The sequence below is a fragment of the Streptomyces sp. 7R007 genome (genome assembly GCF_054850255.1).
On record NZ_JBTWMV010000026.1, the window covers coordinates 1 to 55,542 of the forward strand.

The window sequence follows — 55,542 nt, forward strand, 5'->3', positions numbered from 1 at the left end:
CCCCCCAGCGGAAGCCGAGCGAGCCGCCGGGGACCACCGGCGCTCCGGTGGCCCGGTCCAGCAGCACGGTCTTGAAGTCGGCGTTCTCCTCGTCGCGGCCGAGGTCGGCGGCCGTCAGGAACCCGTCGGGGACCAGGCCGCGCTCGTGCTCGCGCAGCGTCACCAGGAACGGGGCGTCGGTGAACGTCCTCAAGTAGTGCTGGAAATACGGCACTTCGCGGTCGACGAGGAACTCGCGCAGGATCACGTGGCCCATCGCCATGGCCAGCGCCCCGTCGGTGCCCGGGTGCGGGGCGAGCCACTCGTCGGCGAACTTCACGTTGTCGGCGTAGTCGGGGCTGACGGCGACGACCTTGGTGCCGTTGTAGCGGGTCTCGGTCAGGAAGTGGGCGTCCGGGGTGCGGGTGACGGGAATGTTGGAGCCCCACATCACCAGGTAGCCGGCGTTCCACCAGTCGGCCGCCTCCGGCACGTCGGTCTGGTCGCCGAAGACCTGCGGCGAGGCGATCGGCAGGTCGGCGTACCAGTCGTAGAAGGAGAGCAGGGTGCCGCCGATCAGCGACATGAAGCGGGCGCCGGCGGCGAAGGAGGCCATGGACATGGCCGGGATCGGGGAGAAGCCGGCGACGCGGTCCGGGCCGTAGGTCTTGATGGTGTGCACGTGGGCGGCGGCGATCAGCTCGCTCACCTCGGCCCAGTCGGCGCGCACCAGGCCGCCCTTGCCGCGGGCCTTCTTGTAGGCGCGGGCCTTCGCCGGGTCGGAGGTGATCTCGGCCCAGGCCGCCACCGGGTCGTCCAGGCGGCGCCGGGCCTCGCGCCACAGCTTGAGCAGGGCGCCGCGCACATACGGGTAGCGCACCCGGCTCGGCGAGTAGGTGTACCAGGAGAAGGAGGCACCGCGCGGGCAGCCGCGGGGCTCGTACTCGGGGCAGTCCGCGCCGATCGAGGGGTAGTCGGTGGCCTGGTGCTCCCAGGTGATGATGCCGTCCTTGACGTACACCATCCACGAGCAGGAACCGGTGCAGTTGACTCCGTGGGTGGAGCGCACCACCTTGTCGTGCGCCCAGCGGTCCCGGTAGAAGCCCTCCCACGCGGTATCGCCCTCGCCGAACACGGCCCGGCCGTCGGCCGACACCTCGCGGCGCGTCAGCAGCCGGCGGGCGGCCAGCGGCCAGCCCTCGGCGGGACGCGCGGTCTTGTCTTTCTCCATGGGCTCGAACGCTAGGTGCGCTCCCGGCCGCCCCGCCGTGGGCCGAACGGCCCTGGCCAGGTCCCGACCGGACGCACGGCGAGGTCCTTCGGCCCACACCGTCCGGCGGGGGTGATCCACAAGGGTGACCACGACAGGCACCACCCGCCGTCACCCACCCGCAGAAGGGACGCGTCCGATGCTCCAGCCATCGAGGAAACAGCCGTCGGGAGCCCCCGTCGCGGGGCGGGCCTGGCTGATGCTGGCCCTGGCCACCGTCGGATTCGCGGTCAACTTCTGGGCGTGGGCGCTGCTCAGCCCGCTCGGCCCGCGCTTCAAGGACGCCCTGGACCTGACCTCCTTCCAGCAGTCGCTGCTGGTGGCGGTGCCGGTCGTGGTCGGCTCGCTGGGCCGCATCCCGGTGGGCGCGCTGACCGACCGGTTCGGCGGGCGGGTGATGTTCCCGCTGGTGTCCGCCGCGACCGTGGTCCCCGTGCTGTATCTGGGGCTGGCCGGGCACTCCTCGCTGACGGCGCTGCTGGTGGGCGGCTTCTTCCTCGGTATCGGCGGCACCGCGTTCGCCGTCGGCGTGCCCTTCGTGGGCACCTGGTTCCCGCCGGAGCGCCGGGGCCTGGCGATCGGCCTGTTCGGCATGGGCATGGGCGGTACGGCGATCAGCGCGCTGAGCACGGTGAAGCTGGTGAAGGCGCACGGCACCGCGAGCCCGTTCCTGATCACCGCGGCGGTGCTGGCCGCCCACGCGGTGATGGCCGCCCTCGTCCTGCGGGACGCCCCGGACCGTACGCTGCCCGCGCAGCCGCTCGGACAGCGGCTGGCGGCCACCCTGCGGCTGGGCATCACCTGGCAGGCGTCCGCGCTGTACGCGGTGGCCTTCGGCGGGTACGTCGCCTTCTCCGTCTACCTGCCGACCTACCTCAAGAACGGCTACGGCCTCACCCAGGCCGACGCCGCGAACCGCATGGCCGGGTTCGTGCTGCTGGCGGTCGCGATGCGGCCGGTCGGCGGCTGGCTGTCGGACCGGATCGGCCCGCTGCGGGTGCTGGGCGGCTCGCTGGCGGTGGTCGTCGCGGGCGCGCTGATGCAGTCGGCGACCCCGGCGCTGGCCCCGCTGGGCACGGTCGCCTTCCTCGCCATGGCGGGCGCGCTGGGCGCCGGCAGCGGTGCGACGTTCGCCTTCGTGGCCCTGCTCGCGCCGCCCGAGCGCACCGGTTCGGTCACCGGCGTCGTCGGCGCCGCGGGCGGCCTGGGCGGGTTCGTGCCGCCGCTCGTGATGGGCTCGCTGTACGGCTCCTACGGCTCCTACGCGGTGGGCCTGTTGCTGCTGGCGGCGGTGGCGGCCGGGGCGCTGGTCTTCACCGGCACCGAGGTGCGGCGGGCGCTGGTGCGCCGGACGGCGGTCCCCGTGCCACGCTGACCAGCGGTGAAAGGGCCGTTCGGCCCGGCGCGGAGGCCACGCGGTCCCTGCCCGGGCCGTTCGCCGTGCGCGGATGCTGAAGTCGAGGACCCGTGCCGGAGCCGACCGGGCGGGCATCGATACGGGGAGGTGAGGGCAGTGCTTCGCCCCGTTGTCGTAGGTCTCGACGGTTCCCGTGAGAGCCTCGCCGCCGCCGACTGGGCGGCCCGGGAGGCGCTGCGCCGCGGTCTTCCGCTGCGGCTGGTGCACGCGTACGAGGGCCTGGCCCCCGACGCCTCCGACCTGCCGGAGCTGGAGGCGCCCCGCTACTGGGCGCGGCGGATCCTGCGCGGTGCGATGGACCGGCTCGGCGAGCAGTATCCGCAGGTCTTCATGAGCGCCACGCAGGTCCCGCGGCCCGCTGCCGAGGCCCTGGTCACCGCGGCCACGGAGGCCGAGCTGCTGGTGCTGGGCAGCCGTGCGTTCAGCGGGTTCGGCGGCTTCATGGCCGGGTCCGTGGCGCTGGCGACGGTCGCCCATGTGCGCCGGCCCGTCGTGCTGGTGCGGGCCCTGACGACGGCTGAGGACGAGTACGTCCCGGACGCCGCCGGACGGCCGTACCGCGAGGTCGTCGCCGGTGTGGACCTGGGGTGCCCGGGTGAGGAGGTGCTGAGGTTCGCCTGCGAGAGCGCGGCCCTGCGCGGCGCGCCGCTGCATGTGGTGCACGCCTGGCAGGGCACGGCACAGCCGGCCGCCGAGCGGGCGCTCGCCGCGCTGATGGCGCCCTGGCGGGAGAAGTTCCCGGCGCTGCGGGTGCGGGAGACGGTGGTGGACGGCCGTCCCGCGCAGGAACTGCTGCACGCGTCCACCGAGGCCGGACTCCTGGTCGTCGGCCGCCGGACCCGCCCGGCCCGGCTCGGCACGCACACCGGTCCGGTCGCGCACGCGGTGATGCACCACGTGCGCTGCCCGGTGGCGATCGTGCCGCACGACTGACCCGGTCGGACCCCGGCGGGGACCTTCGGCCCCTGCGGGCGGCCACCCTCCCGGGGTTACCACGAAGAGAACCGGGCTCCGGGAGGAGGAAGCCGTGTTCCAGGTCCGCATCCACGGCCGTGGCGGTCAGGGCGCCGTCACGGCCGCGGAGTTGCTGTCGGTGGCGGCGTTCTACGAGGGCCGGCACGCGCAGGCGTTCCCGAGCTTCGGCTCGGAGCGCACGGGCGCGCCGGTGACGGCGTTCTGCCGTATCGACGACCGGCCCATCCGGGTGCGTGAACCCGTGATGCGGCCGGACGCCCTGGTGATCCAGGACGCCACCCTGCTGCACCAGGTGAACGTGTTCGAGGGGCTCGACCCCGAGGGTGCGGTGCTCATCAACTCGCCCCGTCCGATCGCGGAGCTGGGGCTCGCCGACCTCGCCGCGACGGTGCCGCACGCGGTCGCCCTCACGGTCCCCGCCACCGTCCTCGCCGTACGGCACTTCGGCCGGCCGGTCCCGAACGCGGTCCTGCTGGGCGGGCTCGCCGCCCTCACCGGCTGCGTGCTGATCGGCTCGCTCACGGCGGCGATCGAGGAACGCTTCCCCGGAGAGCTGGGCGCGGCCAACGCCGCGGCGGCCCGGGAGGCGTACGCCCATGTCAGCGCCGAGCGTGAGGAGTTCGTCCGTGCTCAAGCAGACTGAGGGGTCGCGGGCGGTCGCGGAGACGGTGGCGTACTGCCGTCCCGAGGTGATCGCCGCCTACCCCATCTCACCGCAGACGCACATCGTGGAGGAGCTCAGCCGCCTGGTGAAGTCGGGCGCGCTCAAGCCGTGCGAGTACGTCAACGTCGAGTCGGAGTTCGCCGCGATGTCCATGTGCATCGGCGCCTCGGCGGCCGGCGCCCGCACCTACACGGCGACCGCCAGCCAGGGCCTGCTGTACATGGTGGAGGCCCTCTACAACGCCTCCGGGCTCGGCCTGCCCGTCGTGATGACGGTGGCGAACCGGGCGATCGGCGCCCCCATCAACATCTGGAACGACCACAGCGACACCATGTCGCAGCGCGACTCGGGCTGGATCCAGCTGTACGCGCGCGACAACCAGGAGGCCGCCGACCTGCACCCCCAGGCGTTCCGGCTGGCGGAGGAGCTGTCGCTGCCGGTGATGGTGTGCATGGACGGCTTCGTCCTCACCCACGCCTGGGAGCGGATCGAGGTGCCGGAGCAGGCGCAGGTCGACGCGTTCCTGCCGGCGTACGAGCCGCGGCAGGTGCTGGATCCCGACGCGCCGGTGTCGATCGGCGCGATGGTCGGCCCGGACGCCTTCACCGAGGTGCGCTACCTGGCGCACGCCAAGCAGATGCAGGCGCTGGAGACGATCCCGCGCGTCGCCGAGGAGTTCCGGCAGGTCTTCGGCCGCACCTCCGGCGGGCTGGTGCATCCGTACGCCTGCGAGGACGCGGAGACGATCGTGGTGGCGCTGGGCTCGGTGTTCGGCACCGTGTGCGACGTCGTGGACGAGATGCGCGGGCGCGGGGTGCGGATCGGGGCGCTGGCGATCACCTCGTTCCGTCCCTTCCCGCTGGAGGCGGTCCGCACCGTGCTCGCCGGGGCCCGCCAAGTGGTCGTGCTGGAGCGGGCGTTGGCGGTCGGCATCGGAGGGATCGTGTCGGCGAACGTGCGCACCGCGCTGTCCGGGATCCAGCTCGCCGGGCACACGGTGGTCGCCGGTCTGGGCGGGCGCGCCATCACCAAGACGTCCCTGCACGGGGTGTTCGACGACGCGATCGCCGGGCGGCTGGGGCAGCTGACGTTCCTGGACCTCGACACCGAGCTGGTGGAGCGGGAGCTGGCGCGGATGGCGAGGACCAGGCGGTCGGGTCCGTCTGCGGAGAACATCCTGCGCGATGTGGGGAGCAACCGATGAGTGCCGCACGGGAAGTCAGGTTCTACCAGGTCGGCAGCTTCGCCGCGGGGAACCGGCTGCTGGGACCGGAGGCGCAGTCCGACCAGGCCGACGCGGGCCGCTCCAACGCGCTCACCTGCGGTCACCGCGCCTGCCAGGGGTGCGGCGAGGCGCTCGGCGCCCGCTATGTCCTGGACGCGGCCCAGCGGGCGGCCGGCGGCCGGGTCATCGCGGTGAACGCGACCGGCTGCCTGGAGGTCTTCTCCACGCCGTACCCGGAGACGTCGTGGCAACTGCCGTGGCTGCACTCGCTGTTCGGCAACGCCCCGGCCGTCGCCGCGGGCGTGGCCGCCGCGCTGCGCGCCAAGGGCCGCACCGACGTCCGGGTGGTCGGCCAGGGCGGTGACGGCGGCACCGTCGACATCGGCCTGGGCTGTCTGTCCGGCATGTTCGAGCGCAACGACGACGTGCTGTACGTCTGTTACGACAACGAGGCGTACATGAACACCGGCGTGCAGCGCTCCGGGGCCACTCCGCCGACGGCGCGCACGGCCACCACCCAGGCCGTCGGCGAGGAGCCCGGCGCGCCCTTCGGGCAGGGCAAGAGCCTGCCGCTGATCGCGATGGCGCACGAGATCCCGTACGTCGCCACGGCCACCGTCGCGGGCCTGCGCGACCTGGAGGCCAAGGTGCACCGGGCGATGGCGATGCGCGGCGCCCGCTATCTGCACGTGCTGGTGCCCTGCCCGCTGGGCTGGGGCACGCCCTCCCACGACACGGTGCGCATCGCGCGGCTGGCCGAACAGACCGGCCTGTTCCCGGTGTTCGAGGCCACGGGCGGGGTGGTCACCGACGTGACGCCGATCCGGCGCCGGGTGCCGGTGGAGGAGTACCTGCGCCCGCAGAAGCGGTACGCGCACCTCTTCGAGCCGGAGCCGCGCCCGGACGTCATCGCCCGGTTGCAGCGGGCCGCCGACCGCAACATCGCCCGGTTCGGGCTGCTGGCACACGAGGAGGTGCCGTCGTGAAGGAGAAGCCGTTCGCGATCACTCTGGACGTGGGTTCCAGCCTGGCCAACCGGACCGGCGCCTGGCGCACCGAACGCCCGCGCTACGTCGACCGGATGCCGCCGTGCAACCAGGCGTGCCCGGCCGGCGAGAACATCCAGCAGTGGCTCTTCCACGCGGAGGGCGGCGACTACGAGGCCGCCTGGCGGCAGTTGATGCGGGACAACCCGCTGCCCGCCGTGATGGGCCGGGTCTGCTACCACCCGTGCGAGACCGCCTGCAACCGCGTGCAGGTCGACAACGCCGTCGGCATCAACTCGGTGGAGCGGTTCCTGGGCGACGAGGCGATCCGGCGCGGCTGGGCCGTCGAGGCACCCTCGGTGACCAGCGGCAGGCGCGTCCTGGTCGTCGGCTCCGGGCCGGCCGGCCTGTCCGCCGCCTACCATCTGCGGCTGCTCGGCCATGAGGTGACGATCCGTGAGGCGCAGGAGCGGCCGGGCGGCATGATGCGCTACGGCATCCCGCGCTACCGGCTGCCCCGCGAGGTGCTGGACGCGGAGATCGGCCGGATCACGGCGCTCGGCGTCACGCTGGAGCCCGGCACCAAGGTGGAGGACGTCCTCGCCGCCCAGCGCGACGGCGGCTTCGACGCGGTCTTCCTCGCCGTGGGCGCCGGCATCGGCAAGCGTGCCTACATCCCCGCCGGGGACAGCGCCCGCATCCTCGACGCGGTGTCGCTGCTGGGCAGCATGGAGGGCGAGGGCCCGCCGCTGCTGGGCCGCCGGGTCGCCGTCTACGGCGGCGGCAACACGGCCATGGACGCGGCCCGCACCGCCCGGCGTCTGGGCGCGACGGACGCCGTCGTGGTCTACCGGCGCACCCGGGACCGTATGCCCGCGCACGACATCGAGGTCGAGGAGGCGCTGGAGGAGGGCGTGCGGATGAAGTGGCTGTCCACCATCAAGCACGCCGACGACGGGCGGCTGACCATCGAGCGGATGGAGCTCGACGACACCGGATTCCCGCAGCCGACCGGGGAGTTCGAGGAGCTGGCGGCGGACTCGGTGGTGCTGGCGCTGGGCCAGGACTCGGACCTGTCCCTGCTGCGGGACGTGCCGGACCTCGGCCTCGACCACGGCATGGTGCAGGTCGCCGACGGTCTGATGACGGGGCACCGGGGCATCTTCGCCGGCGGCGACATGGTGCCCGCCGATCGCACGGTCACCGTGGCCGTCGGCCACGGCAAGAAGGCGGCGCGCCACATCGACGCCTACCTGCGCGGCACGGCGTACGAGCCGGGCGCCAAGCACGCGCCGGCCGCCTTCGAGCGGCTCAACACCTGGTACTACTCCGACGCGCCCGCCTCCGTGCGGCCGCGGCTCGAACTGGCCCGCCGCGTCTCGACGTTCGACGAGGTGGTGCAGGGCCTCGACGAGTCCACCGCGCTCTTCGAGGCCCGGCGCTGCATGTCCTGCGGCAACTGCTTCGAGTGCGACAACTGCTACGGCGTCTGCCCCGACAACGCGATCACCAAGCTGGGGCCGGGCCAGGGCTTCGCCATCGACCTCGACTACTGCAAGGGGTGCGGACTGTGCGCGGCCGAGTGCCCGTGCGGGGCGATCGAGATGGTGCCGGAGGAGTGAGGGCTCACTTCTCGTCGAACACCAGGTCCTCGGGCGCGTGGGTGAGCCTGACGGTGTCGCCGGTGACGTCGACGACGGTGTCGAAGCTCGTCCACTGCCCGCCGGGCAGCACGAGCAGCCGGTCGTCGCGCTGGGCCAGGTAGGCGCGGAAGCCGGCCAGGTCCGCGTCCCCGTCGCCGAGGACCAGGTAGTCGGCCAGGCGGCGGAACAGCTTGGGCAGCAGCACCGCCGTGTCGGTCAGCGAGCCGAGTCCGGTGACCCTCGCACCGGTCTGGGTCACGTCGGCCGACCACAGTCCCATGTCCTTCTCCCGCGCCAGCCGGGCCGCGGCGCTCATCTCCTCCCGCAGGTCGACGTAGAGCTGACGGTAGAAGGTGGGGTAGGCCATGCCCTCGGCGAGCTGGTGGTGGTTGAGCGTCTCGCGCAGCAAAGAGACCTCCACCCTGACGAGGGTGCCGCTGGCGGCCGGTGCCTCGCCGACGCCCGCGAAGGCCACACACCGGCCGTGCACGTCGGCGCTGCGGGTGAGGATGTAGCCGGGCCGGGAGTCGGGGGTGGCGGCGGTGACGGTGCCGTGGTCGTCGCGCCGTACGTTCGCGAAGCCGAGCCGGTCGAGGAGTTCCTGGGCGGCCCGTCCGGCGTACGGCGCGGGCTGGTGCAGTTCCCGGCCGTGCGGCGGACGGTAGTGCGTCTCCAGGGTGTCGATGCCGTCCAGCCGCAGCTGGGCACCGCCCGCCCGGTTGCGCCGTACCCGCCGGCCGCGCAGCAGGTCCCATTCGTCGGGGTCGTCCGGGTGGAAGCGTATGGAGTCGCCGTCCGGGCTCGCCCCGACGATCCTGTAGGCGCCCTTGATCAGCAGCATCGGCATGATGTCCCCCTTTTCGGTCACGGTGGACCCACTGTGGCCGCCCGTCCGCCGGACGGCGCCGGTGCGTACCGTCAAGCGGGCCAAAGGTCGTGCATCCGGCGGATGGGGCATGCGGATGTGTCGTACGGCACTCGCTCCGCGGGCATCTGCGCAGGAGCGTCACACGGGCTGCACACAGCCTTTCGAAAGGGTCGCTAGCTTTTCTCCCGGCTCGATCCCACGTGCGAACGTCGACTAGAAAGACCGCGGATGGACTACTGCTCCTCGTGCCGTCGGCACCTCAACGGCGCCCTGGTGTGCCCCGGTTGCGGCGCCTACGCCCCGGACATCGCTCCGCGTCCCGCGGTTCCCCCGACGGCCGCGGCACCGAGCACGGCCGACATGGTCCACGAAAGGGCCGGCTGGGAGGACGTCTTCGACCAGCCCGAGCCCGCGGCGGATCAGGACGATCCCGCCAAGGACGTGGCACCCGCGCTGCCGGCGCCCATGGGCCGGGCGGCCAGGCGACGGCAGCGTGCCCGCTGGAAGAAGAACCAGCGCCGGGCCGTCGTCGCCACCGCCGTCGCCCTGGTCGGCGGCGGACTGACCCTCTCCGCGATGAACCAGCAGTCCGGCGGCCGCGCGCAGGCGGCCTCGGCACCGGACAACGTGCCCATGGGCGAGGCCGCGGTGCTGCCGACCTCGGACGACGTCGACCCGGCGGCCACCGCGCCCGAGACACACCGGTCCTCCGCCCACGCCTCGGCCACCCCCGCCCGGCACCGGCAGCCGGTCACCGCGGCGACCCCCACCGCGCCGTCGCACCTGCGCGCGGACTCCGCCGCCACCCCGGCTCCCACGGCCACGACCGCCCCGCTGTCCCAGGCCACCACGGCGGCCTCCGACGGCACCGGCACGACCACCACCACGACGACGGTCCAGCAGACGCCCGCCCCGACGGCCACGACCGGCACCCAGACGCCGTCGGCGAGCCCCTCGCCGACCGCGAGCACCCCCCAGGGGCTGTGCCTGCTCGGCCTGCTGTGCACCGACTGAGCCCACACACCACCGAGGAGGCCCGTCCCTGCGGGCCTCCTCGAAAGTGACCGGCGTCAGCCGACGAACTCGCCGACCGCCGCCTTCAGTTCACTCAGCCCCTTCTTCGCGTCGGTGAAGAACATGCCGGTCTTCGGGTCGGTGTAGAGCTCGTTGTCGATGCCGGCGTAACCGTGGCCCATCGAGCGCTTGATGACGACGACGCTCTTGGCCTTGTCGACGTCGAGGATCGGCATGCCCGAGATGGCGTTGCCGGGCTTGCGGGCGATGGGGTTGGTGACGTCGTTGGCGCCGATCACCAGGGCGACGTCGGCCTGCGGGAACTCGGGGTTGACGTCGTCCATCTCCTTCAGCTGGGTGTAGGGCACGTTCGCCTCGGCCAGCAGCACGTTCATGTGGCCCGGCATACGGCCCGCGACGGGGTGCACGGCGTAGCTGACGTCGACGCCGTGATCCGTCAGCAGCTTGGCCAGATCGCCCAGTTCGTGCTGGGCCTGGGCGGCGGCGAGGCCGTAGCCCGGGACGAAGATGACCTTGCTCGCGTACGCCAGCTGGATCGCCACGTCGTCCGCGGAGACCGGCCGCACCTGCGCGGGCGCCCCCGCTCCGGCGGCCGCCGGTGCGCTGTCGCCGGTGCCGAAGCCGCCGACCACGATGTTGGCGATCGACCGGTTCATGGCGTCGGCCATCAGCTTGGTGAGGATGCCACCCGAGGAACTGACCAGCATGCCCGCGATGATCAGCGCGGTCTCGTTCAGGACGAAGCCGGCCATCGCGACCGCGGACCCGGTGAAGGCGTTCAGCAGGGCGATGACGACCGGCATGTCCGCGCCGCCGATGGGCAGCACCATCGTCACGCCGAACAGCAGGGCGACGGCCACCAGCCCGTAGAGGGCGACGAGGGAGTCGGGCGCCAGGACCAGCCAGACGGTGCCGGCGACGAAGGAGACCGGCAGCAGCACGTTCAGCAGCCGCGCTCCCGGGAAGACGACCGGCGCGCCGGAGACGACACCCTGGAGCTTGCCGGCCGCGATCAGCGACCCGGAGAAGGTGACCGCGCCGATGACGATGTCCAGCGCGCCCGGCAGGGACACCCGCGCCCCGAGGGCGGCCGGATGGTCGGCCTGGAGCAGGTCGTTGACCGCGATCAGCGCGGCCGCCCCGCCGCCGACCGCGTTGAAGAGACTGACCAGTTGGGGCATCGCCGTCATCTTGACCTCGCGCGCGGCGTACAGGCCCAGCGCGGCGCCGACCAGGCCGCCGGAGGCGAGCACCAGCCAGCCGGTCGTGCTGATGGCGCCCTCGTGGGCGATCAGCCAGACGGTGGCGGCGATCGCGACGGCCATGGCGCCGGCGGAGAGCGTGTTGCCCCGGCGGGCGGTGCGCGGGTGGTTCATCAGGTGCAGGCCGAGCACGAAGCAGGCGGCCGTGGCGAGGAAGACGTAGTGGACGGCGTTGGAGACGGTGTCCATGGCGCTCACACCTGCTTCTTCTCACTGGGCCTGGCCTTGAACATCTCCAGCATCCGGTCGGTGACGACGTAGCCGCCCACGACGTTCATCGCGCCGAACACCATGGCCGCGAAGGCGAGGACGTAGCCGAGCCAGGTGTGCGACTCGGCCGCGATCAGCATGGCGCCGATGACGACGATGCCGTGCACGGAGTTCGAGCCGGACATCAGCGGGGTGTGCAGGGTCGCGGGCACCTTGCTGATGACCTCGACGCCCACCAGGACGCTCAGCACGAAGACGGTGATCGCGGTGAGGAGATCCAGGTCGTTCACGATCCGCCTCCCATCAGGGGACCCGTGATCTCGTCGGCCGGGTCGAGGACGAGTTCGCCGTCGCGCACGAGGTGGCGCAGGAGTGCGACGAGGTTGCGGGCGTAGGCCGTGGAGGCGGCCGTCGCCATCGCGGACGGCAGCCGGCCGGCGCCGATGACGGTGACCCCGTTGTCCAGGACGACCGTCTTGTCGGGCTCGGAGCCCTCGACGTTGCCGCCCAGGTCGCTCGCGGCGAGGTCGACGACCACCGAGCCGGGCTTCATGCTCTCCACCGCGGCGGCGCTCACCAGCAACGGGGGCCTGCGGCCCGGCACCTGGGCGGTGGTGATGACGATGTCGGTGCGGGCGAGGTGCGCCTCCAGCGCCGCCCGCTGGGCCTGCTGCTCCGCCGCGGTCAGCTCCCGTGCGTAGCCGCCCTGTCCGGCGCCCGGCTCCCCCGGTGCCTGGCTCTGGATGTCGAGGAACCGGGCGCCCAGTGACTCCACCTCCCCTCTGGATTCGGGACGCACGTCGTACGCCGTGACGACGGCGCCGAGGCGGCGGGCGGTGGCGATCGCCTGCAGCCCGGCCACTCCGGCGCCCAGGACGAGGACCTGCGCCGGGCGCATGGTGCCCGCCGCGGTGGTCAGCATCGGGAAGAACCGGTCGTAGGTGTCGGCCGCGAGGACGGCCGCCTTGTAGCCGGCGACGTTGGCCTGGGAGGTCAGCGCGTCCATGGACTGGGCGCGGCTGAGGGTGCGCGGCAGCAGATCGAGACTCACCGTGCGCACGCCGCGCCCGGCCAGCTCCTGGACCAGGCCGGGATGGCGCAGCGGTTCCAGCAGGCCGATCAGGACCTGTCCGGCGCGCAGCGCGCGGGCGCTCTCCTCGTCCGGCGGGCCGACGCACAGGACGGCGTCCGCGCGGGCGTACAGCTCGTCCGCGGCCACCACGCGCGCCCCGGCCGCGGTGTAGTCGGCGTCGGTGAACCAGGCGCCGGAGCCGGCGCCCGCCTCGACCAGGACGTCGACGCCGGCCCGGCCGAGCAGGGTGACGGCCTCGGGGACGAGGGCGACACGGCGTTCGCCGGGCGCCCGCTCCCGTACGGCACCTACGGTGACGTGTGGCATGGTCTGCTGCCTCTCCCTGAGGACCCGGGGGTCTCCCGTGCCTCAGAACTCGAAGACGAGCCGGGCTTCGGCCCGCCCGCCGAGGACCTCGTCGAAGGAGTCGTTGACCTGGTCCAGGCGCCGGGTCTCGGCGATGACCTGGGTGCGGCCGGCGGCGTGCAGGGCGAAGACCTCGGCGAGGTCCTGACGCGTACCCACTATCGAGCCTATGACGGAGATGCCGCCGAGGACGGTCTCGAAGATCGGCACGTCGATCGAGGCGTTGTCGGCGGGCAGGGCGACCATGACCAGGCGCCCGCCGCGGTTGAGCGACCGGTACGCCTGCTCGAACGCCTTGGGCGCCGCGGCGAGCACGACGGCCACGTCCGCGCCCCCGGCCTTCCTGATCTCCTCGACCGGGTCGTGGGTGCGCGCGTTGACGAGCTGGTCGGCGCCGAGCCGGTGGGCCAGGCCCAGCTTGTCGGGCTCCAGGTCGACGGCGGTGACCAGGCCGCCGACCAGGCGCGCGTACTGCAGCGCCAGGTGGCCCAGGCCGCCGATGCCGAAGACGGCGACGCGTTCGGCGGGGACCACGCGGGCGACCTTGATCGCCTTGTACGTGGTGACGCCCGCGCAGGTCAGCGGTGCCGCGTCGAAGGAGCTGACGGCCTCGGGCACGTGGACGACCGCGCCCGCGTCGGCGACGGCGTACTCGGCGTAGCAACCGTCCACCGAGTAGCCGGAGTTGACCTGCGACTCGCACAGGGTCTCCCAGCCGGAGACGCAGTAGCGGCAGGTGCCGCAGGACGAGCCGAGCCACGGGATGGCGACCCGGGTGCCGATCAGGTCGGCCGGTACGCCGGCGCCGGCGGCCGTCACGGGGCCGATGCCCTCGTGGCCGGGGACGAACGGCGGCCGCGGCTTGACGGGCCAGTCGCCGTGCGCGGCGTGGATGTCGGTGTGGCAGAGCCCGGAGGCCTCCATCTTCACGAGCACCTGGCCGGGTCCGGGCTCGGGGACCGGCAGGTCCTGGATCTCCAGGGGCTTGCCGAAGTCGGTGACGACTGCTGCCTTCATCGATGCGCTCCTCAACTGCTGTCATTCCGGGCCGTCTCGGCCCGGGTCACGAAGTGCAGCCCGTCCCCGGCTGCGAGGGAGAATCCGCGCGGATCGCCCGCCTCGACGTCGAGGACGTGGCGGGCGGCGGCGCACAGGGCCGTGATCGCCCTGCGCGCCGCGGACGTGGCGGTGACGCGCCCGACGGTCTCGTGCCGGACCTTCGCGGACATGTCGCCGCCCTCCTCCTAGAACAGCCCGAGGGCCTTGTCGCTGTAGCTGACCAGGAGGTTCTTGGTCTGGCTGTAGTGCTCCAGCATCATCTGGTGCGTCTCGCGGCCGATGCCGGAGACCTTGTAGCCGCCGAACGCCGCTCCCGCCGGGTACTGGTGGTAGCAGTTGGTCCAGACGCGGCCGGCCTTGATCGCGCGGCCCATGCGGTAGGCGAGGGCGCCGTCGCGGCTCCACACGCCGGCGCCGAGGCCGTACAGCGTGTCGTTGGCGAGGGCGAGGGCCTCGGCCTCGTCCTTGAAGGTGGTGACGGCGAGGACGGGACCGAAGATCTCCTCCTGGAAGACCCGCATCCTGTTGTGGCCCTTGAGGACGGTCGGCTCGAAGTAGAAGCCGTCCGCGAACTCCCCGTCGAGGGCGGGCCGGTGGCCGCCGACCAGGAGTTCGGCGCCCTCCTTCAGGCCGATCTCGACGTACGACGCGATCTTCTCGACCTGCTGCCGGGAGACCTGGGGGCCGATCATCGTCTCGGTGTCGAGCGGGTCGCCCTGCCGGATGGCGCGGATGCGCTCCAGGCAGCGCCCCATGAACTCCTCGTAGACGTCCTCCTGGACGAGCGCGCGGGAGGGGCAGGTGCACACCTCGCCCTTGTTGAAGGCGTACAGCACGAGTCCCTCGACGGCCTTGTTCAGGAAGTCGTCGTCCTTGGCGGCCACGTCGTTGAAGAAGATGTTCGGCGACTTGCCGCCCAGCTCCAGCGTGACCGGGATGATGTTCTGCGCCGCGTACTGCATGATCAGGCGGCCGGTGGTGGTCTCGCCGGTGAAGGCGACCTTGGCGATGCGCTTGTTGGCGGCCAGCGCCTTGCCGATCTCGGCGCCGGGGCCGTTGACGACGTTGAGGACGCCGGGCGGCAGGATGTCGCCGACGACCTCCATCAGCTTCAGGATCGACCACGGGGTGGGCGAGGCGGGCTTGATGACGGTCGCGTTGCCGGCGGCGAGCGCCGGGGCGAGCTTCCACGCGGCCATCAGCAGCGGGAAGTTGAACGGGATGATCTGGCCGACCACGCCGAGCGGCTCGTGGAAGTGGTAGGCGATGGTGTCCTTGTCGATCTCGGTGATCCGGCTCTCCTCGGCGCGGATCGCGGCGGCGAAGTACCGGAAGTGGTCGGCGGCCAGCGGGATGTCGGCGGCCAGCGTCTCGCGCACCGGCTTGCCGTTCTCCCAGCTCTCGGCGACCGCGAGCTCCTCGCGGTGGGCGTCGATGGCGTCGGCGACCTTGTTGAGCACCGCGGCCCGCTGGGCGGTGGAGGCCTCGCCCCACGCGCCCTGGGCGGCGTGGGCGGCGTCGAGGGCGAGTTCGATGTCCTCGGCGCCGGACCTCGGGACCTCGCAGATGGGCTTGGCGGTGGCGGGACACAGGTTGGCGGTGTACGCGCCCGTGATGGGCGCCTGCCACTTGCCACCGATGAAGTTCTCGTAGCGCGGGGCCACGTCGACCGGGCTGCCGGGCCTGCCCGGAGACTCGTACTTCATGACCGTCCCCTTTCGATGACGACGATCCTGGTGATGCTCGGCACGCTAGAAGCGGGACCGTTGCAATACCGCTGCATGCCGTCCGGCCTGCGGGAACACGGCGATGTCGAGGCCGAGTGCGCGGGCCCTGGCGGCCGCCGCGGCGCGCTGGGGCGAGCCGCCCGGCAGGGTGCGGGCCAGCGCCGACCACGCGGGGGCGTCGTCGCCGCCCCAGCCGGCGTCCACCCAGCGGCGCAGCAGGCCCGCGTCGCCGCTGCCGAGGACGGCGCCGCGCAGCTGCTGTTCCAGGCAGCGCCGGTGCTCGACGACGGCCGGGGCGTCGGACCGCGGCAGCAGGGGGCCCGGGTAGTGGGCGAGCGCCGAGGCCACGCGGCCCTCGGCGAGCAGGTCGGCCACGTCGCCGAAGTCGGTGCGCACCGGCCGCAGCAGGGCGTAGGGCCGCGAGCCGAGCAGCCCGGGGCCGAGCACGGCGCGCAGCCGGGTCAGTTCGGCGCGCAGCGTGGAGGCGCACACCTCCCGCTCCGACAGGTCCACCGCGAGCCGGTCTCCGGTCACCCCGCCGCCGGCCAGGACGAGCGCCAGCACGATCTCGCTGTGCCGGGGGCTGAGCCGGTGCGTGCGCCCGGCGTACTCCAGCAGGACGCTGTCACGGCCCAGCGCGCGCACGCGGACGACGCCCGAGGCGGACGGGGTGCGGACGCGGGCCAGCTCCGCCTCCGCGGCCAGGGCGGCGCCGCGCACGGCGGCGAGGGCGGGCGGGGTGGCGATGGTGGGGCCGCCGGTGAGATCGATGACGCCGAGCGCCCGGCCGGTGAGCGGGTCGCGCACCGGCGCGGCGGCGCAGGACCAGCCGTGCGCGGCGGCGCTGTAGTGCTCCCCGGTCACGATCTGCACGGCGCGCCCGAGCTCCAGGGCCGTGCCCGGGGCGTTGGTGCCCGCCTGCCGCTCGGACCACACGGCGCCCTCGGCGAAGTGCATGCGCTCGGCGCGCCCCCTGGTGGCGGTGTCCCCCTCGACCCACAGCAGCGTCCCGTCGGCGTCTCCCACCGCGAAGACGTGCGCGTCGTCGGCGGCGCCGGCGCCCAGCAGCTCGCGCAGCAGCGGCAGGGCGGCCGCCAGCGGGTGGTTGCGCCGGTAGGCGCACAGCTCCTGCGGGGTCGTCCGCAGCGGGGGCAGGAGGCTGCCGTCGGGCCGCACACCGCTCAGGGCGCTGCGCCGCCACGAGTCGGCCACCAGGTCCCGTAGGCCCGCCGACGGACCGGGAGAGGTCACGAACCGCTCGTGCGCGGTGCGCGGTGCGCCGAGCGAGGCGGCGGTGGAAGCGTCCATGGCACCTCCCGCGTGGCTTCCTCCCGGTTGGGTGCCTCAAGCCTCACGGGCGCGCGGTGCCGGCTGCAGAGGCCGAAGGGCCCCGGCGCAGGGCCGCTCGGACCCGGCCCGTCCCCGGCGCGGGCCGCCGCGTCGCCGCGTCCGCCGGCCGGGACGGCGGGGTCGCTACCGCTCCCCCAGCGGCACCCGCCACACCAGCGTCGTGCCCCCGCCCGGCGGGCAGTCGACCTGCAGGGAGCCGCCGAGCTGTTCGGCCCGCTCGGTCATGTTGCGCAGCCCGCTGCGGCGTCCGCCCGGCGTGATGCCCCGGCCGTTGTCGGCGACGGTCAGCCGCACCTCGCGGCCGTCGGTCTCCAGCGCCACGTCGGCGCGGTCGGCCCCGGCGTGCCGGGCGATGTTGGTCAGGCTCTCGGAGAGCACGGCGATGACGTGGTCGGCGATCTCGCGCGGTACGTCGGTGTCGACCAGGCCCTCCATGCGGACGCTGGGCGCGAAGCCCAGCACCGGCGAGGCCTCGCCGACCGCGCGCACCACCCGGGCGCGCAGCCCGGTCCCGGCGCCGCCGTCCCGGGCCCGCAGCCCGAAGATCGTCGACCTGATGATCTTGATGGTCTCGTCCAGGTCGTCCACCGCGCGCACGACGCGCTCCGCGGCCTCCTCGTGCTCGATGAAGCGGCCGGCGCTCTGCAGGGTCATCCCGGTCGCGAACAGCCGCTGGATGGCCAGGTCGTGCAGGTCCCGGGCGATCCGGTCGCGGTCCTTGAGCACCGCGATCTCCTCGGCGTCCCGGCGGCGTTCCGCCAGCTCCATGGCGATCGCGGCCTGTGCGGCGAAGGCCTGGAGGGACTCCGTCTCCTCCGCCGAGAACATCGCCTGCCCGGCCTTGCGGGCCAGCAGCAGCACGCCGCGCGCGCCCTCCTCGCCCGTGCCGATGGGCACGGCCACCGCGGGACCCAGGCCCTCGAAGCGCGGGGGCTCCGCCGAGATCCGCTCGTCGTGGCCGGCGTCCTCGCTGGTGACCGGCGCGACGGAGGAGAAGGCCAGCCCCATCAGGCTGCGGTCCAGCGGCAGGATCAGGCCCCGGTGGGCCTCGGCGTCCATGCCGACGGCGATCTCCACGGCGAGCGACCGGGTGTCCTCCATGGGCAGCGCCACGGCGGCCAGGGCCGATCCGGTGATCTCCCCGGCGCGTTCGGCGATCAGGCCGAGGACCTCGCCGCTGGAGCCGCCGGACAGCAGGCTGTGGGTGATCTCCGCGTTCGCCCGCAGCCAGCGCTCGCGCAGCCGGGACTCCTCGTACAGACGGGCGTTGTCGATCGCGACGCCGGCCGCCACGGCCAGGGTCGACAGGACCGACTCGTCCTCCTCGTCGAACTGGGCCCCGCCGCGCTTCTCGGTCAGGTACAGGTTGCCGAAGACCTGGTCGCGCACCCGGATGGGCACGCCGAGGAAGGAGTTCATCGGCGGGTGGTGGGCCGGGAAGCCGTACGAGGCGGGGTGCTGGGAGATCTTCGGCAGCCGCAGCGGCTCGGGGTGGCGGATGAGCTCGCCGAGGATGCCGTGCCCCTCGGGGAACGGGCCGATCGCGGCGATCTGCTCGTCGCTGACACCGACGGTGTGGAAGGCCGACAGCCGTTTGCCGTCCGGTCCGATCACGCCGAGGGCCGCGTACTCGGCGTCGACCAGGACGGCCGCGGCCTCGACGATGCTGTGCAGCGCCTGTTCCAGGTCCAGCTCACGGCCGACGGAGAGCACCGCCTCCAGCAGGCTGTGCACCCGGTCACGGGTCCCGCGCGCGGCGTCCAGCCGCGCCTGCAGCTCCTCCAGCAGCTCGTCCAGCCGCAGCTGCGGAAGCCGTACGCGGGCGTCCCCGGGCTCCTCGGAGCGTCCCACCCGTGTTCCTCCAGACCCCTGTGCCGTGCCGAGAACCGGCCGTTCCGTCTGGTGCCACGGTAACGGGTCCGTCCGAGAGGACGATACGGGATCTGACGTGGGGGGACGCTCCCGGGGCCGATCAGCTGTGCGGCAGCCGGGCGATCACGAGTTCGGTGAGGTCCAGCAGCCGGTTGGTGTATCCCCACTCGTTGTCGTACCAGCCGAAGACCTTGACGAGGTCGCCATGGGCCTGGGTCAGCGGGGCGTCCAGGACGCAGGAGGCGGGGTCGCCCACGATGTCGCGGGAGACGATCGGCGCGTCGGACACGCGCAGAACGCCCTTCAGCGGTCCCTCGGCGGCCTCCCGGTAGGCGGCGTTGACCTCCTCCGCGGTGACCGGCCGGTCCAGCACGACGCTCAGGTCGGTCAGCGAGCCGTCCTCGACGGGCACGCGCACCGCGATGCCGTCCAGGGTCCCGGACAGCTCCGGCAGCACCAGGCCGACGGCGCGGGCGGCGCCGGTGGAGGTGGGGATGATGTTGACGGCGGCGCTGCGGCCGCGGCGCAGGTCCTTGTGCGGCCCGTCGAGGACGACCTGGTCGTTGGTGTAGCCGTGGATGGTGGTCATCAGCCCCTTGACGATGCCGAAGTGGTCGTCGAGGACCTTGACCATGGGGGCCACGCAGTTGGTGGTGCAGGAGGCGTTGGAGACCACGTGGTGGCGGTCGGGGTCGTACGTCCCCTCGTTCACGCCCATCACCACGGTGGCGTCGACGTCCTTGCCCGGCACCGACAGCAGCACCTTGCGCGCGCCCGCCGTCAGGTGCGCCCCGGCCGTCTCCCGGGTGCGGAAGCGGCCGGTGGACTCGATGACGACGTCCACGCCGAGCTCGCCCCAGGACAGCTTCGCCGGGTCGCGCTCGGCGGTGACGGCGATGCGGTGCCCGTCGACGGTCAGCGACGTGTCGTCGTGCTCGACGGTGCGGCCGATGCGGCCGTACGTGGAGTCGAAGGCCAGCAGGTGGGCCAGTGTGGCCGGCGAGGTGACGTCGTTGACCGCGACGACCTCGATCCGCGTGCCGCCGTCGGTCCCGGCGCGCTCCAGCGCACAGCGCAGGTAGTTGCGGCCGATGCGGCCGAAGCCGTTGATGCCCACGCGCACGTTCATGTCCGTCCTCCCCTTCGGGGCCCGGGATGTCCGGGCCACACCTTCAGCCTCCGCGACCCGGGCGGGGCCCGGCATGGGCCGTGCGGGTGTGTTCCCGGGGACGTTCGGACCCCGGCGGGACTCAGTGGCCCTGCTGCCGCAGCCGGTCCTGGGCCTGGGTGGCGATGACCGCGGCCTGGATGCGCCGCTCGACGCCGAGCTTGGCCAGCAGGCGGGAGATGTGGTTCTTCACCGTCTTCTCGGCGAGGAAGAGCCGCTGGCCGATCTGCCGGTTGGTCAGCCCCTCGCCGATCAGGGCGAGGATCTCCCGCTCCCGGTCGGTCAGGCCGGGCAGCGCGTCCGGTTCCTCCTCGTGCTGCTGCTCGTGACGCAGGCGGGCCATCAGCCGGGTGGTGGCGCTCGGGTCGAGCAGGGACTGCCCGGAGGCCACGGTGCGCACGGCGGAGACCAGGTCCGAGCCCTGGATCTGCTTCAGGACGTATCCGGAGGCGCCCGCCATGATGGAGTCCAGCAGGGCCTCCTCGTCGTCGAACGAGGTCAGCATCAGGCAGGTCAGTTCGGGCATGCGCGAGCGCAGTTCACGGCAGACGGAGACGCCGTCGCCGTCCGGCAGGCGCACGTCCAGCACCGCCACGTCGGGGCGCAGGGCGGGCACGCGCACCAGCGCCTGCTCGGCGGTGGCGGCCTCGCCCACCACGGAGATGTCCGGCTCGTCGTCGAGCAGGTCGTGCACGCCGCGCCGTACCACCTCGTGGTCGTCCAGCAGGAAGACCCGGATCGGTTCGTCGGGGCCGTGCTGCCGGCTGTCCGCCATCGCATGCTCCTCGCAGATGTCGCGTGGTTCCGTGCCCGGTGCGACGGAATCCTCCACGGTGCGATCCTTCTCGGCCACCAGGTCGCGGGCCAGGGCCGGTCGGCCCTGATTCCTTCCCCTTCCGGTCACCGTGCGGGCGTACGGGACCCCCGGCCCGGTTCCGGGGCCGGGCGGCCCCTGGGGTGCGGCCGGACACCCGGGCCAGCCTGGAAGCGCCACGAACGATCAAAGGGGTGGAGCACATGACTCCCAGGGAGACCGGCACCGACGTCCACGCGACCGACGCCGTACGGGTACGCGCCGAGGGGAACGTGGACGAGGAGGCGCTCGGCTACGTCCGGGCCAAGGTGCACGCGGTTCTCGACCGGCCGGGACTGCCGGTCGTCGGCGGCGAGGTGCGGGTCGCGCGGGCGAGCGCGCACCACGTGGAGCAGCCCTGGTCGGCAGCGGCCGAGATCCGGGTGGGCGGCGAACTGCTCGTCGTGCACGCCGGGGAGGCCACCGCCCACGAGCTCGCCGACCGCCTCCAGGACCGCCTGCGGGCCCGCCTGGACCGGCTCGCGCACCGGGGGGACTGCGCCCGCAGGTCGGCCACGCCGCCGCCGTGGCGTGGCGGCCCGGCGAACGGGCAACCGCAGTAGGAGCCGGGGCCCGGCCTCGCGCATGCCAAGGAGGAAGGCGTCGTGAAACCCACCACCGTCGGCGAGGTGATGACCAGTGAGGTCGTCGTCGCCCACCGCAGTACGCCGGGACCCGAGCTGGTCCGGTTGCTCCGGCGGCACCGGATCAGCGGAATCCCGGTCGTCGATCACGACGACAAGGTCCTCGGGGTGGTCTCCGGGACCGACCTGGCACGCGCGGAGGCCGGCGGCGCCGGCGGCAGTGCGGGGGAGCTGATGTCGACCCCCGCGATCACCGTGCATCCGGAGCAGTCCGTCTCCGCCGCCGCGCGGGTGATGGAGCGGCACGACATCGAGCGGCTGCCCGTCGTCGACGAGGAGGACCGGCTGATCGGCATCGCCACCCGCCGCGATCTGCTGCGGGTCTTCGCCCGCACGGACGGGGCGATACGGCGTGAGGTGATCGACGACGTCCTGGTGGGGGCCCTGGGGCTGGCGCCGGACGCCGTCTCGGTCTCCGTGCGGGACGGCATGGTGACGATGGCGGGGCGGGTGGCGCGGCGCAGCGACATCTATCCGGCGGTGCGTTCGGCGTGGCAGGTCGAGGGGGTGGTGGGGGTGGTGAACGGCCTCACCTACGCCGTCGACGACGCGTCGGGGCCGTGACCGGTGCGGACTCCGGTGCGGGGTGAGGGGTCCACCGGGGCGCAGTCGGGCCCGAACGGCCCTAGCGTGGGGCGGCCCGCTTCCGTTCGAATGACCTGATCGAACAGAGCCGCACCTCCTTCGCCGGACCGACACCGAGAGAACGTACGGAAGCCGCCCATGGCCATCGACCACGCCCAGCCGGTTCCCGCAGGCCCCCGCCAGAGCGTCCCGCTCGACCGGGACGAGGCCCTCCGGCTGCTGGGCAGCGTCTCGTTCGGGCGGATCGTCTTCACGCAGCACGCGCTGCCGACGATCCGCCCGGTCAACCACGTCCTCGACGACGGGCACATCGTCATCCGCACGCACGAGGGCGCGGCCCTGACCTCCCGCACCCGGCACGCCGGCACACCGGGCGTGGTCGTCGCGTACGAGGCCGACGTCATCGACCCGGTGACCCACACCGGCTGGAGCGTGGTGGTCACCGGCTACGCCCACCTGGTCACCGATCCGGTCCAACTGGCCCGCTACCAGGAGCTGTTGCACCCCTGGGTGGGCCGCGCGATGGACTACGCCGTCCGCATCCAGCCGGACCTGATCACCGGCATCCGCCTGTCCCCGAGCGAAACCTGAGACGCCCCGCAAGGACCCCCACCCGACCCTGCCCCGCGACGGATCGGGCGGTCCGCGGAGGCATTCGGCCGCCATTGCCCCGGCGAATCGGACGCACCCAAGGGCGCCCGGCCCCCGTGGATCGGGCGGTCCGCGGGGGCCGGCTGACCCTGCCCGGGCGCATCGGGCGATCCCCCAAGAGCGCCCGCCCGGCTCAGCCCCGGCGGATCGGGCAATCCGCAAGAGCGCCTGACCACCCCCGCCCCAGCAGACCAGACGCTCCCCAAAGACACCCAGCCCCACCCCCAGCGGACGGGGCGACCCGCCGGCGTGTTCGGCTGACCCTTCCCCGGGCACATCGAGCGATCCCAAAAGCGTCCGCCCGGCCCCACCTTCCAATGGATCGGGCAATCCGCAAGACTGCCTGACCACCCCGCCCCAGCAGATCAGACGCTCCCCAAAGACACCCGGCCCCACCCCCAATGGACGGGGCGACCCGCCGGCATGTCCGACTGACCCTCCCCGGCCACATCGGGCAATCCCCAAGAACGTCCGCCCGGCCCCACCCCCAGTGGACGGGGCCGCCCGCCGGGTGTTCGGCAGGCCCTTCCCCGGGCACATCGAGCGATCCCCAAGCGTCCGCCCGGCTCAGCCCCGAATGGAGCGGGTGATCCGCAAGAGTGCCTGGCCGCCCCCGACCCAGCGGATCGGGCAGTGTCCCAGGGTGTCCGGCCACCCCCGCCCCGGCCGGATCGGGCAGTCCCCAAAGATGTCCCGTTATCCCCACCCCAGCGGATCGGGCGATCCGCGACAGGATTCGCCCGGCCACTGTCCCGCCCCTGGCGGATCGGCGTTCCCGCCAGGGGCGGGGCCGGTGGGGCGACGGCGCCGTTGGGCGCTCGTCTGCGGTACCGGCCGCGCCGGTGGTCAGTCGTGCGGTACGACCGCCACCGGCGCCGACGCGTGGCGCAGCACCTCGTGGGTGACCGGGCCTATCGGGGAGCCGACGGTCGACGTGGCGCGGCTCCTGCGGCCGACGACGATCAGTGCGGCGTGCCGGGACGCGTCCACGAGATGGGCGCCTGCCTGGCCGACGACGGCCTCCTCGGTCACCTCGACGCCGGGGAACTTCTCCCGCCACGGCACCAGCAGACCGTCCAGCAACTCCTGCGCCTGCGCGACCGGTTCGTCCGCCGCGTGCGGCTGCAGCCGCCAGCCGTGGACGATCCTCAGACCCGCCGCACGGCGCGCGGCGGCCTCGAAGGCGAACGCGAGCACCGCGTCGTCGGTGTGGTCGTGCAGCTCCAGGCCGAGCACGACCTCCCGCCGCCCCGCCTCGGCCGTACCGGCGTTGTCGGCGTCGGCGCGCACCAGTACCACCGGTCCCTCGACCCGCCCGACCACGGCCGACGCGACGGACCCGAGCAGATGGCCGGCGGCGCGGCCCAGTCCGCGGGATCCGAGCACCAGGAGGTCCGTCCGCCCCGCCGCCTCCAGCAAGGCCGCCGCGGGCCGTCCGGCGAGCCGCTCGGCCGTGACGTCGAGCCCGGGGTGCCGGTGCCGCAGCGACGCCCGCACCTCCCGCAGCATCCGCTCGGCCCGGTCCTCGCCGGAGGGCGCCAGGGCCTCCCCGCCGAACGGCACGTATGCGGACGGCTGTTGCTCCCCGGCGTACACGACGCGCAGCGCGCCCGCCCCCAACTGCGCTTCACTCGCGGCCCATTCCGCGGCGGCGAGACTTTCGGGTGAGCCGTCCAGGCCGACGGTGACGGTTCGGGACATGTGCTGGCCTCCTTCGGTGTCATGGGCAACTCTCCTGTTCCGCCGCCCTCGCGGGTAGGTCCACTGGTCCCTGTCCGGGGTCCCGGTCCTCCCCGCGCCCTCCTCCGTGTCCTGCCAACAAACAGGGGCGCCGCCGCTGCGGGAGTCGCTTCCCTCAGCGGCGGCGCCCCGGCAGGGCCCGCACGGAGCGGTCAGAGCAGCCAGCGGTTACGGCTGACGAAGGGCAGCCGTGCCCACACCTTGCCCAGCCCCCACGTGGCGCCGGCGCCCGCGGCCGCGAGGGCGATCAGGACGACGGCGTAGATGACGTGGTAGTCGGTGAACGGGTTGGTCGACATGCTCAGCGACCCGTCGGACAGGTGCTTGGCCGGCGGCCACTCGGCGATCCACATCAGCGCCATCATCGCCGTGCCCGCCACCGCGGCGAACCGCAGCGCGACCCCGGAGATCAGCGCGAGGCCGATGCCCAGCAGACCCAGCATGAACAGCCAGTCCGCCCAGCCGGCCCCGGCCCAGTCGTGGAACGTCGACTCCATCGGTCCGGCCGCCACCGAGCTCAGGAAGCCCTTGGTGGGCGAGCCGCCGTCGATCCAGCCCTTGCCGGACGGGGTGGCGTAGCCGAAGCCGAAGGTCTTGTCGAGGAACGCCCACAGGAAGACGAACCCCGTCAGCAGTCGCAGCCCGGCGAGGACGTGCGCGACGGTCGCCGTCGTCGCGGCGGTGTCCGTGGTCGCCGGGGCCGTTCCGGCCTTGCGCTGGAACGAGAAGTGGAACCCCAGATGACGTTGCGGTTGGTCGTGCACTGCCATGATCTTCATCCCCTCCGAGGAAGTGTCGCGCGGGGCTTTCGGAGCCCTCGTCGCGTTTTCAATGTCTCGCCTGTGCGACGGCCGTCGCAGGGGCTGCAGGGCCCGTCCGACGGTCCGAACGTCCCCCTCCGCGGGACCACTTGGATCCCGCGGCGCCCGTCATCGCGCCGCCCTGGGCACCAGCACCACGGGGCAGTGCGCACGGTGCAGCAGTGTGTGCGCGACCGGGCCGAGCCGCCCGCTGCGCCCGCCGGGCGAGCCGATCACGACGACGCATGCCTCGCGGGTGGCCTCCAGCAGGGCGTGGGCCGGCGCGCTGCGCACGGTGTGGGCGTCGACGCCCACCGTGGGGTGCCGTTCCTGCAGCCGGGCCAGGCTGAAGCGGGGCACGGAGTCCTCCGCCCGCTCGCGCACGGCCTGCCTGCGCTGGCCGGGGCTGGTCGCCGGTATCAGGGAGGGCAGTTCGGGGGTGACGTGCCGGTGGTCCCGGGAGTGCAGGACGCGCAGCCAGACGTTGCGCCGCTCCGCCTCCTCGAAGGCGTAGGCGGCCGCCTCGACCTCACCGTCGCCGTGCAGCCCGAGCAGCACGTCGCGTCCGGCGCCGCCGTCCTCGGGATGGTCGCCCCGGACGATCATCAGCGGACCGGGCACCCGCGCCGCCAGGCGCAGGCTCACCGATCCGAACAGCGTGCCGGCGACGCCTCCGAAGCCGCGCGTGCCGACGACGGTGAGGCAGGCGCCCTCGCTCTCGCGCACCAGGGCCGCGACGGGGCCGCCCTGGACGGCCCGGGTCACGACCCGCAGCCCGGGGTGGCGTCCGCGGACGCGGGAGACGGCCGACGCCAGGATCGGCGCGGCCTCGTCCGGGTCGTGCACCGCGTAGACGACGCGCAGTTCGCCCGCGCGTCGCGCGGCTTCGTCCGCGGCCCGGTCCAGTGCGCGTACGGCGACCAGTGAGCCGTCCGTGCCGACGACCACGTGATGGAGAGTCATGTCCCGTTTCCCTTCTTCGGCCGTGCTCTTCTCGTGCGGCGGGAAGGGGCCGCCGGGACCGCGCCTCGCGGGAACCCCGCTACGGCTCCGCATCCGATGCTGGTGCGGCGCGCGCGTCGCAGGCAGGGGCCGCGGGAACCCCGGGGCACGCCGTACGGCCCCTTGTGCGGGGGTCGTACGGCCCGGGGTCAGTGGGTGAGGTTCAGGTCGACGCCGTAGAGGGTGCGGCCGGCGACCAGTTCGCGTCCGGTCACCAGCTCCGGCTCGACGCGGACGAAGACCTCCCTCGGGGAGGCCACCCAGGAGCGCGGGCCGGTGCGGGCCAGGCGCTCGTGTTCGGCGGGGTCGGTGACGACCCGGGCGGCGCCGGTGACGACGACGCTCCAGCCGGCGTGCGCGTCCGCGTCGACCTCGTCGGCCTCGAAGGCGACCACCGCGCCGTCGATGGCGCGCACCAGCTCCGAGGCGGCCGAGGTGCGCAGCAGTACGGCGCCGTCCTGGTCCAGGCAGAAGTTGACCGGCAGCACCGCGGGCAGCGCGTGACGCGTGTGGACGATGCGGCCGACGGGCACCCTGGCCAGCAGACGCAGGCACTCCTGCCGGTCGAGTTCGCGGAATCCGTCGTTGGGGTACATGAGCCAGCCGTCTCTCATCCCGTCGGTGCCGCCCGGCAGGGCGGCCTGGGGTACAGGTCCATCTTTCGCCGCGCGGGGCCGCGGGCTAAGGGCCATCGGTCCCGGACGGGCCGGACAACAGCCCCCTCATGCGGTGATCCGGCGCCCGGTGAGGGCGAGCGGTTCGATCCGCACCCACACCTCGCGGCGACCGCCGGCCCAGGGCTCGCTGCGCACCCGCTCGGCCAGCCGGGCGACGGCGTCGGGGTCCTCCACGGTGCGGGCGAGGCCCCGTACGAGCACGCTCCAGCCCTGGCTGAACACGTCGTCGATCCGGTCGACCTCGAAGGCCACCCGGCAGCCGGCGGCCTGCGCCGGGAGGGTGCCGGGTGAGGTGCTGAAGACGATCGCGCCGTCGATCACGCTGTAGTTGACGGGCACGACCAGGGGGCCCTCGGCGGTGGGTACGGCGACGCGCCCGACGCCGTGCGTGGACAGCAGGACACGGCACTCGTGCGGGGTGAGCTCGGTGAACTGCGGGTGGCGGGAGGCCCGTTGACCACCCGGCGGGAGCTCGGTGTCGCCTCCGGTGAGGACCGAGACGGTGGTGTGCAGGACCTCGGCGAGCCGCAGCAGGGTGCTGATGCCGGGCGTGGCGGCCGGCTGCTCCTCCAGATAGCGGAGGTAGCCGGGGGCCATGCCGGCCCGGGCGGCCGTCTCCCGCCGGGACAGCCCCAGTTGGGCGCGCCGCCCGGCGATCCGGCGCCCGAGGTCGCCGGCCGCCGGGGCGTCGCGGATGTGGGGCGGGGTCGGTGCGGTCATGACCCGTCACTCCCTCTCGTCAGGCCGCGCGGACGGCGACGGTGTCGTGCTGTTCCCCGCCGAGCACGACCTTCAGCGCGCCGGTGTCGGCGGCGCCGGCGAAGACGTCGTACGCCTCCTGCATCTCGTGCAGCGGGAAGGTGTGGGTGATCAGCGCCGCGACCGGTAGCCGGCCGGCGGCGGCCATGCGCAGCAGGGTGGGCGTGGTGCGGGTGTCGACCAGGCCGGTGGTGATGGTCACGTTCTTGATCCACAGGTCTTCGAGGTGCAGGGTGGCGGGCCTGCCGTGGACGCCGACGTTGGCGAGGTGTCCGCCGGGGCGCACCATGCGCGTGCACAGCTCGAAGGTCTCGGGCGTGCCGACGGCCTCGATGACGACGTCGGCGCCCAGTCCGTCGGTGAGGTCGGCGATCAGTTGTTCGGGGGCCTCGCGGGCGTCGGCCACGGCGTCGGCGCCGAGCCGCTTGGCGGCGTCCAGCCGGGCGGCAGCCAGGTCGACGGCGACGACGCGTTCGGGGCTGAAGAGGCGGGCGGTGGCGACCGCGGCCAGTCCGACGGGCCCGGCCCCGACGACGGCGACGGTGTCCCCGGGACCGACGTGCCCGCTCAGGACGCCGACCTCGTAGGCGGTCGGGAAGATGTCGGCCAGGAGCGCGGCCTCGCGGGCGTCCAGGGCGCTGGGCAGCGCGTGCACGGAGAGGTCGGCGTGCGGCACGCGGACGTACTCGGCCTGGGTGCCGTCGATCAGGTGGCCGAGGATCCAGCCCCCGCCGCCGCGGCACTGGCCGTACATGCCGGTGCGGCAGTAGGCGCAGCGCCCGCAGGCGGTGATGCAGGAGACCAGCACCCGGTCCCCCGGGCGTACGGTGCGCACGTCGCGGCCGGTCTCGACGATCTCGCCGACGGCCTCGTGGCCGAGCACCGTGCCGGGCCGCACCTCGGGCACGTCGCCCTTGAGGATGTGCAGGTCGGTCCCGCAGATGGTGACGGCGTCGACGCGGACGATCGCGTCGGTGGCCTCCTGGACACCGGGGTCCGGGACGTCCTCCCAGGAGGACTGGCCGGGCCCGTGGAAGACGTAGCCCTTCATGGCGATCCTTCCCTCCTCGGTGGTTCGGCTGCGTGAGCCGGACACCGGGCGCTGCCGGAAATCACCCCGCAGCTCCAGCCTGTCCGGCCACTCCCGCGATCGCTTGGGCCGGTCGGCCCCCAGCGCATCGCCGGTCGGGTCCTTCGCCCCGGCTCGACCCGTCCGGCCCAGGCCGGGCGGGGTCCTGTGGGCCGGTCGGCCCTTCCGCCCGCCCCGGCCCGTCCGATTGCCTGTGACCATGGCCGAAACCCACTCCAGGCGCGTGCCGCCGCCCACCGTACGGGTCGTCGCGGGGACGACCGTCGTGGCCCTGCACGGCGAGATCGACCTGCTCGCGGCCCCGTCGCTGGCGGCCCGGCTCGACGAGCTGACCGCCGCCGCGGCCTGTGACGTGGTGCTCGACCTGCGTGCCGTCTCCTTCATCGACTGCTCCGGGCTCGGCGTGCTGTGCCGGGCCCGCAACCGCGTCCTGGCGCGGCGCGGCCGGTTGCGGCTGGTGACGGCCGACCCCCGCTTCCTGCGGCTGTTGCGCCCGGTGGGGCTGGCGGGCGTCTTCGAGGTGCGCGCCCGGCTCGCCGACGCGCTGACCCCCGCGGCCGGCCTCCCGGCGGCCACGGGCTGAACGGCCCATGCGCGGGCGGGGAATGACCCCGGTCGGACCCCCGTTCCCGCCTGACCGGCCCATCCCGGCCCACCGCGCCGGCTGTCACCGTCTTGGACAGACGACCACGAGAAGGAGGTGCGGACCGATGGGCGGCAGGACTGTCAGGAAGCTGCTGTGGCGGTGGCGGAGCAACCCGCTGCGACGGCACGACGACATCGTCGAGTCATGGATCGTGCTGGTGGTGCTGCTGGTCATCACGCTCGGCGGCGCGGCGGCCGGCTTCGTCACGGCCCACGCGGCCGACGGCGAGCTCGCCCGGCAGCGTGCCGAACGCCACTCCGCCCACGCCGTCCTCGTCGCCGGTGTCCCGAGCACGGCGTCGGCCGGCGGGAGCAGCGAGCGCGTCTCGGCCGAGGTCCGCTGGACCGCGCCCGACGGCACCACCCGCAGCGGCCGGACCCTGGTGAACGCCGGGCAGAAGGCGGGCGCCCGGGTCGTGGTCTGGCTGGACGCCAAGGGTGCGCTGGCCACCGAACCGCCGGGTCCCACGGAGGCGGCCGCGGAGGCGGCCCTGCTGGGGCTGGCCGCCGCGCTGGCCACCACCGGACTGGCGGTCGGCGCCGGAGCCCTGGCCCGGTGGCGGCTCGACCGGCGGCGCCTCGACCAGTGGGGCAGGGAGTGGGACCTCGTCGGACCGCAGTGGGGCCACAAGACCGGTTGAGCCGCGCGGCCGGCCGTGGCCGCGCAGTGAACCAGGAGGGAACTCTTGGTCATGGGTTCCCCTGGACGCCGGTCCGGCCCGATCATGCCGCCTAGCATGTGAGCGATCGCGCACGTCACCACTCCGGGAGGCCCGGATGCCGTTGTCCCGTCCCAGGACAACGCCACTGCGCCTGTACGGCGCCCTCGGCCTGGTCCTCGTCCTCGCCCTGGCCGGGGTGCTCCTCGCCCGGCACGGTGCGGGCCGGGCCCGCGGCGCGGCGGGCGGGCTGCCGCACACCGCGGTCGAGGTGTCGGCGAGCCACTGCGGGCGCGGCTGGACGCGGCCCGTCTCCGGAGTCCAGGTCTTCGACCTGCGCAACACCTCCGACGGCGCCGCCGAGGTCTACCTGGAGGACCCGCGCAGCCAGGCCGTCTACGGCGAGGTGGAGGACGTCGGTCCCGGCACGACGCGGCAGCTGACCGTGCGGCTGGGCAAGGGCGCGTACGCCTTCAAGTGCGTGCCCGACGACGCCGACGCGGTCACCGGGCCCACCGTCCGCGTCGCGGCCGGCCGTGCAGGGCCGGCCGCCGCCCCGGTCACCGAGCACGACCTGATCCCGCCGTCGCTCGCCTACCAGAAGTGGGTCGGCGGCGGACTCGCCGAGGTCGTGCGGCTGACGGCGCGGCTGCGGGACGCGATCGACCGCGGCGACCTCGCGGCGGCCCGGTCGGCGTGGCTGCCGGCGCATCTGGAGTACGAGCGGCTCGGGGCGGCGTACGACGCCTTCGGGGACGCGGACGGGCAGATCAACGCCACCGACGCCGGGCTGCCCGACGGCGTGCGCGACAAGGGCTTCACCGGCTTCCACCGCGTGGAGTACGGGCTGTGGCACGGCGAGTCGGCCACCTCGCTGAAGGCCCCGGCCGCGGCGCTGGTGAAGGCGGTGACCGGACTGCGCGACAGCTGGGCGCAGACCCGCATGGATCCCGCCCAGTTGGGGCTGCGGGCGCACGAGATCCTGGAGAACACCGTGCAGTTCGAGCTGACCGGCCGGACCGACTACGGCAGCGGCAGCAATCTGGCCACCGCGCGCGCCAACCTGGACGGCACCCGCCAGGTCCTCTCCCGGCTGCGGCCGCTGCTCACCGGCCGGTACGCCGGTCTGCCCGGCCTGAACCGGGAGGTGGACCGGGCCGCACACACCCTCGACGGCCTCCGGCACGACGGTGCGTGGCCGCCGCTGGACCGGTTGAGCCGCACGCGACGCGAGGACGTGAACGCGGTGCTGGGCGACCTGGTGGAACGCCTGGCGTCGGTGGCGACCCTGTGCGACCCACGGAGGACGGTGTGAGCGCGAAGCGGTCCGCCCAGGACGACATGCAGAGCGAAACGCGAACCGCACGCGACGGCGTGAGCGGGGCGCGAGCCGTCCAGGACGGCCCGCACGACGAGACGAACGCGAGTCGATCCGCACGCGACGTCATCAGCGCGGCGCGAACCGCCCAGGACGGTGCGCACGACGAAATGAGCACAAAGCGACCCGCACGCGACGGCGTGAGCGCGGCACGAACCACGCAGGACGGTGCGCACGACGAAATGAGCGCGAAGCGACCCGCGCGAGCCGTGCACGACGGCAGCCCGCACGACGAGACGAACGCGAAGCGACCCGCACGCGACGGCGTGAGCGCGGCACGAACCGCCCAGGACGGTGCGCACGACGAAATGAGCGCGAAGCGACCCGCGCGAGCCGTGCACGACGGCGGCCCGCACGACGAGACGGACGCGAAGCGGGCCGTGCGAACCGTGCCGGACGGCCTGCACGACGAGACGGGCGCGAAGCGGGCCGTGGGAGCCGTGGCGGGCGGGGTGCGGGTGGGTGGGAAGTCGGTCGGTGTCGGGCGGCGGGGGTTTCTGCGGGGTGCGGTGCTCGCTGGTGCCGGGCTGGCGGCGAGCGGCGCGTCGGCCCCGGCCGGCGGCACGACCGTCGCCGCGGCCGTCGCCCCCTTCCACGGCCCGCGTCAGCTGTCCGCGATCGCCGCCCCGCGCCGCGTCAGCGCGTTCACGTCCTTCGACGTCACCGCCGAGAGCCGGTCCGAGCTGGTCGACCTGCTGCGCACCCTGACCGACCGCGCCCGCTTCCTCACCTCGGGCGGCACCCCGGACCCGGCCGGGATCACGGCCCCGCCCGCCGACTCGGGCCTCCTCGGCGACCGGCTGCCCGGGCACGCGCTGGCCGTGACCGTCGGCGTGGGCGCCACCCTCTTCGACGACCGGTTCGGCCTGGCCAAGGCCCGGCCCCGCCGCCTGACGACCATGCCCGCCTTCCCCGACGACGACCTGCGCCCGCAGTGGTGCCACGGCGACCTCAGCCTGCACCTGCACGCCGACGACACCGACACCGTCCTGCACGCCCTGCGCGACATCGCCCGGCACACCCGCGGCGGCATGCAGGTGCGCTGGCGCCTGGACGGCTTCACCAGCCCGCCCCGCCCCTCCGGCACCCCGCGCAACCTCATGGGCTTCAAGGACGGCACCGCCAACCCCGACATCACCGACGCCCGCGCCATGAACCGCCTGGTGTGGGTGGGCGAGGGCCAGGGCGAGCCGGACTGGGCGGTCGGCGGCAGCTACCAGGTCGTCCGGCTGATCCGCATGCTGGTGGAGTTCTGGGACCGCGTCTCGCTCGGCGAGCAGGAGCGGATGTTCGGCCGCGACCGCGCCACCGGCGCCCCGCTGGACGGCGACACGGAACACGACACGCCGAACTACGCCGACGACCCCAAGGGCGACGTCATTCCGCTGGACGCCCACATCCGGCGCGCCAACCCGCGCACGGCCGCCACCGAGGACCAGCGCATCCTGCGCCGCGCCTACAACTACGACCGGGGCACGGACACCAACGGCAACCTCGACATGGGCCTGCTGTTCTGCTGCTACCAGCAGGACCTCGCCCGGCAGTTCGAGACCGTGCAGAAGCGGCTGGCCGGGGAGCCGCTCGTCGACTACATCTCCCCGTTCGGCGGCGGCTACTTCTTCGTCCTGCCCGGCGTACGGGACGCGCAGGACTGGTACGGACGTGCCCTGCTGGCCTGAGCTTGTCCGGACAACTCGTTGGTCCATTTGGTCAATACACGGTCAAAGTTTGGCCCGGCATCCCTGACCGGGTGTTCATTCCCGCGCCATTCTTCTTCTGCCGACGGGCCGTCTGACGGGCGAACCATCCCTGCCCGTACGACGCAGTGACGAACCGGCCGGAGGGTGAACCAACATGGCCAGCAGGGGTAGAAGAGCCACGATCCGCAGTCTGGGGGCGCTCGCCGGCGCCGCCGCGCTCACCGTTCTGGGCACCGCGCCGGCCTGGGCCGCGGCGCCCGCCGGCGGCGGTCACGGCGGCTCCTCGACCGCGACGCCGATCAAGCACCTGGTCGTGCTCTTCGACGAGAACATCTCCTTCGACCACTACTTCGCGACCTACCCCAAGGCCGCCAACACCGACGGCACGAAGTTCACGGCGTCGAAGAACACCCCCAAGAACATCGACACCCTGGCCCACGCCGGGCTGCTGACGAAGAACCCGAACCAGTACCTGCCCAAGCGGCTCACCCCGGCGCAGGCCATGACCTGCGACCAGAACCACTCCTACGGCCCCGAGCAGTACGCGGCGAACGGCGGCAAGGCCGACCAGTACGTGCAGAACACCGAGGTCGACAAGTGCAGCGGCGGCCTGTTCGGCGAGCCCGGCCTGGTGATGGACTACTACGACGGCAACACCGTCACCGGCCTGTGGAACTACGCCCAGCACTACGCCCTCAACGACCGCTCCTACAGCTCGGTCTACGGCCCCTCCACGCCCGGCGCGCTCAACCTGGTCTCCGGCCAGACACACGGCGTGATCTCGGTCGACCCGGCCACCGGCACCGAGAACCCCAAGCAGACCTCGACCCCGGACTCGTACGCCGTCAAGTCCCCGGACGCCAAGGGTGTCGGCACGGTCGTCAACGACCCGGACCCGGCCTACGACGACTGCTCCGACAAGGACCACACCAGCACCAGCGCGCTCGCGGCGATGCAGGGCAGGAACATCGGTGACCTGCTCAACGCCAGGAAGGTGACGTGGGGCTGGTTCCAGGGCGGCTTCCGGCCGTCCACCGCCTGGGACGGCAAGAGCGGCCACTACGCCAAGTGCGACACCACGCACACCAACGTCGGCGGCGCCTCGGTCGTCGACTACAGCCCGCACCACTCGCCGTTCGAGTACTACAAGTCGACGTCCAACCCGCACCACCTGCCGCCGAAGAGCGTCGCCGAGATCGGCCACGACGGGCAGGCCAACCACAACTACGACCTGACCGACTTCGACGCCGCCGTCAAGGCCGGCAAGCTGCCCGCGGTCAGCTTCCTCAAGGCCGCCGAGTACCAGGACGGCCACGCGGGCTACTCCGACCCGATCGACGAGCAGCACTTCCTGATCGGCAAGATCAACGAGATCCAGAGCTCGCCGCAGTGGAAGTCCACGGCGATCGTCATCGCCTACGACGACTCCGACGGCTGGTACGACCACGCCTACGTCGCCCCGCGCAACGGCTCCACCGACACCTCGCTCGGCTCCAACGGCAAGGCCACCGACAGCCCCGCCTGCCAGGCCGCTCCGAAGGCGTCGGGCGGTTACGCCGACCGCTGCGGCCCCGGCACCCGTCAGCCGCTGCTGGTGGTCTCGCCGTACAGCAAGGTCAACAAGGTCGACCACACGCTGACCGACCAGTCCTCGATCATCCGCTTCGTCGAGGACAACTGGCGCACCGGCCGCGTCGGCGACCACTCCTTCGACGCCACCGCCGGTTCGCTGACGGGCCTGTTCGACTTCCGGCACCCCAACAACAAGCAGGTGCTGCTGAACGCGGACGGCTCCGTGAAGTCCGTCGGCCCGATCCGCCACGTCGCGGCCGTCAGCACGCACATCACGCCGGGCCCGGCGATGGAGAACACGGCCGCCACCACCGACGCCTCGTCCTTCCCGGCCCTGCCGGTCGGCCTGGGCGCGGGCGCCCTGCTGGCCGCCGGCGCCACCGGCACGTATCTGACCCTGCGCCGCAGGCAGCGCACGGCCGCCTGACCGGCCCGAGGTGAGCGGGGCGGCACGGTCCACCGGACCGTGCCGCCCTCGCGCGTGCGCGGTACACGCCTGGGCGTCCCGTACACGTGACCTTCGCCGTGTGAACGCCGATACTTCCGAGAGTGAGCTGCCGGGACTGCGGCTCAGCGGACACGTTTCCCGGAGGTAGCAATGAAGATGCTCATCAACGTCGCCGAGACCGTGGTCGCCGACGCGCTGCGGGGCATGGCGGCCGCCCACCCCGAGCTGACCGTGGACGTCGACAACCGGGTGATCGTACGGCGGGACGCGCCCGTGGCCGGGAAGGTGGGGCTGGTCTCCGGCGGTGGTTCGGGGCACGAGCCGCTGCACGGCGGATTCGTGGGCCCCGGCATGCTCTCGGCCGCGTGTCCGGGCGAGGTGTTCACCTCGCCGGTGCCCGACCAGATGCTGCGGGCGGCGGCGGCCGTGGACAGCGGGGCGGGTGTGCTGTTCATCGTGAAGAACTACACCGGTGACGTGCTCAACTTCGACATGGCGGCCGAGCTCGCCGAGGACGAGGGCATCCAGATCGCCAAGGTGCTGGTCAACGACGACGTGGCGGTGACCGACAGCCTCTACACGGCCGGGCGGCGCGGCACCGGCGCGACGCTGTTCGTGGAGAAGATCGCGGGCGCGGCTGCGGACGAGGGGCAGCCGCTGGAGCGGGTGGAGGCGGTCGCCCGCCAGGTCAACGACAACTCCCGCAGCTTCGGTGTCGCGCTGAGCGCGTGCACCACCCCGGCCAAGGGCAGTCCCACCTTCGACCTGCCCGCCGGGGAGCTGGAGCTGGGCATCGGCATCCACGGCGAGCCGGGCCGGGAGCGGCGGGCGATGATGACCTCGGGGGAGATCGCCGACTTCGCGGTGGGCGCCATCCTCGACGACATGACCCCGCGCAACCCGGTGCTCGTCCTGGTCAACGGCATGGGCGCGACGCCGCTGCTGGAGCTGTACGGCTTCAACGCCGAGGTGCAGCGGGTGCTCGCCGAGCGCGGGGTCGCCGTCGCCCGCACACTGGTCGGCAACTACGTCACCTCGCTCGACATGGCCGGCGCCTCGGTCACCCTGTGCCAGATCGACGAGGAGCTGCTGCGGCTGTACGACGCGCCGGTGAGCACGCCGGGGCTGCGCTGGGGCATGTGACCGGTCCGCGCCACGGTGTCAACGTACCTACCACGCAAGGAGATCCCGTGCTCGACGCCGACTTCTTCCGCCGTTGGATGACGGCCACCGCCGCGTCCGTCGACCGAGAGGCGGAACGGCTCACCGCCCTCGACTCCCCCATCGGCGACGCCGACCACGGCAGCAATCTGCAGCGCGGGTTCCGGGCCGTGGCCGCGGCGCTGGAGAAGGAGGCGCCGGGCACCCCGGGGGCCGTCCTCACGCTCGCCGGACGCCAGCTGATCTCGACGGTCGGCGGTGCCTCGGGACCGCTGTACGGCACGCTGCTGCGCCGTACCGGCAAGGCGCTCGGGGACGCGGAGGAGGTGAGCGAGGCGCAGCTGGCACAGGCGCTGCGGGCCGGGGTGGACGCGGTGATGACGCTGGGCGGTGCCGCGCCGGGCGACAAGACCATGGTGGACGCGCTGGTGCCGGCCGTGGACGCGCTCGGCGACGGTTTCGGCGCGGCGCGCGCCGCCGCCGAGGAGGGGGCGCTGGCGACGACCCCGCTGCAGGCCCGCAAGGGCCGGGCGAGCTATCTCGGCGAGCGCAGCATCGGGCACCAGGATCCCGGCGCCACCTCGTCGGCGCTGCTGGTCGCGGCCCTCGCGGAGGCGAGCGGTGAGTGACGGGAAGGTCGTCGGGATCGTGCTGGTCTCGCACAGCGCCGAAGTCGCCCGTTCGGTCGCCGAGTTGGCGAAGGCGCTGGCGGGCGGGGCGGCGGTGCCCGTGGCGCCGGCGGGCGGCACCGAGGGCGGCGGGATCGGCACCAGCGCCGAACTGATCGCCGCCGCGGCCGCCTCCGTGGACCGGGGGGCCGGGGTCGCCGTCCTCACCGACCTCGGCAGCGCCGTGCTGACCGTGAAGGCGCTGCTGGCGGAGGGCGACGAACTGCCGGAGGACACCCGTCTGGTGGACGCGCCGTTCGTGGAGGGCGCGGTGGCCGCGGTCGTCACGGCGGCGGCCGGCGCCGACCTCGCGGCCGTGGAGGCGGCGGCAGCGGAGGCGTACACCTACCGGAAGGTCTGAGCTGCTTCAGGAGAGACCCGCCGCTACGGTGGCCAGGGCCGAGCGCATGGTGTCCGTGAGCTCGGCCCGCGCCGTGTCGGGGTCCGGCCCGGCCCCGGCGTGGCGCCACGCGTACTGCTCGACGGCCGCGCGCAGGGCCGCGTTGAACATCGCCGCCCAGATCGCCGGGCGCAGGTCGTCGGCGGGCAGCCCGGCCCGTTCGGCGAGGGCGCGGGCGAACGCGGGCTCGGCCTCGTCGTAGGTCTGGAGCCAGACGGCGCGCAGGCCGGGTTCGGTGCGGGTGAGCCGGACCAGGGCCCCGACGGTGGCGTGGTCGGGGCCGCCCGCCGGCCCCAGGTCCCCGGTCAGCTCGTCCGTGAACAGCTCGTCCAGGGGCTGTCCGGGGCGCCATGCGCGCAGCCGGGCGGCGAGCATCTCGATCCCGGCGGTGAACAGGGGCCGGACGCAGGCCTCCTTGCCGGGGAAGTAGCGCCACACCGTGCGCGCGGAGACGCCGACGGCCTGCGCGATCTGCTCGCCGGTGGTCGCCGCGACGCCCTGGGTGACGAACAGCCGCACCGCGGCCCGGGCGATCTCCAGCCGGATCCCGGCCTTCTGCTCCTCGGTCAGCGGCGGCCGTCCCGTGCGCCCCCGGGCTGCGGTCATCTCGTCCTCCGGCGGTGGTGATCACTCCCGGGGAATTCTCCCCCACGACTTTATGTCACACACAGACATTAAGTCGTATGCTGAGCCCCCCTTACGGACCACACGCACAGGAGCGGCAGATGGCCGGCGGATTCGACGGACGCAGCGTGATCGTCACCGGAGCGGGCTCGGGGATCGGCCGCGCCGCCGCCCTGGCCTTCGCCGCCCAGGGCGCCCGGGTCGTGGTCGCGGACCTCGACGCGGCGGGCGCGGGGACCACGGTGGACGACATCGCGCAGGCGGGCGGCACCGCGGTCGCCGTCGTCGGCGACCTCGGCGAGCAGGCGGTCGTCGACGAGGTGACGCACACGGCCGTGGAGCGGTTCGGCGGCGTGGACGTGCTCGTGAACAACGCCGGCATCATGGACCGCATGTCGGCGCTCGCGGACGTCGGCGACGCGGAGTGGGAGCGGGTCATACGGGTCAACCTCACCGCGCCCTTCCTGCTGACCCGGGCGGTGCTGCCGCACATGCTCCGGGCGGGCCGGGGCGCGATCGTGAACACCGCCTCCGAGGCCGGCCTGCGCGGCAGCGCGGCGGGCGCCGCCTACACCGCCTCCAAGCACGGGCTGGTGGGCCTGACGAAGTCCCTCGCCGTGATGTACCGCGGCCAGGGCATCCGCGCCAACGCCATCGCGCCGGGCGGCACCGCGACCGGCATCACCGTGGACGCCGAGCAGGGGGCGCACGGCCCGGCGACGCTCGGCCCGCACTTCGTCAACCTGGGGCGGGTGGCCCGGCCCGAGGAGCAGGCGGCCGCCATCGTCTTCCTCGCCTCGGACGCGGCGAGCAACGTCAACGGCGCGGTCCTGCCGGTCGACGACGGCTGGTCGGCCGTCTGACGTCCGGCGCGGCGGTCACTTGCCCCGGACGAACGTGCGCGCCAGCCGCTTCCCGGCCGCCACGGCGGCGGCGTGGTCCTCGATCGGTCGCACCCGCGAGTCCCTGAAGACGATGTAGGTGACGCCGGAGGGCGTGCCGCCGCCGCGCGGGTCCGGACGGATGCCGAGGGCGGCGGCGGTGGCGTAGGACGCCTCGCCGATGATGTCGCTCGGCCCCACGTCGCCGACGACCGCGTACTGCACACGGTCGCGGTAGACGACCGCGGCGACCGAGCCGCCGCGCACGCCGTGGTCGCGGTGGTTCCAGATGCGGCCGGCGGCGGGCACGACGATGTACGGCAGCCGTTCGGCGCTCAGGTGGCGGCCGTCGGACTGCTGGAAGGCGGTGGCGGCGGAGAACAGCGGGTCGGTGCGGCGGTTGCAGCGCGGGCCGGGCCGGCCGTCGCAGTCGATGTCCATGTCGGCCTTCCAGAACACCGCGTCACGGGTGGCGCACACGGGGATGGTGGCGGGCATGCCGTCGTCGCTGCGGTAGCGGCCCCGGGAGACCTGGGCGCAGTCGCGCACCCTGGCCAGCAGGTCGGCGGCGCGCACCGAGCCCTCGCGCCAGGCCACCGGCTCCTGGTGGAGAGAGGGCCGGACGGCGGGCAGGGCCGCGGGGGCCAGCAGGGCGGCGCTCGCCGCGGCCAGCGTCAGCGACTGGAGACGCACGATAAGGGACCCTCTCGCGGGGAGGTCTGACGGACACTCAGCCCAATGTGGTACCGGTCCGCGCGTGCGGCCACTGGTGGGGGGCCGGACGGAGGTATCGCCCGCCGACGGCCGACTCCGGGCAGGGGCCGGGCACCTGAGCCGGTGTCGGCTCGGGGCGCCCGGCCACCCGTGTCCGGCGCGGGATCAGCGACGACAGCGGGCCCGCGCAGGCCGGCGCGAACTCCCCAGCCCTCCAGGAGAGTTCGACCGCGAGGAGCTTCAGCATACGTAACTCCGGCGGCGTCTCACCAAGGGACGGCCCTCTTGCCGCGCCCGGACCCGTCGCGCCATATTGGTCCGGACCATTGCCGCCACACCGTTCGGGGAGGCAGCGCCGTGCGTCGCCCACTCGTATGCCGCGTCCTCGCCCTCTGCGCGGCCCTCGCGGTCACCGGCGCCTGCGGCCGGGGCGGGACCGGCGACGGCGACGGGTCGGCGCCCGGCGCGCCCCTGGGCGTCACCGCGGCGGCGGGCAGCGCCACCAGCGTGCACGTCATGTGGAACGCGGAGCCCGGAGTCCACGGCTACGAGGTGTATCGCGGCACCACAAAAGTCGAGGACGTGCCCGGTTCCGAGCACATGGTGGACGTCACCAGGCTCAGGCCGTCCACCCTGTATGTCTTCACCGTCCGGGCACGTGGCAGCGAGGGCCGCCTCGGCCCGCCCAGCCAGGAGGTGCGCGCGCGGACGCCCGCCGCGGTGGCGGCGGACGACACGGCACCGACGCGCCCGGCCCGGATCCACGGGCGGGCGGCCGGCAGCCGTGCCGTCCAGCTGTCCTGGTCCGCCTCGACGGACGACCGGGGTGTGGTGTCGTACGACATCTGCCAGGGCGGTACGAAGATCCACAGTGTGGGCGGGGACCAGACGGCGGCCGTGGTGACGGGACTCAGGCCCGGCGCCCGCTACTCCTTCACCGTCCGCGCCCGGGACGCGGCCGACAACGTCTCCCCGCCCGGCGGCCCCGTGCGTCTGACCACACCGGGCGCCGACGACGGCCGGGCCACCGCCCCCACCGCCTTCCGCGCCACCACCCACCGGGCCGACGGCGCCTACTACATCGACCTGAGCTGGCTCGCGCCCCGTACGGAGGGCCTGGTCACGGAGTACGACATCCGCCTCGACGGCCGTACGGTCACCTCGCTGGTCTACGGCGCGCACGCGCCGCGCGGCCGGGCGTCGTACAGCTTCTACGCGGGCCGGGAGGCGGGCGTCACCCACCGGGTGCGGATCCGGGCCCGGCTGCCCGACGGGACCTGGGGCGGGCTGACGCCGGACCGGACCGTCACCACCGGGCCCCGCCCCTGACGGCACGCGGGCTTCGCCCGGACGACGGAATGCGTCACCTGGCCGGCCCTGGTCCGCGTGCGGGCCCGGCCCGCGGCGCCTTGGCTTTCCCTGAGGCAGCACGGGCGTTCCCCGATCCTCGGCGGCGCAAGGGATGTACCGCCAACCGTGCCGCCGGAGGACAGTCCACATGCGCAAACCATCGCCCCTCGTGAGCTTGGCCCTGACCGCGGCAGCCGCCGCCGCGCTCCCGCTCGCCCTGGCCGCCACGCCGGCCGCGGCGCTGGGGTCGGGGATCTCCGTGAGCACCAGCGGGTCCACCGTGTCGGTGACGACCACCGTGTGCTCCCAGACCACCAGCAGCGGCAGCTGGGGGACCGCCTCGCTGCTCAACGGCAGCCAGGCCAACTTCGCCCAGGGCCGTCAGGTGGCCCTGTCGGGCACCACGTCCCTGCAGACGGCGGCCTGGCAGGGGGTCAGCCCCGGCACGTACACCGTGATCGTCATGTGCGCGAAGGACAACAGCACCGCGGGCACCCAGACGGTCATCGTCTCGGCCGCGGCCGCCACGCCGACGATCTCGGCCACCGCCACGGCCTCGCCCTCGCGCGGGGTGATGGGCGGGCTCGGCGGCACGATCCAGGACTACGGCCCGGTGACCCTGGGCGTGGGCAGCGCGCTGGTGGGGGCGGGCGTCATCGCCACCGGCTGGTACCTGCGCCGCCGGGCCAGGCCGTACCGCCTCTGACCCCGCTCACGCGCTCCTGGGGTCCGGCAGTTCGGCGAACTCCTCCAGCGCGTGGGTGAGCCACCGCGTCCAGAAGGTCTCCAGGTCGATGCCCGCGCGCAGCACAAGGTGGCGCAGGCGGTCCTGCGCGGTGTCCCGGCCCGGCGGGAAGTCGCGCTTCTCGATCTCCTCGTACTCCGCCAACTGCCTTTGGTGCAACTCGAGATGGCGGCGCAGGTCGTCCTCGAGACCCGCGGTGCCCACCACCGCCGCCGCGCGCAGCCGCAGCAGCAGCGGGTCCCGGTGGGGCCTCGGGTCCTGCGCGGCGGCGGTCCAGCGGGCCAGTTCGGCGCGGCCCGCGGGCAGGACCTCGTAGCTCTTCTTCTGCCCGCGGACCGGCTGCTCGGCCGGCAGGGCCCGGATGTGGCCCTCCGCCTCCAGCCTGCCCAGCTCGCGATAGATCTGCTGATGCGTCGCCGACCAGAAGTAGCCGATCGACCGGTCGAACCGGCGGGTCAGCTCCAGCCCCGAGGAGGGCTTTTCCAGCAGGGCCGTGAGGATCGCGTGCGGGAGTGACATGAGGTCATCCTAGGGACGGCCCCTACAGGGCGGCCGCCACCTCGGTGCCCTGCTTGATGGCGCGCTTGGCGTCGAGTTCGGCGGCCACGTCCGCGCCGCCGATCAGGTGCACGCCGCGGCCGGCGGCGACCAGCTCCTGGTACAGGTCGCGGCGCGGTTCCTGCCCGGTGCACAGGACGATCGTGTCGACCGCGAGGACCGTGCTCCGCTCGCCGACGGTGATGTGCAGCCCGGCGTCGTCGATGCGGTCGTAGCGCACCCCGGGGACCACGGTGACGCCGCGGTGCTTGAGCTCGGTGCGGTGGATCCAGCCGGTGGTCTTGCCGAGGCCGGCGCCGACCTTGCCGGTCTTGCGCTGCAGCAGGTGCACGGTGCGCGGCGGGGCGGGGCGCTCGGGGGCGGCGAGTCCGCCGGCGGCCGCGTAGTCCATGTCGACGCCCCAGTGCCGGAAGTACGTCGGCGCGTCCTCGCTCGCCTTGTCGCCGCCGTCGGTGAGGAACTCGGCCACGTCGAAGCCGATGCCGCCGGCGCCGAGGATCGCGACGCGGTCGCCGACGGGGACGCCGTCGCGCAGCACGTCGAGGTAGCCGACGACGCTCGGGTGGTCGACGCCGGGGATGTCGGGGGTGCGGGGGGTGACGCCGGTGGCGACGACGATCTCGTCGTAGTCCGCCAAGTCCCCTGCTTCGACAGGGGTGTCGAGGCGTACGTCCACCCCGTGCGCGTCGAGCTGGTGGCGGAAGTAGCGCAGCGTCTCGTCGAACTCCTGCTTGCCGGGGACCTTGCGGGCCACGTTCAGCTGGCCGCCGATCTCGCTCGCGGCGTCGAACAGCACGACGTCGTGGCCGCGTTCGGCGGCGCCGACGGCGCAGGCGAGTCCGGCCGGCCCGGCGCCGACGACGGCGACGCGCTTCTTCGACCGGGTCGGGGAGAGCACGAGTTCGGTCTCGTGGCAGGCGCGCGGGTTGACCAGACAGGAGGTGATCCTGCCGCTGAAGGTGTGGTCCAGGCAGGCCTGGTTGCAGCCGATGCAGGTGTTGATGGCCTCGGGCCGGCCCTCGGCCGCCTTGTTCACGAACTCCGGGTCGGCCAGCATCGGGCGGGCCATCGACACCATGTCGGCGTAGCCTTCGGCGAGCAACTGCTCGGCGAGTTCCGGGGTGTTGATGCGGTTGGTGGTCACCAGCGGCACGGACACCGTGCCCATGAGCTTCTTGGTGACCCAGGTGTAGGCGCCGCGCGGCACCGAGGTGGCGATCGTGGGGATGCGGGCCTCGTGCCAGCCGATGCCGGTGTTGAGGAGGGTCGCTCCGGCGGCCTCGACGGCTTGGGCGAGGGTGACCACCTCCTCCAGCGTGGAGCCGCCGGGGACGAGGTCGAGCATGGACAGCCGGTAGACGATGATGAAGTCCTCGCCCACCGCCTCGCGCACCCGGCGCACGATCTCGACCGGGAAGCGCATGCGGTTCTCGTACGAGCCTCCCCAGCGGTCGGTGCGCTGGTTGGTCCGCGCCGCGATGAACTCGTTGATCAGGTAGCCCTCGGAGCCCATGATCTCCACGCCGTCGTAGCCGGCCTGCCGGGCGAGCCGGGCGGCGCGGGCGTAGTCGTCGATGGTGCGCTCGACCTCGGCGTCGGTCAGCTCGCGCGGCGGGAAGGGGCTGATCGGGGCCTGCAGCGGGCTCGGCGCGACGAGGTCGGGATGGTAGGCGTACCGGCCGAAGTGCAGGATCTGCAGCGCGATCCGGCCGCCCTCGCGGTGCACGGCCTCGGTGACGAGCCGGTGCCGCTCGGCCTCCGCGTCGGTGGTGAGCTTGGCTCCGCCAGGGTAGGGGCGGCCCTCGTCGTTGGGGGCGATGCCGCCGGTGACGATCAGGCCCACTCCCCCGCGGGCCCGTTCGGCGTAGAAGGCGGCCATGCGCTCGAAGCCGCCCTCGGCCTCCTCCAGGCCGACGTGCATGGAGCCCATGAGCACGCGGTTGGGCAGCGTGGTGAAGCCCAGGTCGAGCGGGTTCAGCAGGTGCGGGTAACGGCTCATGGGCCCCTCCGTGCGCGGTGTCGTGCCTCTGTTGTAGAGGACCGCGCCCCCATTGTGCAACTAGTTGCACAATGGGGTGACGAGGACCACCGCGCGGCTCGGGCCCGGGGCTAGCGGCTTTCCAGGCGGACGTGCAGCTCCCGTTCCTGGTCGCCCGAGGCGGAGGCGAGGTCGCGCACCGTGAACAGCGAGTCCAGCGTGGTGCGCAGCCGTTCGATGGCCCAGTAGCCGCCCTGCGCGTCCGCCTCCACGGAGGACGACAACCGGGCCGGCGGCGGGCAGGAGTGCGCGTCGGTCACCTCGAAGGTGCCGAGCCACACCATCGGCCGGGTCTCGTGCAGCTGCTGCGGCACCTCGTCGGCGCCCCGGTCGGACTCGAAGCAGGCGCACAGGGTGTCGAAGACGATCCGCGCGTCCTCCTTGTTGCACCCGCTGATCTCGAGCGAGACGGACTCCTCGTGCGATCGCTGACGCTCCATCGTGATCGCTCCTCTCCTGGCGGTGGCGCCGCGGCGCGGGTTCCCCGCGAACCGCGCCACATCCCCAGAAAAGCACCACCTCCGGGACACGACCAGTGAGCGGGCCGGCCGCGGCGGGTACTGTCGTCCCCGCTTCGCGGACGTTCCCGGCCGTGTTGAGAGATGGTGGAGGAGGGCGACGGGGGCGTCACAGGGACGGTTGAGCGCGGTAGAACATGGGGAGTCGGCACGGGGGACGGCGTGCCGCGTGAAAGGCGAAGGCGGTGCGTGCCATGAGTGCACCCGGGTTCTCGGTGACCGAGGGCGACGAATCGATACGGCCGAGCGGTCTGCTCGACGTACTCGGTGTGGCCTCGGTGGTGCTGGACGCCCAGGGCCGCGTGGTGCTGTGGAGCCCGCAGGCCGAGGAGCTGTTCGGCTACCCCGCCCAGGAGGCGCTCGGCCAGTACGCGGCCCGGATCATGGTCCACGAACAGCACCTCGACCTGGTCGTCAAGCTGTTCGCCGACGTCATGCTCACCGGCCAGAGCTGGGCCGGCGCCTTCCCGATCCGCCGCAAGGACGGCAGCACGCGCCTGGTGGAGTTCCGCAACATGCGGCTGCTGGACGACCACGGCGACGTCTACGCGCTGGGACTGTGCGCCGACCAGTCGACGGTTCGGCAGCTGGAGCGGGACGTGGCGCTGTCCACGCGCATGATCGCCCAGTCGCCGATCGGGCTGGCGGTCCTGGACACCGACCTGCGGTACGTGTCGGTCAACCCGGCCATGGAGCGGATCAACGGCGTGCCGGCCGAGGAGCACATCGGCCGCCGGGTCGGTGAGGTCGTGCCGCACGTCGACGTCAGCGCGCTGGAGGACGCCGTGCGCCGGGTCCTGGAGACCGGCCTGCCCCTCGTCGACCAGCACACGATCGGCCGTACCCCGGCCGATCCGGACGAGGACCACGCCTGGTCGGTCTCGCTGTACCGGCTGGAGGACGCGCTCGGCACCGTCCTGGGCGTGGCGGCCTCGGTCGTCGACGTCACCGAGCAGCACCGGGCGAGCGTCGAGGCGGAGACGGCCCGCCGGCGCCTCGCCCTCATCGCGGACGCCTCGGCCCGCATCGGCACCACGCTGGAGCTGGAGCGCACCGCCCACGAGCTGGCCGACGTGGCCGTGCCCGAGCTCGCCGACGTGGCCGCCGTGGACCTGCTGGACGCCGTGGTGGCGGGCCGGCGCACCAGCCTGGGCCCCGAGGAGCCGGCGGTGATCCGGGCCCTCGCGGTGCAGGCGCACGACGCGCCCGAGGCGCTGCGGGCGGCCGACCCGCCCGGCCAGGTGGCCCGGTACGGTCCCGACCGGCTGGTCACCGAGTGCGTGCGCTCGGGCCTGCCGGTGATGGTGGCCGAGGTCGAGGAGGCGCACCTGCCGCGGATCGCCCGCTCCCCCGAGGCCGCCGACCGGCTGAAGGAGGCCGGCGTCCACTCCTACCTGGCCGTCCCGCTCATCGCGCGCGGCGAGGTGCTCGGCGCCCTCGACCTCAAGCGCACCCGCAACCCGCTGCCCTTCAGCGAGGACGACCTGCTGCTCGCCCGCGAGCTGGCCTCCCGGGCGGCCGTGCAGATCGACAACGCGCGCTGGTACCAGAACGCCCGCGACACCGCCCTCACCCTCCAGCGCAGCCTGCTGCCCAGCCATCCGGCGGTGACCGGGGGCCTGGAGGTCGCCTCCCGCTACCAGCCGGCGGGCGGCACCACCGAGGTCGGCGGCGACTGGTTCGACGTCATCCCGCTGGAGGGCGGCACGACGGCGCTGGTCGTGGGCGATGTGATGGGCAGCGGCATCACGGCGGCCGCCACGATGGGGCGGCTGCGCACCGCGACGCACACGCTGGCCTCCCTCGACCTCGATCCGGCCCGGCTCCTGGAGCACCTCGACAAGATCACCGAGGCCCTGGACCACTCCATCGCCACCTGCGTCTACGCCGTCCACGACCCGGAGCTGCGGCAGTGCCGGATCGCCAACGCCGGGCACCTGCCGCCGGTGCGCCTGCGGCCGGGCCGGCCGCCGGAACTGCTCGACCTGCCCACGGGCGCCCCGCTGGGCGTGGGCGGGGTCGCCTTCGCCACCACGACGGTCGACGTCGAGCCCGGCGACCGCCTGGTCTTCTACACCGACGGCCTCGTCGAGACCCGCCAGCACCCGCTCGACGAGCGCCTGGACGCGCTGCTGGCCCTGCTCGACGGCCCCGACCGCCCGCTGGAGGAGGTGTGCGACGTCCTGCTGCGCACGCTGCACCAGCCGGACAACTCCGACGACGTGGCGTTGCTCATCGCCCGGGTGCAGCGGACGGACTGACCGGCGGGCGACGGGTGGGACGAACGCCCGGTTCTCACAGGCACGTATTACCTGTCCCTTATCTTCCGCATCGGACAATCACAGCAAGGCATGCCGGCCGATGGGAGCGAGCCGTGACACACGAGCCGACACCCGAGTGGGAAGTGATGACGGGACCGGGCGGGGCGGAGCCTCCGCCGGGCGCGGGTCCGGGCGGGGTGTGGCGACGGCGGTCCCGGCCGGCGCGCGCGGTGATCGCGTCGGCCGCGGTCGTCGTGCTGGCCCTGGGCGGCACGGTCGCCTACGCGGCGAGTTCGGGCGGTTCGGGGCAGGGGGCCACGCCCTCGGCGTCCGGGTCGGCGTCACCGTCGTCGGACGGGCGGGACGGCCGCTTCGGGCACGGGCCGTGGTTCGGGGCCGGCGGCATGGGCGTGCACGGCGAGTCGACCGTCAAGGACCAGGACACCGGCAAGTGGGTCGTACGGATCTGGCAGCGCGGCACCGTTGAGAAGGCCGACGGCGAACAGGTGACCGTCAAGAGCGAGGACGGCGCCTCCTGGAAGTGGACGGTGGGCAAGGACGCCACCGTCTTCCACGACGGCACGCGCGGCTCCGGGACCGGCGACCTGACGAAGGGCGAGACGGTCTTCCTGGTCGGCACCCGGGCCGGCGACGGCACCCGGACCGCGACGCACGTCATGGCGGGCACCGCGGACGACGACGGGCCCGGGCGCTTCCCCGGCCGCGGCCCCAAGGGCTGGCGGACGCCCGCCCCGCCGTCCATGCCGAGCCCTTCCACCAGCGGCGCTACGGCCTGACGCCGATCACCACGGTGGCGTACCGCTCCTCGTCGGTGACCTGCCGGGCGGTGAGCCCGCCGCGCGTGAAGGCGTCGAGGGCGTTCGCCGCCTGACGTTCGCTGGTCTCCACCAGCAGGCAGCCGCCGGGGGCGAGCCAGCCGGACGCCCCGGCGGCGACCCGGCGCAGCACGCGCAGCCCGTCCGGCCCGCCGTCGAGGGCGACCAGCGGCTCGTGGTCGCGGGCCTCCGCGGGCAGCAGGCCGACCTCGTCCGTCGGCACGTACGGCACGTTGGCGGCGAGGACGTCGACGCGGCCCCGCAGGCCGGGCGGCAGGGCCTCGTACAGGTCGCCCGCGTGGGCGTGCCCGCCGACGGCGGCGACGTTGCGGCGGGCGCAGCGGACGGCGGCCGGGTCGATGTCGGCGGCGTGCAGCTCGACGTCACCGAGCGCGGTGGCCAGGGCCACGCCGAGGGCGCCGGAGCCGCAGCACAGGTCCACGACGACGGACGCCTCGGGGGCCTGGGCCAGGGCCTGCTCGACGAGGAACTCGGTGCGGCGGCGGGGGACGAAGACGCCGGGTTCCACGGCGATCCGCAGACCGCGGAACTCGGCCCAGCCCAGGACCAGTTCGAGGGGCAGTCCGCCGACCCGGCGGTCGACGAGCCGGGCGAGCTCCCCCGGGGTGCGGGCGGCGGCGAGCATCAGCCGCGCCTCGTCCTCGGCGAACACGCAGCCCGCGGCGCGCAGTTCGGCCGCGACGGCGTCGGGGGAAGGGAAGGGGGGCATGGCAGCGGAGAGCCTTTCGGAGGTCGAAGGGCGCTCTCGCGAGGGCCTATCGCCCGACGGAAGAGGAGAACACCCGGCCTGACACAGCGGTCATGGGTCTCACCTCCTCGGCTTCACGGGGCCGGGATCGCCCCCGGCCGGACGGCCACACTACCGCACGGCCTCGGACACCGACGGCCTCCTCGGCCTCCACGGATGCGGGCGCCCGGCTCCGCGCGCACCCCGAGCCTCAAGTTGTACTGTGCAACTACAAGCGAGGGAGGTTCCGGTGGACGCAGACCAGGCCGTGGAGAGCATCCAGCGGGAGATGACGGTCTTCGCCCGCCGTGCCCGGGCCTCGGCGGGCCGCCTGCACCCCGAGCTGTCGCTGGTGTCGTACACGCTGCTCGGGCATCTGGAGGAGCGCGGCGGCTGCCGGGCGACCGACCTCGCCGCGCACTACGCGCTGGACAAGTCGACCGTCAGCCGCCAGGTGGCCGCCCTGGAGCGGGCGCGCCTCGTCGAGCGGCGCCCCGATCCGGACGACCACCGCGTCCACGTGCTGCACCTGACCGACGCCGGGCGCCGCATCCTCGCCCAGGTCACCGAGAGCCGCCGGGCGGCCTTCCGGGAGCGGCTCGCGGGCTGGGCGCCGGAGGACCTGGAGCGGTTCGCCCGGTATCTGGTGCGGTACAACGGGTGGCAGGACAACGGGAATTAGGAAACGGTGACGGCCTCCGGCAGGCGCTGCGGGGCGCGGGCCGCGAGGAACGCGGTGGTGCGGCGCAGGCGGAAGCCGAGGGACTCGTACAGCCGGATGGCGCCCGTGTTGGCCGCGCCCGTGTGCAGGAACGGTGTCTCGCCGCGGGCGCGGATGCCGTGGGCGACGGCGAGGATCAGCCGGGTCGCCAGGCCCTCGCCGCGGTGGGCGGGGTCGGTGCAGACCGCGCTGATCTCGGTCCAGCCCGGCGGGTGCAGCCGCTCCCCCGCCATCGCGACCAGAGCTCCCTCGCGCCGTATGCCCAGGTAGGTGCCGAGTTCTATGGTGCGCGGCAGGAAGGGGCCCGGGCGGGTCCGCTCGACCAGGGCGATCATCTCCGGCACGTCGGCGGGACCGAGGCGGACGGCCTCCGCGTCCGGGGCGGCGGCCAGCCCGTCGTCGACCAGCTGCACGCCCTCCATCCGGAACGTGATCTCCCAGTCGTCCGGCACCCGCCCGCGGAAGCCGGGCAGCGGCACTTCGGCGCCGGGGCCGGCGAGGGCCGCGAGGTCCGCCCAGTCGTCGGCGTCGGGCCGGTCGGGCAGCGCCAGCCACGGCGTGACGTCCAGCGGGTAGCGCAGCACCCGGCCGCGCCGCTCGGCGAAGCGGGCGTGCGGGCCGGTCAGGGAGGCGAGGGCGGGGTTGTCCAGGACGTGGCTCACGCGGCACTCCCGGCGGGGGCGACCTCGATGACGACCTTGCCGCGGGCGTGCCCCTCCTCGACCGCCCGCAGCGCCTCACCGGCCCGCTCCAGGGGGAACGTCCGTGTCACGTGCGGGTCGAGCCTGCCGCTCGCCACGAGGTCGGCGACCTCCGCCAGCCGCGCGGAGGTGCGCACCCGCTCGACGCGTGCGCCGCCGAGCTCCGCCACCGCCTGGGGCGGGGCCCCGGCCGTCACCAGTTTCGTCCGGTCGGCGAGCAGGGCCGCCGCCTCGGTCAGCACCGCGCCGCCCACCAGGTCGTACACGCCGTCCACGGGCCCGGGCACGCGCGCGGTCCAGCCCGCACCGGAGGGGACGTGCTCGGCCCCCAGCGACTCGACGAGGTCCTTCTTGCCCTCGCTCGCCACGCCCACGACCCGCAGGCCGAGGGCGCGGGCGATCTGCACGGCCGCCACTCCGACCCCGCCGCCCGCGCCGGTGACGAGCACGGTCGCGCCGGCCGGCAGAGCGAGCTGGCGGATCCCGTCGTACGCCGTCGCGCCGGCGACCGGCAGGGTGGCCGCGTCGGCGAAGGAGACGGCGGCGGGCTTGTGCGCGCTGAAGCCGGCCGACAGCAGCGCGTACTGCGCGTACCCGCCGGCCACCGGCTGTCCGAACACCTCGTCCCCGACGGCGAACCCCTCCACGCCGTCGCCGACCTCCTCGACGACCCCGGAGGCCTCGCGGCCGAAGAACGCCGGGAAGGTCCGCTCACCGGTCTCGTCGGGGCGCCGGAAGCCCGAGCGCAGCTTCCAGTCGACCGGGTTCACGCCGGCCGCGCGGACCGCGACGAGCACCTCGCCGGGCCCGGGAACCGGCCGGTCCACCTCGATCAGGGCCTCCACCTCGGGCCCGCCGTGTCGTGTGAAGACGTACGCCTTGGGCATGTGCTCCCACTCTCCTTCGCTGCCGCCGACGGCACGCGTCGGCCGACAGTCGGCAAGGAGAACAAGCGGGCGGCTATTCCCGGGGCGCCGCAGACTTCACACGGCCGCAATGATCGCCCGGCCGCCCCGGTGCGGAGCACCTCTGACATGCACGTACGGTGGAGGGCGTAAGCAGCCGTCACCCGTCCCGCTGGATCGTCATGAACGTCACCCGAGGCTTCACCGGACGTCCCCGCGTCGCCGATCCGGGCCTGCCGCCCGGCCAGTACGACGCGGGCGACGACTGGCCCGTGCTGTCCGCGGAGGTCACCCCCGACCTCGCGCCCGCCGACTGGACGTTCCGCGTCGACGGTCTGGTGGAGCGGCCCCACACCTGGGACTGGGAGGCGGCGCACGCGCTGCCGGCGTCGGTGTACGAAGGCGCCATCCACTGCGTGACGAGCTGGTCGAAGTTCGGGGTGCGGTTCGGGGGCGTCAGCCTGGACGCCTTCTTCGATGTGGTGCGCCCCCATGTGTCCGCCACCCATGCCGTCGCCTACTCGCACACCGGGTACACCACGAACCTGCCGCTGGCGGACCTGACCGGGGGGCGGGCCTGGATCGCCTGGGAGTTCGGGGGCGAGCCGCTGCCCGCCGAGCACGGCGGACCGGCGCGACTGCTGGTGCCGCACCTGTACTTCTGGAAGAGCGCCAAGTGGATCGCCGGCATCCGGCTCCTGGACCACGAGGAGCCGGGCTTCTGGGAGCGCAACGGCTACCACGCGCGGGGCAACCCCTGGGAGGAGCAGCGGTACTCCGGTGACTGAGACCTTCGCTCCCCCGACGCGCTTCGCCGTGCCCGGCCGCATCGCCGTGAGCGGTCAGGCCGCCACGGTGTGGCAGACCGCCACCCTGACCGAGATCCGCCGCGAGACCGCCCGCGCCGCCACCTTCCGGTTCGCCGTGCCCGGCTGGGCCGGCCATCTGCCCGGCCAGCACCTCATGCTGCGGCTGCGCGCCGCGGACGGCTATGTGGCGCAGCGCCACTACTCGATCGCCTCCCCGCCCGACGACAGCGGTCACATCGAACTGACCCTGGACCATGTCGAGGGCGGCGAGGTCTCGGGCTGGTTCCACACCGTGGCCCGGCCCGGCGACACCGTCGAGGTGCGCGGCCCGCTGAGCGGGTTCTTCGCCTGGCCGGGCGACCGGCCGGCGCTGCTGCTGGGCGCCGGCTCCGGGGTCGTCCCCCTGATGTCGATGGTGCGCCACCACCGCGCGCGGCGCCTGACGGTGCCGCTGCGGCTGCTGGTGTCGGCGCGCGGACCCGAGGACCTCCTCTACGCGCGGGAGTTGGGCAACGAGACGACGCCCGTGTTCACGCGGCACGCCCCCCAGGGTGTACCGGTGGGACGTATGGCCGCCGCACATGTGGCCCCGCTCCTGGCCCAGCGGCCACCTGGTGGGTGGGAAGCCTATGTGTGCGGCTCCAACTCCTTCGCCGAACACGCGTCCCGGCTGCTGGTCGAGGCGGGCCAGCCGGTGGACCGGATCAGGATCGAACGCTTCGGCTGAACGGCGGGCGGACCCGGCCGCGCGGTGAACGATCACCGCACGGCGGGGTACCCGAAGGGCATGCGAACCCGGGTGCGCGGCTGGCGCTGGCGGCGCAATCCGTTGCGGCGCCGGTCGGACGTCGTCGAGGCGTGGACGGCGCTGGTCGTCGCCGTCCTGCTGTGCGTGGGCGCGCCACTGGCCGGTGTGGTGAGCGCGTGGTGGGCGCACGGCGAGGCCCAGGCGGTCGCGGCGGCGCAGCGCGCCGAGCGGCGACAGGTGCGGGCCGAAGTGGTCGGCAGGACACCCGCCATGCTGCCCTCGCTGCAGGCCGGACGGCAGCACGCCTACCGGGTGACGGTGCGCTGGACGGACGCCGCGGGCACCGCGCACCGGGCGCGGGCGAGCGTCGCGGCCGGCACCCGCGCCGGGGACACGGTCGACGTGTGGTTCGACGCGCGGGGCCGCACCGTGCCCCCGCCGCCGGGCGCGAGCGCGATCTGGCAGCACACCGTGACCATGGGCGTGTGCGCCGCCGCCGGCGCGGCCGCCGTCGTGCTCCTCGGCCACTGCGCGGTGCGCCGCGTGTCCACCGGGCACCGGCTGACGGAGTGGGAGCGGGAGTGGGCCCGGACGGAACCGCAGTGGACGGGCCGGGGGGCGTGAGCGCGCCGCCCGGGTGGGCCGGGCCGCGGCGGTGACCCGACCACTGGAGACGGCGGCCGGTTCGGCCCGCGCCCTGTGCGCCGCATCCGCGACCAGCGCCCCTGCACCCTTGACCAGCACGTCGGCCTGCTGAACAGCACGCCCCCGCTCGGTTGCGACTCGCTCGCGTGACCGGCCGCCCGCGCAAAGCCCTGGCGAGTCGTCCGACCACGCCCGTACGGTGTGATCATCCGCATCGTCCCTTCACCAAGGCGGTCCTACATGGCCCTGTTCGACCTCCCCCTCGACGAGCTCCGCGAGTACCGCAGCGACTCCACCGAACCCGAGGACTTCGACGCGTTCTGGTCCAAGACCCTGCAGGAGGCACGCGAGCACGACCTGGACGCCCGCTTCGAGCCGGTCGACACGGGCCTGGCGACGGTGCGGGTGTACGACGTGACGTTCGCGGGGTTCGGCGGCCACCCGGTGAAGGGCTGGCTGACGCTGCCCGCCGCCGCGGACGAACCGCTCCCCCTGGTCGTGGAGTTCATCGGCTACGGCGGCGGGCGGGGGCTGCCGCACGAGCACCTGCTGTGGGCCTCCACGGGCCGGGCGCACTTCGTGATGGACACCCGGGGTCAGGGCAGCGCCTGGGGCGGCGGCGGTGGCACCGCGGACCCGGTGGGCGGCGCGCCGGCCTACCCCGGTTTCATGACGCGGGGCATCGACGCACCCGAGAACTACTACTACCGCCGGGTGTTCACGGACGGGGTGCGCGCCGTCGAGGCGGCCCGCTCGCACCCCCTGACCGACGCCTCCCGCACGGTGGCGCTGGGCGGCAGCCAGGGCGGCGGCATCACGATCGCCGTCGGCGGCCTGGTCCCCGACCTCGCGGCGATCGCGCCGGACGTGCCGTTCCTGTGCGACTTCCCGCGCGCGGCGACGCTGACGGACCGTCACCCGTACCGGGAGATCGGCCTGTTCCTCAAGACGCACCGCGGCCGCACCGAGGACGCGCTGCGCACCCTGTCCTACTTCGACGGCGTGCACTTCGCCTCCCGCGGCAGCGCCCCGGCCCTGTTCTCCGCGGCCCTGGAGGACCAGACCTGCCCGCCGTCGACGGTGTTCGCGGCCTTCAACGCCTGGGCGCACCAGGACAAGGCGATCGAGGTGTACGACTTCAACGACCACGAGGGCGGCGGGCCCTACCAGGAGGCGGCGAAGCTGCGCTGGCTGCGGTCGTACGCCTGAGCTCCGCGCCGCCCGGCACCCCCTTCCCTCCAGTCCGACTGGTCGGTACGTTCGGATGGCCCGGGTCGCAGCGTCGCGGCCCGGGCCACGACGGACGAGGGAGGGTCCCATGGCGGAGCGCGTTCCCCAGGTGCACGGCCACTGCGACGAGCGGTTCGCGGCGGTGCGGACGGCGTTCGAGGAGAACTTCCGGGACCGGGACGAACTGGGGGCGGCGGTCGCCGTCACCGTCGACGGGGTCACCGTGGTGGACGTGTGGGGCGGCTGGGCCGACGCGGCCCGCACGCGCCCGTGGGAGCGGGACACCGTGGTCAACGTCTGGTCGACGACGAAGGGCCCGGTCGCCCTGTGCGCGCACATCCTCGCCGACCGGGGCCTGCTCGACCTCGACGCCCCGGTGGCGCAATACTGGCCCGAGTTCGCCGCGGCCGGCAAGGAGAAGGTGCTCGTACGGCATCTGCTGTCCCACCGGGCCGGCCTGGCCGGTCTGCGCGAGCCGCACGCGCTGGAGCAGCTGTACGACTGGGAGCTGACGACGCGCCGGCTCGCGGCCATGGAGCCTTGGTGGGAGCCGGGGACGCGCTCGGGGTATCACGCGCTCACCTACGGCTTCCTGGTCGGCGAGGTCGTGCGGCGCGTGTCGGGACTGCTGCCCGGGGCGTTCCTGGAGCGGGAGGTGACCGGGCCGCTGGGGCTCGACTTCACGATCGGGCTGCCGGAGAAGGAGGCCGGGCGGGCCGCCGAGCTGGTGCATCCGCCGGCCGCGTCGACCAGCGAACAGGCCGCTATCTTCAGCCAGTTGGCGCCCGCGGCGCTCGCCGCGCTGACCAACCCGGTCACCGGCGCGGCCGAGGCGAACACGCCCGCGTGGCGGGCCGCCGAGATCCCGGCCGCGGGCGGGCACGGCACCGCCCGGGCCGTCGCCGCGCTCTACGGGATCTTCGCGGGCCG

At 73.8% G+C, this 55,542-nt stretch carries 55 protein-coding genes (1 of these 55 only partly in view); 29 read left to right on the forward strand and 26 right to left on the reverse strand.

The genetic code is table 11. From position 1 onward, the window contains the following. Positions 1-1,210, reverse strand: a 1,210-nt coding sequence (locus tag ACYF6T_RS28885; protein WP_461700071.1) for a molybdopterin-dependent oxidoreductase, incomplete at its 3' end; no start/stop codon positions are given. A 178-nt stretch (positions 1,211-1,388) separates the two neighbouring features. Between ACYF6T_RS28885 and ACYF6T_RS28890 the strand changes: the two genes are divergently transcribed. The 6 genes from ACYF6T_RS28890 (at position 1,389) to ACYF6T_RS28915 (ending at position 8,138) form a co-directional block, all read left to right on the forward strand. Continuing rightward, positions 1,389-2,624 (forward strand): MFS transporter, encoded by a 1,236-nt coding sequence (locus ACYF6T_RS28890; protein WP_461700072.1) that lies wholly within the window; start codon positions 1,389-1,391, stop codon positions 2,622-2,624. A 138-nt stretch (positions 2,625-2,762) separates the two neighbouring features. Further along, complete coding sequence (locus ACYF6T_RS28895; protein ID WP_461700074.1) at positions 2,763-3,599, forward strand: universal stress protein; 837 nt, start codon at positions 2,763-2,765, stop codon at positions 3,597-3,599. A 94-nt stretch (positions 3,600-3,693) separates the two neighbouring features. Continuing rightward, entirely contained in the window at positions 3,694-4,284 is a 591-nt protein-coding gene (locus tag ACYF6T_RS28900; protein WP_461700075.1) for a 2-oxoacid:acceptor oxidoreductase family protein, read from the forward strand. Beyond that, positions 4,268-5,509, forward strand: a complete 1,242-nt coding sequence (gene porA, locus ACYF6T_RS28905; protein ID WP_461700077.1) for a pyruvate ferredoxin oxidoreductase — start codon at positions 4,268-4,270, stop codon at positions 5,507-5,509. The genes ACYF6T_RS28900 and porA overlap by 17 nt, the downstream gene beginning before the upstream one ends. Further along, positions 5,506-6,516 carry a thiamine pyrophosphate-dependent enzyme gene (locus tag ACYF6T_RS28910; protein ID WP_461700078.1) on the forward strand — a complete coding sequence of 337 codons (1,011 nt, stop codon included), beginning with the start codon at positions 5,506-5,508 and terminating at the stop codon, positions 6,514-6,516. Before porA ends, ACYF6T_RS28910 begins: the two co-directional genes overlap by 4 nt. Continuing rightward, on the forward strand, positions 6,513-8,138 hold the full coding sequence (locus ACYF6T_RS28915; protein ID WP_461700080.1) for an NAD(P)-binding protein: 1,626 nt from the start codon (positions 6,513-6,515) through the stop codon (positions 8,136-8,138). Before ACYF6T_RS28910 ends, ACYF6T_RS28915 begins: the two co-directional genes overlap by 4 nt. 4 nt (positions 8,139-8,142) lie before the next feature. Here the strand turns inward: ACYF6T_RS28915 and ACYF6T_RS28920 are convergent, their stop codons facing one another. Next, positions 8,143-9,006 carry a nuclease gene (locus ACYF6T_RS28920; RefSeq protein ID WP_461700081.1) on the reverse strand — a complete coding sequence of 288 codons (864 nt, stop codon included), beginning with the start codon at positions 9,004-9,006 and terminating at the stop codon, positions 8,143-8,145. Positions 9,007-9,255: 249 nt separating this feature from the next. On the opposite strand from ACYF6T_RS28920, the gene ACYF6T_RS28925 reads away from it, so the two are divergent. Beyond that, a complete protein-coding gene (locus ACYF6T_RS28925; protein ID WP_461700082.1) occupies positions 9,256-10,041 on the forward strand; it encodes an SCO2400 family protein in 786 nt (261 codons plus the stop codon). A gap of 56 nt (positions 10,042-10,097) precedes the next feature. Here the strand turns inward: ACYF6T_RS28925 and ACYF6T_RS28930 are convergent, their stop codons facing one another. The 10 genes from ACYF6T_RS28930 to ACYF6T_RS28975 all read right to left on the reverse strand — a co-directional run bounded on the left by ACYF6T_RS28930 (position 10,098) and on the right by ACYF6T_RS28975 (position 20,923). Further along, positions 10,098-11,513 carry an NAD(P)(+) transhydrogenase (Re/Si-specific) subunit beta gene (locus ACYF6T_RS28930; RefSeq protein WP_461700233.1) on the reverse strand — a complete coding sequence of 472 codons (1,416 nt, stop codon included), beginning with the start codon at positions 11,511-11,513 and terminating at the stop codon, positions 10,098-10,100. Between the two features lie 5 nt (positions 11,514-11,518). After that, the gene (locus ACYF6T_RS28935) at positions 11,519-11,824 is read right to left on the reverse strand and encodes an NAD(P) transhydrogenase subunit alpha part 2 (protein WP_461700084.1); all 306 of its coding nucleotides are present in this window, start codon (positions 11,822-11,824) and stop codon (positions 11,519-11,521) included. Beyond that, positions 11,821-12,933, reverse strand: coding sequence for an NAD(P) transhydrogenase subunit alpha (locus ACYF6T_RS28940; protein WP_461700085.1), 1,113 nt, complete (start codon positions 12,931-12,933; stop codon positions 11,821-11,823). Before ACYF6T_RS28940 ends, ACYF6T_RS28935 begins: the two co-directional genes overlap by 4 nt. Positions 12,934-12,975: 42 nt before the next feature. Further along, positions 12,976-13,989 carry a zinc-dependent alcohol dehydrogenase gene (locus tag ACYF6T_RS28945; RefSeq protein WP_461700086.1) on the reverse strand — a complete coding sequence of 338 codons (1,014 nt, stop codon included), beginning with the start codon at positions 13,987-13,989 and terminating at the stop codon, positions 12,976-12,978. Positions 13,990-14,000: 11 nt separating this feature from the next. After that, positions 14,001-14,201: a hypothetical protein gene (locus tag ACYF6T_RS28950; RefSeq protein ID WP_461700088.1), complete on the reverse strand. Its 201-nt coding sequence runs from the start codon at positions 14,199-14,201 to the stop codon at positions 14,001-14,003. A gap of 15 nt (positions 14,202-14,216) precedes the next feature. Next, positions 14,217-15,737 carry an aldehyde dehydrogenase family protein gene (locus ACYF6T_RS28955; RefSeq protein WP_461700089.1) on the reverse strand — a complete coding sequence of 507 codons (1,521 nt, stop codon included), beginning with the start codon at positions 15,735-15,737 and terminating at the stop codon, positions 14,217-14,219. A 45-nt stretch (positions 15,738-15,782) separates the two neighbouring features. Then, complete coding sequence (locus ACYF6T_RS28960; protein ID WP_461700090.1) at positions 15,783-17,066, reverse strand: GAF domain-containing protein; 1,284 nt, start codon at positions 17,064-17,066, stop codon at positions 15,783-15,785. A 165-nt stretch (positions 17,067-17,231) separates the two neighbouring features. After that, positions 17,232-18,959: a GAF domain-containing sensor histidine kinase gene (locus ACYF6T_RS28965; RefSeq protein ID WP_461700092.1), complete on the reverse strand. Its 1,728-nt coding sequence runs from the start codon at positions 18,957-18,959 to the stop codon at positions 17,232-17,234. A 121-nt stretch (positions 18,960-19,080) separates the two neighbouring features. Beyond that, a complete protein-coding gene (gene gap, locus ACYF6T_RS28970) occupies positions 19,081-20,109 on the reverse strand; it encodes a type I glyceraldehyde-3-phosphate dehydrogenase (protein ID WP_461700094.1) in 1,029 nt (342 codons plus the stop codon). A 121-nt stretch (positions 20,110-20,230) separates the two neighbouring features. Beyond that, positions 20,231-20,923 carry a response regulator gene (locus ACYF6T_RS28975; RefSeq protein ID WP_461700234.1) on the reverse strand — a complete coding sequence of 231 codons (693 nt, stop codon included), beginning with the start codon at positions 20,921-20,923 and terminating at the stop codon, positions 20,231-20,233. A 242-nt stretch (positions 20,924-21,165) separates the two neighbouring features. On the opposite strand from ACYF6T_RS28975, the gene ACYF6T_RS28980 reads away from it, so the two are divergent. From ACYF6T_RS28980 to ACYF6T_RS28990, 3 genes are all read left to right on the forward strand, one after another. Beyond that, entirely contained in the window at positions 21,166-21,564 is a 399-nt protein-coding gene (locus ACYF6T_RS28980; protein WP_461700095.1) for a hypothetical protein, read from the forward strand. A 42-nt stretch (positions 21,565-21,606) separates the two neighbouring features. Then, positions 21,607-22,209, forward strand: coding sequence for a CBS domain-containing protein (locus ACYF6T_RS28985; RefSeq protein ID WP_461700097.1), 603 nt, complete (start codon positions 21,607-21,609; stop codon positions 22,207-22,209). A gap of 159 nt (positions 22,210-22,368) precedes the next feature. Further along, positions 22,369-22,821, forward strand: a complete 453-nt coding sequence (locus ACYF6T_RS28990) for a pyridoxamine 5'-phosphate oxidase family protein (protein ID WP_461700098.1) — start codon at positions 22,369-22,371, stop codon at positions 22,819-22,821. Positions 22,822-23,727: 906 nt separating this feature from the next. On the opposite strand, the gene ACYF6T_RS28995 is transcribed toward ACYF6T_RS28990, so the two are convergent. From ACYF6T_RS28995 to ACYF6T_RS29020, 6 genes are all read right to left on the reverse strand, one after another. Next, a complete protein-coding gene (locus tag ACYF6T_RS28995; RefSeq protein ID WP_461700100.1) occupies positions 23,728-24,582 on the reverse strand; it encodes a universal stress protein in 855 nt (284 codons plus the stop codon). Between the two features lie 191 nt (positions 24,583-24,773). Then, positions 24,774-25,391, reverse strand: coding sequence for a hypothetical protein (locus ACYF6T_RS29000; RefSeq protein ID WP_461700101.1), 618 nt, complete (start codon positions 25,389-25,391; stop codon positions 24,774-24,776). A 159-nt stretch (positions 25,392-25,550) separates the two neighbouring features. Continuing rightward, the gene (locus ACYF6T_RS29005) at positions 25,551-26,384 is read right to left on the reverse strand and encodes a universal stress protein (RefSeq protein WP_461700102.1); all 834 of its coding nucleotides are present in this window, start codon (positions 26,382-26,384) and stop codon (positions 25,551-25,553) included. A gap of 188 nt (positions 26,385-26,572) precedes the next feature. Further along, positions 26,573-27,019 (reverse strand): pyridoxamine 5'-phosphate oxidase family protein, encoded by a 447-nt coding sequence (locus ACYF6T_RS29010; RefSeq protein WP_461700104.1) that lies wholly within the window; start codon positions 27,017-27,019, stop codon positions 26,573-26,575. A gap of 126 nt (positions 27,020-27,145) precedes the next feature. Further along, the gene (locus ACYF6T_RS29015; RefSeq protein ID WP_461700106.1) at positions 27,146-27,820 is read right to left on the reverse strand and encodes a helix-turn-helix domain-containing protein; all 675 of its coding nucleotides are present in this window, start codon (positions 27,818-27,820) and stop codon (positions 27,146-27,148) included. A gap of 19 nt (positions 27,821-27,839) precedes the next feature. Continuing rightward, the gene (locus ACYF6T_RS29020) at positions 27,840-28,910 is read right to left on the reverse strand and encodes a zinc-dependent alcohol dehydrogenase family protein (RefSeq protein WP_461700107.1); all 1,071 of its coding nucleotides are present in this window, start codon (positions 28,908-28,910) and stop codon (positions 27,840-27,842) included. A gap of 238 nt (positions 28,911-29,148) precedes the next feature. Here ACYF6T_RS29020 and ACYF6T_RS29025 point away from each other — a divergent pair, with 238 nt between their 5' ends. From ACYF6T_RS29025 to ACYF6T_RS29060, 8 genes are all read left to right on the forward strand, one after another. Next, the gene (locus tag ACYF6T_RS29025; protein WP_461700108.1) at positions 29,149-29,532 is read left to right on the forward strand and encodes an STAS domain-containing protein; all 384 of its coding nucleotides are present in this window, start codon (positions 29,149-29,151) and stop codon (positions 29,530-29,532) included. A 127-nt stretch (positions 29,533-29,659) separates the two neighbouring features. Next, on the forward strand, positions 29,660-30,235 hold the full coding sequence (locus ACYF6T_RS29030; RefSeq protein ID WP_461700109.1) for an Rv1733c family protein: 576 nt from the start codon (positions 29,660-29,662) through the stop codon (positions 30,233-30,235). 136 nt (positions 30,236-30,371) lie between these two features. Next, positions 30,372-31,568 carry an EfeM/EfeO family lipoprotein gene (locus ACYF6T_RS29035; protein ID WP_461700110.1) on the forward strand — a complete coding sequence of 399 codons (1,197 nt, stop codon included), beginning with the start codon at positions 30,372-30,374 and terminating at the stop codon, positions 31,566-31,568. Between the two features lie 245 nt (positions 31,569-31,813). After that, on the forward strand, positions 31,814-33,310 hold the full coding sequence (efeB, locus tag ACYF6T_RS29040) for an iron uptake transporter deferrochelatase/peroxidase subunit (protein WP_461700111.1): 1,497 nt from the start codon (positions 31,814-31,816) through the stop codon (positions 33,308-33,310). 175 nt (positions 33,311-33,485) lie between these two features. Beyond that, positions 33,486-35,330 (forward strand): phospholipase C, encoded by a 1,845-nt coding sequence (locus tag ACYF6T_RS29045; RefSeq protein ID WP_461700112.1) that lies wholly within the window; start codon positions 33,486-33,488, stop codon positions 35,328-35,330. A gap of 171 nt (positions 35,331-35,501) precedes the next feature. Next, on the forward strand, positions 35,502-36,494 hold the full coding sequence (dhaK, locus tag ACYF6T_RS29050; protein ID WP_461700114.1) for a dihydroxyacetone kinase subunit DhaK: 993 nt from the start codon (positions 35,502-35,504) through the stop codon (positions 36,492-36,494). A gap of 47 nt (positions 36,495-36,541) precedes the next feature. Beyond that, the gene (gene dhaL, locus ACYF6T_RS29055) at positions 36,542-37,141 is read left to right on the forward strand and encodes a dihydroxyacetone kinase subunit DhaL (RefSeq protein WP_461700115.1); all 600 of its coding nucleotides are present in this window, start codon (positions 36,542-36,544) and stop codon (positions 37,139-37,141) included. Beyond that, positions 37,134-37,541 carry a PTS-dependent dihydroxyacetone kinase phosphotransferase subunit DhaM gene (locus ACYF6T_RS29060; protein WP_461700116.1) on the forward strand — a complete coding sequence of 136 codons (408 nt, stop codon included), beginning with the start codon at positions 37,134-37,136 and terminating at the stop codon, positions 37,539-37,541. The genes dhaL and ACYF6T_RS29060 overlap by 8 nt, the downstream gene beginning before the upstream one ends. Before the next feature lie 6 nt (positions 37,542-37,547). Here ACYF6T_RS29060 and ACYF6T_RS29065 read toward each other — a convergent pair whose 3' ends face one another. Next, the gene (locus ACYF6T_RS29065; protein ID WP_461700118.1) at positions 37,548-38,186 is read right to left on the reverse strand and encodes a TetR/AcrR family transcriptional regulator; all 639 of its coding nucleotides are present in this window, start codon (positions 38,184-38,186) and stop codon (positions 37,548-37,550) included. 119 nt (positions 38,187-38,305) lie between these two features. Between ACYF6T_RS29065 and ACYF6T_RS29070 the strand changes: the two genes are divergently transcribed. Continuing rightward, complete coding sequence (locus ACYF6T_RS29070) at positions 38,306-39,067, forward strand: SDR family NAD(P)-dependent oxidoreductase (RefSeq protein ID WP_461700119.1); 762 nt, start codon at positions 38,306-38,308, stop codon at positions 39,065-39,067. 15 nt (positions 39,068-39,082) lie between these two features. On the opposite strand, the gene ACYF6T_RS29075 is transcribed toward ACYF6T_RS29070, so the two are convergent. Then, positions 39,083-39,778, reverse strand: a complete 696-nt coding sequence (locus ACYF6T_RS29075; RefSeq protein WP_461700120.1) for a glycoside hydrolase family 75 protein — start codon at positions 39,776-39,778, stop codon at positions 39,083-39,085. Between the two features lie 378 nt (positions 39,779-40,156). Here ACYF6T_RS29075 and ACYF6T_RS29080 point away from each other — a divergent pair, with 378 nt between their 5' ends. Together ACYF6T_RS29080 and ACYF6T_RS29085 are read left to right on the forward strand one after the other, a co-directional pair. Next, positions 40,157-41,128 (forward strand): fibronectin type III domain-containing protein, encoded by a 972-nt coding sequence (locus ACYF6T_RS29080; protein WP_461700122.1) that lies wholly within the window; start codon positions 40,157-40,159, stop codon positions 41,126-41,128. A gap of 169 nt (positions 41,129-41,297) precedes the next feature. Continuing rightward, positions 41,298-41,855, forward strand: a complete 558-nt coding sequence (locus tag ACYF6T_RS29085; RefSeq protein ID WP_461700123.1) for a hypothetical protein — start codon at positions 41,298-41,300, stop codon at positions 41,853-41,855. A gap of 6 nt (positions 41,856-41,861) precedes the next feature. Here the strand turns inward: ACYF6T_RS29085 and ACYF6T_RS29090 are convergent, their stop codons facing one another. From ACYF6T_RS29090 to ACYF6T_RS29100, 3 genes are all read right to left on the reverse strand, one after another. Then, positions 41,862-42,413: a PadR family transcriptional regulator gene (locus tag ACYF6T_RS29090; RefSeq protein WP_461700125.1), complete on the reverse strand. Its 552-nt coding sequence runs from the start codon at positions 42,411-42,413 to the stop codon at positions 41,862-41,864. 22 nt (positions 42,414-42,435) lie between these two features. Then, entirely contained in the window at positions 42,436-44,451 is a 2,016-nt protein-coding gene (locus ACYF6T_RS29095; RefSeq protein ID WP_461700126.1) for an oxidoreductase, read from the reverse strand. Positions 44,452-44,561: 110 nt separating this feature from the next. Then, positions 44,562-44,930: a hypothetical protein gene (locus tag ACYF6T_RS29100; RefSeq protein WP_461700127.1), complete on the reverse strand. Its 369-nt coding sequence runs from the start codon at positions 44,928-44,930 to the stop codon at positions 44,562-44,564. 272 nt (positions 44,931-45,202) lie between these two features. Between ACYF6T_RS29100 and ACYF6T_RS29105 the strand changes: the two genes are divergently transcribed. Together ACYF6T_RS29105 and ACYF6T_RS29110 are read left to right on the forward strand one after the other, a co-directional pair. Beyond that, positions 45,203-47,269, forward strand: a complete 2,067-nt coding sequence (locus ACYF6T_RS29105; protein ID WP_461700129.1) for a SpoIIE family protein phosphatase — start codon at positions 45,203-45,205, stop codon at positions 47,267-47,269. Between the two features lie 113 nt (positions 47,270-47,382). Next, entirely contained in the window at positions 47,383-48,066 is a 684-nt protein-coding gene (locus ACYF6T_RS29110; protein WP_461700131.1) for a hypothetical protein, read from the forward strand. On the opposite strand, the gene ACYF6T_RS29115 is transcribed toward ACYF6T_RS29110, so the two are convergent. After that, positions 48,056-48,835 carry a putative protein N(5)-glutamine methyltransferase gene (locus ACYF6T_RS29115; RefSeq protein ID WP_461700132.1) on the reverse strand — a complete coding sequence of 260 codons (780 nt, stop codon included), beginning with the start codon at positions 48,833-48,835 and terminating at the stop codon, positions 48,056-48,058. The two genes, ACYF6T_RS29110 and ACYF6T_RS29115, sit on opposite strands and share 11 nt — an antisense overlap. A 268-nt stretch (positions 48,836-49,103) precedes the next feature. Between ACYF6T_RS29115 and ACYF6T_RS29120 the strand changes: the two genes are divergently transcribed. Next, entirely contained in the window at positions 49,104-49,535 is a 432-nt protein-coding gene (locus ACYF6T_RS29120; protein ID WP_461700133.1) for a MarR family winged helix-turn-helix transcriptional regulator, read from the forward strand. Here the strand turns inward: ACYF6T_RS29120 and ACYF6T_RS29125 are convergent. Together ACYF6T_RS29125 and ACYF6T_RS29130 are read right to left on the reverse strand one after the other, a co-directional pair. Further along, complete coding sequence (locus ACYF6T_RS29125; protein ID WP_461700135.1) at positions 49,532-50,236, reverse strand: GNAT family N-acetyltransferase; 705 nt, start codon at positions 50,234-50,236, stop codon at positions 49,532-49,534. The two genes, ACYF6T_RS29120 and ACYF6T_RS29125, sit on opposite strands and share 4 nt — an antisense overlap. Further along, positions 50,233-51,162, reverse strand: coding sequence for an NADP-dependent oxidoreductase (locus tag ACYF6T_RS29130; protein WP_461700137.1), 930 nt, complete (start codon positions 51,160-51,162; stop codon positions 50,233-50,235). Before ACYF6T_RS29130 ends, ACYF6T_RS29125 begins: the two co-directional genes overlap by 4 nt. 200 nt (positions 51,163-51,362) lie before the next feature. Between ACYF6T_RS29130 and ACYF6T_RS29135 the strand changes: the two genes are divergently transcribed. From ACYF6T_RS29135 to ACYF6T_RS29155, 5 genes are all read left to right on the forward strand, one after another. After that, positions 51,363-51,968, forward strand: a complete 606-nt coding sequence (locus ACYF6T_RS29135) for a sulfite oxidase-like oxidoreductase (protein WP_461700139.1) — start codon at positions 51,363-51,365, stop codon at positions 51,966-51,968. Beyond that, positions 51,961-52,716, forward strand: a complete 756-nt coding sequence (locus ACYF6T_RS29140; protein ID WP_461700141.1) for a ferredoxin reductase — start codon at positions 51,961-51,963, stop codon at positions 52,714-52,716. The genes ACYF6T_RS29135 and ACYF6T_RS29140 overlap by 8 nt, the downstream gene beginning before the upstream one ends. A 60-nt stretch (positions 52,717-52,776) precedes the next feature. Next, positions 52,777-53,361 (forward strand): Rv1733c family protein, encoded by a 585-nt coding sequence (locus tag ACYF6T_RS29145; protein WP_461700142.1) that lies wholly within the window; start codon positions 52,777-52,779, stop codon positions 53,359-53,361. 261 nt (positions 53,362-53,622) lie between these two features. Beyond that, positions 53,623-54,591: an acetylxylan esterase gene (locus tag ACYF6T_RS29150; protein WP_461700143.1), complete on the forward strand. Its 969-nt coding sequence runs from the start codon at positions 53,623-53,625 to the stop codon at positions 54,589-54,591. A 109-nt stretch (positions 54,592-54,700) separates the two neighbouring features. After that, positions 54,701-55,542, forward strand: the 5' portion of a protein-coding gene (locus ACYF6T_RS29155; RefSeq protein WP_461700144.1) for a serine hydrolase domain-containing protein. 325 nt of this gene lie beyond the right edge of the window; 842 of the gene's 1,167 nt are visible here — the first part of the coding sequence; it begins with the start codon at positions 54,701-54,703; its stop codon lies off the right edge, out of view.

Coding starts and splice junctions, on each gene's coding strand:
- ACYF6T_RS28890 (WP_461700072.1), top strand. CDS start 1,389: ATGCTCCAGCCATCGAGGAAACAGCCGTCGGGAGCCCCCGTCGCGGGG.
- ACYF6T_RS28910 (WP_461700078.1), top strand. CDS start 5,506: ATGAGTGCCGCACGGGAAGTCAGGTTCTACCAGGTCGGCAGCTTCGCC.
- ACYF6T_RS28920 (WP_461700081.1), bottom strand. CDS start 9,006: ATGCCGATGCTGCTGATCAAGGGCGCCTACAGGATCGTCGGGGCGAGC.
- ACYF6T_RS28925 (WP_461700082.1), top strand. CDS start 9,256: ATGGACTACTGCTCCTCGTGCCGTCGGCACCTCAACGGCGCCCTGGTG.
- ACYF6T_RS28930 (WP_461700233.1), bottom strand. CDS start 11,513: ATGGACACCGTCTCCAACGCCGTCCACTACGTCTTCCTCGCCACGGCC.
- ACYF6T_RS28940 (WP_461700085.1), bottom strand. CDS start 12,933: ATGCCACACGTCACCGTAGGTGCCGTACGGGAGCGGGCGCCCGGCGAA.
- ACYF6T_RS28945 (WP_461700086.1), bottom strand. CDS start 13,989: ATGAAGGCAGCAGTCGTCACCGACTTCGGCAAGCCCCTGGAGATCCAG.
- ACYF6T_RS28950 (WP_461700088.1), bottom strand. CDS start 14,201: ATGTCCGCGAAGGTCCGGCACGAGACCGTCGGGCGCGTCACCGCCACG.
- ACYF6T_RS28955 (WP_461700089.1), bottom strand. CDS start 15,737: ATGAAGTACGAGTCTCCGGGCAGGCCCGGCAGCCCGGTCGACGTGGCC.
- ACYF6T_RS28960 (WP_461700090.1), bottom strand. CDS start 17,066: ATGGACGCTTCCACCGCCGCCTCGCTCGGCGCACCGCGCACCGCGCAC.
- gap (WP_461700094.1), bottom strand. CDS start 20,109: ATGAACGTGCGCGTGGGCATCAACGGCTTCGGCCGCATCGGCCGCAAC.
- ACYF6T_RS28975 (WP_461700234.1), bottom strand. CDS start 20,923: ATGGCGGACAGCCGGCAGCACGGCCCCGACGAACCGATCCGGGTCTTC.
- ACYF6T_RS28980 (WP_461700095.1), top strand. CDS start 21,166: ATGACTCCCAGGGAGACCGGCACCGACGTCCACGCGACCGACGCCGTA.
- ACYF6T_RS28990 (WP_461700098.1), top strand. CDS start 22,369: ATGGCCATCGACCACGCCCAGCCGGTTCCCGCAGGCCCCCGCCAGAGC.
- ACYF6T_RS28995 (WP_461700100.1), bottom strand. CDS start 24,582: ATGTCCCGAACCGTCACCGTCGGCCTGGACGGCTCACCCGAAAGTCTC.
- ACYF6T_RS29000 (WP_461700101.1), bottom strand. CDS start 25,391: ATGGCAGTGCACGACCAACCGCAACGTCATCTGGGGTTCCACTTCTCG.
- ACYF6T_RS29005 (WP_461700102.1), bottom strand. CDS start 26,384: ATGACTCTCCATCACGTGGTCGTCGGCACGGACGGCTCACTGGTCGCC.
- ACYF6T_RS29010 (WP_461700104.1), bottom strand. CDS start 27,019: ATGTACCCCAACGACGGATTCCGCGAACTCGACCGGCAGGAGTGCCTG.
- ACYF6T_RS29015 (WP_461700106.1), bottom strand. CDS start 27,820: ATGACCGCACCGACCCCGCCCCACATCCGCGACGCCCCGGCGGCCGGC.
- ACYF6T_RS29020 (WP_461700107.1), bottom strand. CDS start 28,910: ATGAAGGGCTACGTCTTCCACGGGCCCGGCCAGTCCTCCTGGGAGGAC.
- ACYF6T_RS29025 (WP_461700108.1), top strand. CDS start 29,149: ATGGCCGAAACCCACTCCAGGCGCGTGCCGCCGCCCACCGTACGGGTC.
- ACYF6T_RS29030 (WP_461700109.1), top strand. CDS start 29,660: ATGGGCGGCAGGACTGTCAGGAAGCTGCTGTGGCGGTGGCGGAGCAAC.
- ACYF6T_RS29035 (WP_461700110.1), top strand. CDS start 30,372: ATGCCGTTGTCCCGTCCCAGGACAACGCCACTGCGCCTGTACGGCGCC.
- efeB (WP_461700111.1), top strand. CDS start 31,814: ATGAGCGCGAAGCGACCCGCGCGAGCCGTGCACGACGGCAGCCCGCAC.
- ACYF6T_RS29045 (WP_461700112.1), top strand. CDS start 33,486: ATGGCCAGCAGGGGTAGAAGAGCCACGATCCGCAGTCTGGGGGCGCTC.
- dhaK (WP_461700114.1), top strand. CDS start 35,502: ATGAAGATGCTCATCAACGTCGCCGAGACCGTGGTCGCCGACGCGCTG.
- ACYF6T_RS29065 (WP_461700118.1), bottom strand. CDS start 38,186: ATGACCGCAGCCCGGGGGCGCACGGGACGGCCGCCGCTGACCGAGGAG.
- ACYF6T_RS29070 (WP_461700119.1), top strand. CDS start 38,306: ATGGCCGGCGGATTCGACGGACGCAGCGTGATCGTCACCGGAGCGGGC.
- ACYF6T_RS29085 (WP_461700123.1), top strand. CDS start 41,298: ATGCGCAAACCATCGCCCCTCGTGAGCTTGGCCCTGACCGCGGCAGCC.
- ACYF6T_RS29090 (WP_461700125.1), bottom strand. CDS start 42,413: ATGTCACTCCCGCACGCGATCCTCACGGCCCTGCTGGAAAAGCCCTCC.
- ACYF6T_RS29095 (WP_461700126.1), bottom strand. CDS start 44,451: ATGAGCCGTTACCCGCACCTGCTGAACCCGCTCGACCTGGGCTTCACC.
- ACYF6T_RS29100 (WP_461700127.1), bottom strand. CDS start 44,930: ATGGAGCGTCAGCGATCGCACGAGGAGTCCGTCTCGCTCGAGATCAGC.
- ACYF6T_RS29105 (WP_461700129.1), top strand. CDS start 45,203: ATGAGTGCACCCGGGTTCTCGGTGACCGAGGGCGACGAATCGATACGG.
- ACYF6T_RS29115 (WP_461700132.1), bottom strand. CDS start 48,835: ATGCCCCCCTTCCCTTCCCCCGACGCCGTCGCGGCCGAACTGCGCGCC.
- ACYF6T_RS29130 (WP_461700137.1), bottom strand. CDS start 51,162: ATGCCCAAGGCGTACGTCTTCACACGACACGGCGGGCCCGAGGTGGAG.
- ACYF6T_RS29135 (WP_461700139.1), top strand. CDS start 51,363: ATGAACGTCACCCGAGGCTTCACCGGACGTCCCCGCGTCGCCGATCCG.
- ACYF6T_RS29145 (WP_461700142.1), top strand. CDS start 52,777: ATGCGAACCCGGGTGCGCGGCTGGCGCTGGCGGCGCAATCCGTTGCGG.
- ACYF6T_RS29150 (WP_461700143.1), top strand. CDS start 53,623: ATGGCCCTGTTCGACCTCCCCCTCGACGAGCTCCGCGAGTACCGCAGC.